At 70.4% G+C, this 56,970-nt stretch carries 47 protein-coding genes (1 of these 47 cut by a window edge); 30 read left to right on the forward strand and 17 right to left on the reverse strand.

From position 1 onward, the window contains the following. Positions 1 to 413: the 3' portion of a DUF3298 and DUF4163 domain-containing protein gene (locus tag RVX_RS04930; protein ID WP_116304971.1), read on the forward strand. It extends 373 nt beyond the left edge of the window; the window shows 413 of its 786 coding nt (coding positions 374–786); its start codon lies off the left edge, out of view; it ends in the stop codon at positions 411 to 413. Between the two features lie 198 nt (positions 414 to 611). Here RVX_RS04930 and RVX_RS04935 read toward each other — a convergent pair whose 3' ends face one another. Together RVX_RS04935 and RVX_RS04940 are read right to left on the reverse strand one after the other, a co-directional pair. Beyond that, positions 612 to 1,238 carry a hypothetical protein gene (locus RVX_RS04935; protein WP_116304972.1) on the reverse strand — a complete coding sequence of 209 codons (627 nt, stop codon included), beginning with the start codon at positions 1,236 to 1,238 and terminating at the stop codon, positions 612 to 614. Continuing rightward, positions 1,231 to 2,976, reverse strand: a complete 1,746-nt coding sequence (locus tag RVX_RS04940; RefSeq protein WP_116304973.1) for a hypothetical protein — start codon at positions 2,974 to 2,976, stop codon at positions 1,231 to 1,233. Before RVX_RS04940 ends, RVX_RS04935 begins: the two co-directional genes overlap by 8 nt. A 583-nt stretch (positions 2,977 to 3,559) precedes the next feature. Here RVX_RS04940 and RVX_RS04945 point away from each other — a divergent pair. From RVX_RS04945 to RVX_RS04980, 8 genes are all read left to right on the forward strand, one after another. After that, a complete protein-coding gene (locus RVX_RS04945) occupies positions 3,560 to 3,958 on the forward strand; it encodes a PA2779 family protein (RefSeq protein WP_172596523.1) in 399 nt (132 codons plus the stop codon). A gap of 143 nt (positions 3,959 to 4,101) precedes the next feature. After that, the gene (locus tag RVX_RS04950; protein WP_230404387.1) at positions 4,102 to 4,725 is read left to right on the forward strand and encodes a C39 family peptidase; all 624 of its coding nucleotides are present in this window, start codon (positions 4,102 to 4,104) and stop codon (positions 4,723 to 4,725) included. Between the two features lie 53 nt (positions 4,726 to 4,778). Further along, positions 4,779 to 5,348, forward strand: coding sequence for a tetratricopeptide repeat protein (locus tag RVX_RS04955; RefSeq protein ID WP_230404388.1), 570 nt, complete (start codon positions 4,779 to 4,781; stop codon positions 5,346 to 5,348). A 343-nt stretch (positions 5,349 to 5,691) separates the two neighbouring features. Continuing rightward, the gene (locus RVX_RS04960; protein ID WP_116304975.1) at positions 5,692 to 8,553 is read left to right on the forward strand and encodes a cache domain-containing protein; all 2,862 of its coding nucleotides are present in this window, start codon (positions 5,692 to 5,694) and stop codon (positions 8,551 to 8,553) included. A gap of 121 nt (positions 8,554 to 8,674) precedes the next feature. Beyond that, positions 8,675 to 9,670 (forward strand): substrate-binding periplasmic protein, encoded by a 996-nt coding sequence (locus RVX_RS04965; RefSeq protein WP_230404389.1) that lies wholly within the window; start codon positions 8,675 to 8,677, stop codon positions 9,668 to 9,670. Between the two features lie 488 nt (positions 9,671 to 10,158). After that, positions 10,159 to 11,454, forward strand: coding sequence for an HlyD family secretion protein (locus RVX_RS04970; RefSeq protein ID WP_116304977.1), 1,296 nt, complete (start codon positions 10,159 to 10,161; stop codon positions 11,452 to 11,454). Positions 11,455 to 11,472: 18 nt separating this feature from the next. Continuing rightward, a complete protein-coding gene (locus tag RVX_RS04975) occupies positions 11,473 to 13,032 on the forward strand; it encodes a DHA2 family efflux MFS transporter permease subunit (protein WP_116304978.1) in 1,560 nt (519 codons plus the stop codon). A gap of 105 nt (positions 13,033 to 13,137) precedes the next feature. After that, positions 13,138 to 14,124, forward strand: coding sequence for a ThiF family adenylyltransferase (locus tag RVX_RS04980; protein ID WP_116304979.1), 987 nt, complete (start codon positions 13,138 to 13,140; stop codon positions 14,122 to 14,124). Between the two features lie 96 nt (positions 14,125 to 14,220). On the opposite strand, the gene RVX_RS04985 is transcribed toward RVX_RS04980, so the two are convergent. The 5 genes from RVX_RS04985 to RVX_RS05005 form a co-directional block, all read right to left on the reverse strand. After that, positions 14,221 to 15,609 (reverse strand): glycosyltransferase family 4 protein, encoded by a 1,389-nt coding sequence (locus RVX_RS04985; protein WP_116304980.1) that lies wholly within the window; start codon positions 15,607 to 15,609, stop codon positions 14,221 to 14,223. Between the two features lie 211 nt (positions 15,610 to 15,820). Next, the gene (locus tag RVX_RS04990) at positions 15,821 to 16,996 is read right to left on the reverse strand and encodes a response regulator (protein ID WP_116304981.1); all 1,176 of its coding nucleotides are present in this window, start codon (positions 16,994 to 16,996) and stop codon (positions 15,821 to 15,823) included. A gap of 84 nt (positions 16,997 to 17,080) precedes the next feature. Beyond that, positions 17,081 to 21,679 (reverse strand): response regulator, encoded by a 4,599-nt coding sequence (locus RVX_RS04995; RefSeq protein WP_116304982.1) that lies wholly within the window; start codon positions 21,677 to 21,679, stop codon positions 17,081 to 17,083. Between the two features lie 323 nt (positions 21,680 to 22,002). Continuing rightward, positions 22,003 to 22,146 (reverse strand): hypothetical protein, encoded by a 144-nt coding sequence (locus tag RVX_RS05000; RefSeq protein WP_172596524.1) that lies wholly within the window; start codon positions 22,144 to 22,146, stop codon positions 22,003 to 22,005. 405 nt (positions 22,147 to 22,551) lie between these two features. After that, a complete protein-coding gene (locus RVX_RS05005; RefSeq protein WP_116304983.1) occupies positions 22,552 to 23,322 on the reverse strand; it encodes an XRE family transcriptional regulator in 771 nt (256 codons plus the stop codon). A gap of 299 nt (positions 23,323 to 23,621) precedes the next feature. Here RVX_RS05005 and RVX_RS05010 point away from each other — a divergent pair, with 299 nt between their 5' ends. From RVX_RS05010 to RVX_RS05020, 3 genes are all read left to right on the forward strand, one after another. Continuing rightward, a complete protein-coding gene (locus RVX_RS05010; protein ID WP_230404390.1) occupies positions 23,622 to 23,915 on the forward strand; it encodes a hypothetical protein in 294 nt (97 codons plus the stop codon). A gap of 602 nt (positions 23,916 to 24,517) precedes the next feature. Further along, positions 24,518 to 25,090: a hypothetical protein gene (locus RVX_RS05015; protein ID WP_420192429.1), complete on the forward strand. Its 573-nt coding sequence runs from the start codon at positions 24,518 to 24,520 to the stop codon at positions 25,088 to 25,090. 295 nt (positions 25,091 to 25,385) lie between these two features. Beyond that, positions 25,386 to 25,646 carry a hypothetical protein gene (locus RVX_RS05020; protein WP_230404391.1) on the forward strand — a complete coding sequence of 87 codons (261 nt, stop codon included), beginning with the start codon at positions 25,386 to 25,388 and terminating at the stop codon, positions 25,644 to 25,646. A 323-nt stretch (positions 25,647 to 25,969) separates the two neighbouring features. Here RVX_RS05020 and RVX_RS05025 read toward each other — a convergent pair whose 3' ends face one another. The 3 genes from RVX_RS05025 to RVX_RS05035 form a co-directional block, all read right to left on the reverse strand. After that, on the reverse strand, positions 25,970 to 27,016 hold the full coding sequence (locus RVX_RS05025; protein WP_116304986.1) for a hypothetical protein: 1,047 nt from the start codon (positions 27,014 to 27,016) through the stop codon (positions 25,970 to 25,972). Between the two features lie 516 nt (positions 27,017 to 27,532). Further along, a complete protein-coding gene (locus RVX_RS05030; RefSeq protein ID WP_420192416.1) occupies positions 27,533 to 30,055 on the reverse strand; it encodes an ATP-binding protein in 2,523 nt (840 codons plus the stop codon). Next, on the reverse strand, positions 30,052 to 32,490 hold the full coding sequence (locus tag RVX_RS05035) for an ATP-binding protein (protein WP_230404393.1): 2,439 nt from the start codon (positions 32,488 to 32,490) through the stop codon (positions 30,052 to 30,054). Before RVX_RS05035 ends, RVX_RS05030 begins: the two co-directional genes overlap by 4 nt. A gap of 804 nt (positions 32,491 to 33,294) precedes the next feature. On the opposite strand from RVX_RS05035, the gene RVX_RS05040 reads away from it, so the two are divergent. From RVX_RS05040 to RVX_RS05060, 5 genes are all read left to right on the forward strand, one after another. Continuing rightward, a complete protein-coding gene (locus RVX_RS05040; protein WP_230404395.1) occupies positions 33,295 to 33,903 on the forward strand; it encodes a hypothetical protein in 609 nt (202 codons plus the stop codon). A gap of 9 nt (positions 33,904 to 33,912) precedes the next feature. After that, positions 33,913 to 34,758, forward strand: coding sequence for a flagellar motor stator protein MotA (gene motA, locus RVX_RS05045; RefSeq protein ID WP_007523187.1), 846 nt, complete (start codon positions 33,913 to 33,915; stop codon positions 34,756 to 34,758). 67 nt (positions 34,759 to 34,825) lie between these two features. Beyond that, on the forward strand, positions 34,826 to 35,551 hold the full coding sequence (locus RVX_RS05050; protein WP_116304988.1) for an OmpA/MotB family protein: 726 nt from the start codon (positions 34,826 to 34,828) through the stop codon (positions 35,549 to 35,551). Positions 35,552 to 36,056: 505 nt separating this feature from the next. Then, positions 36,057 to 36,629 (forward strand): tetratricopeptide repeat protein, encoded by a 573-nt coding sequence (locus RVX_RS05055; RefSeq protein WP_230404396.1) that lies wholly within the window; start codon positions 36,057 to 36,059, stop codon positions 36,627 to 36,629. Positions 36,630 to 36,820: 191 nt separating this feature from the next. Then, on the forward strand, positions 36,821 to 37,252 hold the full coding sequence (locus tag RVX_RS05060; protein WP_147307508.1) for a hypothetical protein: 432 nt from the start codon (positions 36,821 to 36,823) through the stop codon (positions 37,250 to 37,252). A gap of 149 nt (positions 37,253 to 37,401) precedes the next feature. On the opposite strand, the gene RVX_RS05065 is transcribed toward RVX_RS05060, so the two are convergent. From RVX_RS05065 to RVX_RS05095, 7 genes are all read right to left on the reverse strand, one after another. Then, complete coding sequence (locus RVX_RS05065) at positions 37,402 to 37,605, reverse strand: hypothetical protein (RefSeq protein ID WP_116304991.1); 204 nt, start codon at positions 37,603 to 37,605, stop codon at positions 37,402 to 37,404. Between the two features lie 447 nt (positions 37,606 to 38,052). Next, on the reverse strand, positions 38,053 to 38,958 hold the full coding sequence (locus RVX_RS05070; RefSeq protein ID WP_116304992.1) for a terminase small subunit: 906 nt from the start codon (positions 38,956 to 38,958) through the stop codon (positions 38,053 to 38,055). Further along, positions 38,955 to 39,299 (reverse strand): hypothetical protein, encoded by a 345-nt coding sequence (locus tag RVX_RS05075; protein WP_230404398.1) that lies wholly within the window; start codon positions 39,297 to 39,299, stop codon positions 38,955 to 38,957. Before RVX_RS05075 ends, RVX_RS05070 begins: the two co-directional genes overlap by 4 nt. Then, a complete protein-coding gene (locus tag RVX_RS05080; RefSeq protein ID WP_116304993.1) occupies positions 39,296 to 39,832 on the reverse strand; it encodes a hypothetical protein in 537 nt (178 codons plus the stop codon). The genes RVX_RS05075 and RVX_RS05080 overlap by 4 nt, the downstream gene beginning before the upstream one ends. Before the next feature lie 310 nt (positions 39,833 to 40,142). Beyond that, positions 40,143 to 40,988: a hypothetical protein gene (locus RVX_RS05085; protein ID WP_230404399.1), complete on the reverse strand. Its 846-nt coding sequence runs from the start codon at positions 40,986 to 40,988 to the stop codon at positions 40,143 to 40,145. A 706-nt stretch (positions 40,989 to 41,694) separates the two neighbouring features. Next, positions 41,695 to 43,107, reverse strand: coding sequence for an alpha/beta hydrolase family protein (locus RVX_RS05090; protein ID WP_116304995.1), 1,413 nt, complete (start codon positions 43,105 to 43,107; stop codon positions 41,695 to 41,697). A gap of 130 nt (positions 43,108 to 43,237) precedes the next feature. Continuing rightward, entirely contained in the window at positions 43,238 to 44,266 is a 1,029-nt protein-coding gene (locus RVX_RS05095; protein ID WP_147307509.1) for a hypothetical protein, read from the reverse strand. Positions 44,267 to 44,823: 557 nt separating this feature from the next. Here RVX_RS05095 and RVX_RS05100 point away from each other — a divergent pair. The 13 genes from RVX_RS05100 to RVX_RS05160 all read left to right on the forward strand — a co-directional run bounded on the left by RVX_RS05100 (position 44,824) and on the right by RVX_RS05160 (position 56,805). After that, positions 44,824 to 45,054, forward strand: a complete 231-nt coding sequence (locus RVX_RS05100; RefSeq protein ID WP_116304997.1) for a hypothetical protein — start codon at positions 44,824 to 44,826, stop codon at positions 45,052 to 45,054. 10 nt (positions 45,055 to 45,064) lie between these two features. Next, positions 45,065 to 46,834 carry a portal protein gene (locus RVX_RS05105; protein ID WP_116304998.1) on the forward strand — a complete coding sequence of 590 codons (1,770 nt, stop codon included), beginning with the start codon at positions 45,065 to 45,067 and terminating at the stop codon, positions 46,832 to 46,834. Then, positions 46,831 to 47,325: a hypothetical protein gene (locus RVX_RS05110; protein ID WP_116304999.1), complete on the forward strand. Its 495-nt coding sequence runs from the start codon at positions 46,831 to 46,833 to the stop codon at positions 47,323 to 47,325. The genes RVX_RS05105 and RVX_RS05110 overlap by 4 nt, the downstream gene beginning before the upstream one ends. A 65-nt stretch (positions 47,326 to 47,390) precedes the next feature. Beyond that, positions 47,391 to 48,101, forward strand: coding sequence for a hypothetical protein (locus RVX_RS05115; RefSeq protein WP_116305000.1), 711 nt, complete (start codon positions 47,391 to 47,393; stop codon positions 48,099 to 48,101). A gap of 19 nt (positions 48,102 to 48,120) precedes the next feature. Further along, positions 48,121 to 49,035, forward strand: coding sequence for a major capsid protein (locus RVX_RS05120; RefSeq protein ID WP_116305001.1), 915 nt, complete (start codon positions 48,121 to 48,123; stop codon positions 49,033 to 49,035). A 76-nt stretch (positions 49,036 to 49,111) separates the two neighbouring features. Beyond that, positions 49,112 to 49,510 carry a hypothetical protein gene (locus RVX_RS05125; RefSeq protein WP_007523156.1) on the forward strand — a complete coding sequence of 133 codons (399 nt, stop codon included), beginning with the start codon at positions 49,112 to 49,114 and terminating at the stop codon, positions 49,508 to 49,510. 75 nt (positions 49,511 to 49,585) lie between these two features. Beyond that, the gene (locus RVX_RS05130; protein WP_116305002.1) at positions 49,586 to 50,251 is read left to right on the forward strand and encodes a hypothetical protein; all 666 of its coding nucleotides are present in this window, start codon (positions 49,586 to 49,588) and stop codon (positions 50,249 to 50,251) included. After that, positions 50,248 to 50,850, forward strand: coding sequence for a hypothetical protein (locus RVX_RS05135; RefSeq protein ID WP_230404400.1), 603 nt, complete (start codon positions 50,248 to 50,250; stop codon positions 50,848 to 50,850). The genes RVX_RS05130 and RVX_RS05135 overlap by 4 nt, the downstream gene beginning before the upstream one ends. A gap of 2 nt (positions 50,851 to 50,852) precedes the next feature. Beyond that, positions 50,853 to 52,931: a hypothetical protein gene (locus RVX_RS05140; protein ID WP_116305003.1), complete on the forward strand. Its 2,079-nt coding sequence runs from the start codon at positions 50,853 to 50,855 to the stop codon at positions 52,929 to 52,931. Continuing rightward, a complete protein-coding gene (locus RVX_RS05145; protein ID WP_420192417.1) occupies positions 52,928 to 53,611 on the forward strand; it encodes a hypothetical protein in 684 nt (227 codons plus the stop codon). The genes RVX_RS05140 and RVX_RS05145 overlap by 4 nt, the downstream gene beginning before the upstream one ends. A 19-nt stretch (positions 53,612 to 53,630) precedes the next feature. Continuing rightward, on the forward strand, positions 53,631 to 54,143 hold the full coding sequence (locus RVX_RS05150) for a virion core protein, T7 gp14 family (protein ID WP_116305005.1): 513 nt from the start codon (positions 53,631 to 53,633) through the stop codon (positions 54,141 to 54,143). A gap of 50 nt (positions 54,144 to 54,193) precedes the next feature. Beyond that, complete coding sequence (locus RVX_RS05155; RefSeq protein ID WP_116305006.1) at positions 54,194 to 56,530, forward strand: tail fiber protein; 2,337 nt, start codon at positions 54,194 to 54,196, stop codon at positions 56,528 to 56,530. Further along, positions 56,530 to 56,805, forward strand: coding sequence for a hypothetical protein (locus RVX_RS05160; protein WP_116305007.1), 276 nt, complete (start codon positions 56,530 to 56,532; stop codon positions 56,803 to 56,805). Before RVX_RS05155 ends, RVX_RS05160 begins: the two co-directional genes overlap by 1 nt. Positions 56,806 to 56,970 lie beyond the last annotated feature (165 nt).

Raw genomic sequence — 56,970 nt, forward strand, 5'->3', positions numbered from 1 at the left:
CCAAGGCGGACCGGGGGGCCACGGTCTCCTTCAGCATCTGGACCTACACCGGCGGGGCGCACGGCAACCTGGACATCATCACCCTGAGTTACGACATGGCCTCGGGCGCGCGCCTGTCGTTCGAGGACATCTTCGCCGATACCGAAGGCGCGCTGGCCCTGTTGTCCTCCCACTGTTACGAGGCGCTGGCCGAGACGCTGGGGCCCGACCGGGTGGAGGACATGCTGCGCGGCGGCACCAGCCCCGACGCGGACAACTACGCCAGCCTCGCGCTGACGCCGGAAGGCGTGCGGGTGTATTTTCCGCCGTATCAGGTGGCCCCATGGTCGTCCGGGCCGCAGCAGGTGGACGTGCCGCTGGCGGCACTGCTGGACGCCGGGCCGAGACTGGAGCTGTGGGGCGTTTCCCGCTAGGCGGGAAGAAGAAACACTGCCGAAGGGCCGGAACGCAGCGCGCGTTCCGGCCCTTTTCACGTGTGGCTCGCGTTGTGTTGGCCGGGAGAATTCCACGGTCGGGCGGGCAGGGGCAGGGTGGCCCGGAACCGGATGTGTCAGGGCCAGAGGTGTTCGGGCCGCCGGGCAGGTCAGTGGAGACCGGTGATGTCGGGCAGGTCAGTGGAGATCGGGGATGTCGGGCAGGTCGGGCAGGTCGGGCAGGTCGGGCCGGGTGCACAGGGTGAGCACCGCGTCGCAGACCCTGCGGCCCGCCGGGCGCGCCAACACCGCCCCGCCGGGGATCACCGCCGCGCGGCGAAAGCCCAGGCGCGCAACGAAATCCAGTGCATGGCGGTAAGGCGCGGGGGTAAGACCCACCAGGGTGTCCAGCAAGTAGGGGGGCAGGTGCCCGGATGCCGGGGCGGCAGGCGCGGTGAGCAGGAAGCGCACCACCATGCGGCCGATCTCTGCGGCGCGGGGCAGCCCGGCCCGCAGCACGCAAAAATGGATGCGCGCCGCGCGCCCGGTGAAGCCGTCCAGCCAGCACAGGGCCAGCGGCGTTTCCGCCGCCTGTACCAGGTAGCACCAGGCCCGTTGCGGGGCCAGCAGCCCGCGCAGGTCGGCGGCGCTCTGCACGCCGCCGTCGTGGAACACCACCGGGGCCAGCCCGTCATCGCACAGGGTGCTCCATACCCGGTCCAGTTCGGCGTCGGTCACCGCAGCCGGGTGGGACGGATGGCGCGAGCGCAGCACCAGCGGGGGCAGGGGCGGCGATGCCGGATACGGGAGGGCGGGGCTAGCCATACAGGGGGTACTCCATGTTTCCGGTGGCGCCGGTGGTGCCCGCGCCGTGGCGCGGGGCATCCGGTCCCGCCGGGTCCGGCCCGTCGTCCAGCGCCGGGAACTCCGCGCCAAGGTCCGGGTCCAGGATGCGGGCCAGACAGTCCAGCATGTCGTCATGCCGCGAAACGGGAAAGGCCAGATACTCCTCGTCCACGAACTCGCGGGCCAGGTCGCGTCGTTTGCCCTCGGCATCCATGAACGGCAGGTGATGGGGCAGCAGCATGCGGCCCTGCTCGAATTCCGGAACCAGCCTGCGGATGCGGTCCTTCTTGGGCATGGGGCCGCCCAGGGGGGTGATGTCGAAGCGGTAGTTGCGGCGTTCCTGCTCGGCGCGCACGTGTTCGATGTCCGCCTGCATGCCGTATTTTTCGTAGCCCGTGGCCAGCGGTCGCCAGGCCCGGTGCAGCCGGAACAGCGCGGCTGCCCGGCCGGTCAGGTTCAGGCGGTCGCGCACGCCGTCCAGCAGGTAGCGGTTGCCGTCCGGGGCCAGGGCCACCACCAGCATCACCGTGTAGTCGCTGGACTTCTTGCGTTCGCCCGCCGGGTCCACCAGCAGGTAGCGGTTGCAGTGCAGCCAGCGTTCGAGCGGGGATGCTGCGCGGGAGCCACCCCCGGCGATGGCCCCTGGCAGGCCTGATGTGCCAGACATGCCGGACATCCCAGGCAGACCGGGCGCGGAGAGCGCGTAGCGGCGCAGCCATTCGGCGCGGAAGCCTTGCGCCGTGTCGGCGGCGGGGTTCAGCAGCATCTGGCAGCCGAACACGTAAGGGCCCATCTGGCGGCGCTTTTCGGCCAGCGCCGCCGGGGAAAGCAGCACCGGGGTGCCCTCGGGCGCGCCGCCCCGCGTGGCGGGGTGGATGCGCGGCACGGCGGCCCCGCGCTCGATGATGACGCGCCAGGTGTCGTTGAAGTGGTAGCGCGTGCCGATGTAGCGGCGGCGGCCCGCGCCGCGCCCGGCGGAGGGCGCGCGGTCGGGTGTGTTGTCCCTGTTTCCGCCAGCCGCCGGGCCGTCGCTTTCGTCCGCCGGGCTCCCCTCCGCGCCGCTGGCTCCCAGGTTGAGCGAGAGCGCCCAGCATTCCGTGACCTTGGCGATCATTTCCGGGGTGGTCACCGATTCGCGGGTGACCACGTCGTCGTAGACCAGCAGGCGGAAGTGCTTGCCCGTGGGCTGGCCGTCCACCAGCCCCCACGCCTCGACGGTGGCCTCCTTGGGGTTGCCCCGGCGGCGCACCACGATGCCCTTGTCCAGCGACCAGACCGGGGCCTGCCGCCGGGGCGCGGCCCACAGCACATCGGGGTACAGGCGCTTGAGCAGGTCGTTGCGCTCGAACTCGTGCTTGATCTGGCCCAGGAAGTCCTTGGCCACCGGACGCGAGTGGGAAAAGATGCCCACGGTGATTTCCGGGTCGTTCAGGATGTCGCGCACGGTCTGGCCAAAGGTGATGATGGTGGATTTGTAGTGTTCGCGTGCCCACAGGTCGAGGTGGCCGTCGGGCGCGGCCTGCACCTCGCGGCAGCGCTCGAACAGCCAGTCGCGGTCCATGTCGGCGCGGCCCATGAGCCGGGTGAGCAGGTAGAACAGGTCGCGGCGGCCCAGTTCCGCCTGCACGGCGGCAAGGGCGTCCGGGCCGCGCCGGGCGGCGTCGGCCGCGAGGTCCGCGTACAGCGCGGCGGCTTCGCGCCGGGTGGTGGCCGTCATGGGGACTCCGGTGGTTGGAAGGTTGATCGCGGTGCGAAACGCGCGCCACCCTACACCGGGAATACGGGGGCGATGCGGCCGCACGGGGGGCGCGGCGGGGTGGCAGGGGCGTCCGAAGGGGGTGCGGGCGCGGCGTGCGTCACGCGGAACCGGGGAACGCAGGCATGGGAGGGGGGCGATGGGGGGGGGGCAGGGCGACAGGGGAACAGGGCGGCGCTTTCGCCATGCGCCCCCGTCCGGAGAGGGGGGCTGTGCGCGGCCGCACGCAGTGGGGCGGCCCGCGCGTGTCGCGTCAGAAGGGGCGCACGCGTTTTTTCAGGCTGCCCGCACAGGATCTTTCGGGCAGGCTGCCCGCGTCCAGCCTGCCCGCGCGTGCACTTTTCCATCCCCCACCAAGGGCCATGCCGCGCCGGAATCGGGTTTCGGTTGTCTTGTCGCAACCGCCATGTCTTGTAATCGCCATGCAAGTCTGCTAGGCAAGTCTAGAAAATTTCACGAGTGCCGTGCGCGCGCGGCGCACGCCGGGCCCGGCGCACAGCGTTCGCCGGGACGACGGCGACGACCCCCCAAGAAGGAGGAACACATGTACATGCTTCTGAACTGGCGCGCCCTGCGCCACATCGCCATGGTCATGGTGGCCGTCATGGGCCTGCTCAGCTTCGTGCCCCGTGTGGAGGCCGCCTTTGTTCCCAACGCGGGCATCGTGGCTGGCGAACAGCGCACCGGTGACCTGGGCACCGTGCAGAAGGCCCTGGAAAACAAGATGGTTTCCGAACGCCTGCAAGCCCTTGGCTACTCCTCGGCCGAAGTGGAACAGCGCCTGTCCATGCTGTCCGACGCCGAACTGCACGACCTGGCCAAGAAGATCGACAACCTGACCCACGGCGGCGACGGCTTCGGCTTCGTCATCGCCATCCTGGTGGTCATCCTGCTGGTGGTGCTGATCCTGCACTTCGCCGACCGCCGCGTGGTGGTCCAGTAACTTCCCGGCCATGCTTGCCCCTGCCGCGCCGGGCCGTGCCCTGTCCTGACTGGGCCGGTCCGGCGCGCGGGGGTGTCTTTTCCGCCATGCTCATGCCGCATCCGTCTTCGCGCCGGGCGGGCCGCACGGCCTCCCCGGTTCCCATGTCCCGCCCGCCCCGCCTGCCCCGCCTGCTCCATCCGGCCGGGCAGCCCGCCCTGCGGGGGCAGGCCCCGCGCGTGCTGCTTGCCCTGCTGTTCGCCGTGGCCCTGGCGGTCACGGGCTGCGTGCGCGGCCCCGGCACCCTCGCGCCGGACCCCACCCGTCCGGCAGCCGAACGCATCATCCCCGACGTGCCCTTCTTCGCGCAGGAACAGTACCAGTGCGGCCCCGCCTCGCTGGCCGGGGTGCTGCGCCACCTTGGGCTGGACGGTTCGCAGGCCACGCCCGAGGGCATCGCCGAAACCATTTTCCGCCCCGGCATGCACGGCACCCTTTCGCTGGACCTTGCCCTGTACCCGCGCACGCTGGGCCTTGCCAGCCGCTGGTACGACGGCTCGGTGGCCGACCTGATGGCCGCCGTGGATTCCGGCCAGCCGCGCATCGTCATGGTGGACCACGGCTACGGGCTGGTGAGCTCCTACCATTTCATGGTGGTGGTGGGCTACGCGCCCGACGCGGTCATCGTGAACTCCGACCGTACCCCCCTGCAACGGCTGCCGTGGGCGTCGTTTCTGCGCACGTGGGACCGTACCGACCGCTGGACGCTGGAGGTCCGGCGGCAGTGACGGGACCCCGCGCCAACGCCCGCCCTTTAGCCAGAACCGTCACGGGAGGCCCCATGCCGAACGCCATGCCGTCCGCTTCCGCCCCGATTTCCGTTCCCGTTTCTGCCCCGGCCGCTGCCCGCGTTTCGGCTTCGGCCCCTTCCCGCCTGGCGGCCTGTCGCCGTTCCGCGCGCATCGCGTGGAGCGGAGCGCTGCTGTGCCTGCTGCTGGCCGGGTGCGCCCTGCCGCGCATCGGCGTCTACGCGGACCCCTTGTCCGGCCAGGAACACCTGGACCTCGGCAAGGCCTACGAGGAAAAGGGCGAGCTGGACCTGGCCCGGCGCGAATACGCCGAGGCCGTGCGCGACGACGTACCCCAGGCGCATCTGTTCCTGGCCAACGTGCTGTTCCAGAAGGGTGAACTGGAAGAGGCCGAGCGCCACTACCGCAGCGCGGTGCGCCTGCTGCCCGAGGCGGAATCCGCCCCGGCGCGCAACAATCTGGCCTGGCTGCTGCTGACGCGCGGCGGGCAACTGGACGAGGCCGAGCGCCTGGCCGAAGAAGCCGTGCGCCTGGCCGACGACGCCCACCGCTCCAGCTACGAGGACACCTTGCGCCAGATCAGGGCCGCGCGGAACAAGTAGCGCGCGCGGCCCCCCCTACGGCCGCCCATTCGCCGTCGCGGGCGGCCGCGTTCGTCGACCATCCTTCGTTCGATCCATCCGGGTGACTCGCCGCCCTCGGCAGGAAACGACGAGTCGGGCGCGTGTTGGCGTGACGGATGCCCGCTGCCCGCCCCGCCTTTTCGTCGTTGTCCGCCTTCGGGCCGCGCCACCCTCCGGCCTCGCGGCGTCTCCGCCATCGTTTCGCCATCCCTCCGCCGTCTTCCACGCTTTCGGCCGATTTTTTCGCCAAGGCGTCGGGCCGGGCTTTTCCGCGTGCGTTTCATCTGGCAAGATGGCGACATCGGACACGCATGGAGGCCGCATGACGGGTTTCGGCATTCGGGGAAAGCTGCTCGCCAGCTACATGCTGGTGTTCCTCGTGCTGTTGCTGTGCGGCGGCGCGGGCGCGTACGTATACGCCCGCCGGGCCGTGGAGCAGGCCGTGGAAGAGCGCCTGCACGCCGCCACCCAGTCCATCCTCGGCACCGTGCGCGTGGGGGCCGACCTTGCCGTGCGCAACTATCTGCGCGCCGCGTCCGAAAAGGCCCGCGACGTGGTGGTGCTGGAGTACGAGCGGTACCGCTCCGGGGCCATCACCGAGGCGCAGGCCAAGGCCAACGCCGCCGCCATCCTGCTGCGCATGGGCATCGGCCGATCCGGCTACATCTACTGCCTTACCTCCAACGCCATCCTGGCCGTGCACCCCGTGGCCTCGCTGCTGGGACGCGATCTGTCCGAGTTCGCGTTCGTGCGGGACCAGTCGCGCCTGCGCGAAGGGTTCCTGCAGTATGAGTGGCGCAACCCCGGAGAAACCCACGCCCGTCCCAAGGCGCTGCACATGACCTGGTTCCAGCCGTGGGACTGGATCATCTCCGCCTCGGCCTACCGGGAGGAATTCCGCAACCTGCTCGATGTGGGCATGCTGCGCGAGGCCGTGCTTTCGCACAGGGTGGGCGAAACCGGCTATGCCTACATCATGACCGGCGGGGGCGAACTTCTGGTGCACCCGCTGATGGAGCCGGGCGACATCGCCGACTCGCGCGACGACACTGGCCGCCGGTTCATCCGCGAGATGCTGCAAAAGCGCTCCGGCCGCATCGTCTATTCGTGGCGCAACCCCGGCGAGGCGGGCTACCGCGAGAAGATCGTGGTCTACGCCTACCTCGCGGACTACGACTGGATCGTGGCTGCCTCGGGCTACACCGACGAGATCTACGCCCCCCTCGAACACATGCGCCGCCTGGCCGTGTTGTGGCTGCTGGCCGCCACGGGGGTGGTGGCGCTGGCCAGCCTGTACGCCAGCGCGGGCATCACCGGCCCCCTGCGGCGGCTGACCGAGCGGGTGCGGGCGGGTGCGGGCGGCGACCTTTCCGTGCGCGTGGTGCCGGAAACGCATGACGAAATCGGCGACCTGGCCAATTATTTCAACAGGCTGATGGGCAATCTGGAAGGGCACAGCCTGCGCATGGGCCAACTGGTGGAGGCGCGCACGGCGGAACTCACCCGCCTGAACGCCGACTACCTGAACGAGCTTGAGCGTCGCTCCGCCACGGAAGAAGAAGCCCGCAGCCGCCTGGCCTTCCTGCGCGCGTTGATGAACGCCATTCCCAGCCCCCTGTATTACCGCGATTTCACCGGCCGCTTCGTGGACTGCAACGACAGCTTCGCGCGGATGGTACTGGGCAGCGCGCGAGAAGACGTGCGCGGCCGCCCGCCGGGCGATTTTCCCGACGTGTACCCCCCCGACATGGCCGCCGCCGTGCTGCGCGACGACGACGAACTGCGCCAGCGGGGCGGCACGCGCTCCAGCGAGTTGCCCATCCGCTGCGCGGATGGCGTGGTCCGCTACTTTGGCGTGGTCAAAAGCGTGTTCGCTGGTGCGTTGGCGGGTGAGGGCGGCATCATCGGCGTGTTCATCGACCTTACGGCGCGTCGCCGCGCCGAGGAGGCTCGCCGCCTGCTGGAACAGGCCGTGGAAAATTCCGCCGGGGCCATGCTGATTCTGGATGGAGACGGTTCCATCCGCTACGCCAACCCGGCCTTCGCCGTCATTACCGGCTGGCCGCGCGCCGATGCCCTGGACCGCCGTCTGGCGGACCTGGGCGCGGCTGCCGGTGCGGGGAGCGGCGGCTACGGGGAGGGAGGTGCGGGGTTCGCCGCGTTGCTGTCGGCCCGGGAACGCGGCGAGGCCTGGAACGGCCGCGCCGTGCTGCGGCGGGGCGACGGCACGCCCTTCGACGCGGAATGCCGCCTTGCCCCCCTGCGCGACGGCGCGGGCGTGGTGGCCCACTTCGTGTGCACCATCGAGGACGTCAGCGAACGCCTGCTATTGCAGGCCCAACTGCTGCAGGCCCAGAAGCTGGAGTCCATCGGGCAGTTGGCCTCGGGCATCGCACACGAGATCAACACCCCCATCCAGTTCGTGGGCGACAATGCGCGTTTTCTGGACACGGCCGCCACGGCGCTGGACGCGGCCATCGCCGGGTATGACGCATTGTTGCGCCGGGCCGCGTCCGGCCCGGAATGCGCCGCAGGCGGGATACTGCTGGACGAGGCGGCCCGCCTGCGCGAGCAGCACGACGTGGATTTCGTGCTTGCCGAACTGCCCTCCGCCGTGCGCCAGGTGCAGGAGGGGGTGGAGCGCGTTTCCGGCATCGTGCGGGCCCTGCGCGAATTCTCGCATCCCGACGCCGGGGGCAAGACGCCGGTGGACATCAACGCCGGGCTGGCCAACACGGTTACGGTGTGCCGCAATGAATGGAAGTACGTGGCCGACGTGCGGATGGACCTTGCGCCCGACCTGCCCATGGTGCAGGGGCATGCGGGCGACCTGAACCAGGTGTTCATGAACCTGCTGGTCAACGCGGCCCACGCCGTGGGCGACAGGCTGCGCGACCAGGGCGCGGAGCCGGACGAGCGGGGCGTCATCACCGTTTCCAGCCGCATGGCGGACGGCGCGGTGGTGGTTGCCGTGCGCGACGACGGCACCGGCATCGCGCCCGACGTGCTGCCCCGCATCTTCGACCCCTTCTTCACCACCAAGGAGGTGGGGCGGGGCACGGGCCAGGGGCTGGCCATTGCCCGTGACCTGGTGGTGAACAAGCACGGGGGGCGCCTGGAGGTGGATAGCGAACCCGGCAGGGGCACGCTGTTCACCGTGCATCTGCCCGTGGAGGCCCCATGAAGGCGGCGGGACGGTCATGACCAGGCGCGGCGGCGCAGGGGGACGGCTCGACACAGTGGGGTGGGCAAGGGAGCAGGCCGTGCAGCGACACCGCAACCATGTTTTCCGGCCGGGTGGCGGCGTGGCGGCTCCCGTGCCGGCCCTGACCCTGACCCTCACGCTGGTCCTGACGCTGGCCGTCGCCTTGGCGTGGCCAACGGGGAGCGCGGCGCGGGCCATCGCCGCCCAGACGGCAAACGGGAAGACGGGCGTTGCCCGGGCCAATCCGGTCCAGCCCGCCGGGACCGGCCGGGTGGCCGCCACGGGCCTTACTTTTGTCACCCAGCAGTTTCCGCCGTTCAATTATCAGGAGCGCACGGGCGACGAGGAGCGCGTGGCCGGGCCTGTGGCCGAGATCATTACCCTGGCCTGCCAGCGCATGGGCGTGGGCTGCACCTTTCGGCTGCTGCCCTGGGCCCGCGCCCAGCAGGAGGTGCGCAGCGGCGCTGCCGATGGCATCTTCGTCGTCGGGCGGGTGCCGGAGCGCGAAGACTGGCTGCACTTCTGTCCTCCGTTGGTGCGGGGGGAGTACGGCTTTTTCGTGCGCATGGAAAATCCGTTGCACTACACCGCCCCCCGCGACGTGGCCGGTTACCGCGTGGGCGTCTACGGCCCCTCGCTGACGGCGGAGATCCTCAACCAGTTGGCCCGGCAGGCGCGCATGACGGTGGACGTGGCGGCGGAGAACGATGCCGGGTTCCTCAAGCTGGCGCAAGGCCGCATCGACGCCGTGTTTTCCAACAAGGACAACGGCCTCGCCACCATCGCGCTGTTGCGCATCGCCAACCTGCGCTATGCGGGCTGGCATAGTCGGGTGGACTACACCATCGCCTTTTCGCGCCACGCCGCGCCCGAGGTCGTGGCGGCCTTCGAGGCGGCGTTGCATGCACTGCACCGGGAGGGTGAACTGGAGCAGCGTTTGTCCCGGTACGGGCTGCATTCGGTGTTTCCGGGGCAGAAGGGCGGCGCGCCTGACACGCCGGGCGCTCCGGGTGCTCCGCGCGGGGAAACCCCGGCCATGCCCGCAGCGATGCTGGACGCGGCGCCGAACCTGGCGGCGTCCACGGGGCTCGACTGACCTTGGCGTGGCTCAGACTGCCGCGCCAGCGCCGGACAGGGACGGACAGCGCCGGACAGCGCCGGACAGGGACGGACAGGGACGGACAGGGGCGGAAAGCCGCCGTTTTCCTTTCCGCCCCTTTTGCCCCTTCTCTCTTTTCGTGATGACGCATCCCCCGTTCCGTTCCCGCCGTGCGCGGCGTTGCACGCCATGTGGCGGCGGCGTGCGCCGCCGCTCCGGCGAGTGCCCGCCGCCGGACCCGGCATTGCCCGGTTGCGCCCCCGGTACGGCATGCGCTATGCATTGCCGGTTCCCGAAAGCGGTAATTCCGACGCCCGGCATGCCCGGTCCGGTCCCGCCCCGGTTCGGAGCTGTTCCGCCCCGCGCTGGCACGGCGTGCCGTTCCGGTCTTCTGACCGGCGTCGGTCCGGTCCCGCGCCTTGGCGCGCGGCCGGTTTTCCCACACGCACACCACGCGACCGCGCGTGCCCACACGGCGATACGGCATGAACAGCAAAAAGCGCATCCTCGGCATCCTGCTCGGCGTCATGGTTCTGGCGGCGGGCGTCTGGTACTGGCACGGCCTCGGCAAGGTGGAAACCGACGACGCGCAGGTGGATGGCCGCATCTTCATGGTTTCGCCGCGCGTGGCGGGCTACGTGGTGGACGTGCCCGTGGAGGACAACCAGTTCGTCAAGGAAGGCGAGGTGCTGGCCCGGATGGACCCCACCGAGTACGAGGTGGCCGTGGCCGAGGCGCGCGCCCAGCTCGCCGCGCTGCAACGCGGCGTGCCGCTGGAGCTTTCCCAGACCGTGCACCGGGTGACCGGCGCGCAGGCCGTGGAAGAGGCCACCAAGCGCCGCGCCGCGCAGGCCCGCGATGAAGAGGACGTCGCCCGCTACGAGATGGAGCGCCTTTCCACCGAACAGGCCCAGGCCACCCTTGACCGGCGCAGGCTGGAGGCGCTGGTGGGGCAGGGGGCCGTCTCGCGCGAGGCCATGGACCGCGCCCGTTCCGCCGACGATGCCGCCAGGGCGCGGCTGGATGGTTCCCGCGCCAAGCTGGAGGCCGCCAGCAAGGCCCGCGCGGCGGCCGAGGCGGAAATGCGCCGCGTGCGCGCCGAGGTGGATCTGGCCGGTACCGGGCAGGTGGTGGCGGAAATCCGGGCCCGACAGGTGGAGGCCCAGCAGGCCAAGGTCCGCCAGGCGGAGCTGAATCTGGAATGGACCACCGTGCGCGCCCCCGTGGACGGCTACGTGACCAAGAAGAACGTGGAGCCCGGCCGCATGGTCACGCGCGGGCAGCCGATCATGGCCGTGGTGCCCATGTCGCCCGACCACCTGTGGGTGACCGCGAATTTCAAGGAAACCGAACTCACCGACGTGAAGCCCGGCCAGCCCTGCGAAATCCGCATCGACACCTACCCCAACCTGGTCCTGAAGGGCCAGGTGGAGTCGATCATGGCGGGCACGGGCGCGGCCTTTTCGCTGTTTCCGCCCCAGAACGCCTCGGGCAACTTCGTGAAGGTGGTGCAGCGCATTCCCGTGCGGCTGCGCCTGACCGACTACGACCCCGCCGCCATGCCGCCCCTGCGCGTGGGCATGAGCGCGGTGCCGGTGATCTTCACCAACCGGGGCGTTTCCGAGGTGCCGCAGCGCGCCGCCGGGCCGGACGGGGCCACCGTGCGCGACGCCGGGCAGGCGGGGAAGCCCGCCGTTAATGGGACAGCCCCGGCTGTCTCGGCCCCGGCCCCGGCGGCCACGCCGTCCCCCGCCCCGGCCGAACCGGCCCGCAAGCAGTAGCCGCAACGGCAGGGCCGCATGTCGCGCGAACCCGAATCGGTCAACCGCTGGCTCATCACTCTGGCGGTGATGGTGCCCACGCTCATCGAAATCCTGGACACCAGCGTGGCCAACGTGGCCCTGAAGCACATTCAGGGCAGCCTTGCCGCGGGCGAGGAAGAGGTGACCTGGGTGCTCACCTCGTACCTGGTGGCCAACGCCGTGGTCATTCCCATGAGCGGCTGGCTGGCGCGCCTTGTGGGTCGCAAGCGGTTCCTCATGCTGTCCATCGCCGTGTTCACGGCCAGTTCCCTGCTGTGCGGGGCGGCCACCAGCCTGGCGCAGATCATCCTGTTCCGCATTTTTCAGGGGCTTGGCGGCGGCGGGCTGCAACCCATGTCGCAGGCCATCCTGATGGAGACCTTTCCGCCCCACCAGCGCGGCATGGCCATGGGCATCTTCGGCGTGGGGGTGGTGCTGGGGCCCATTCTGGGGCCGCTGCTGGGCGGCTACCTGACGGACAACTTCACCTGGCGGTGGATTTTCTACATCAACCTGCCGGTGGGCCTGTTCGCGCTGTACCTGGCCGGGGCCTTCCTGTTCGACCCGCCGTACATGGAACGACGCCAGCGCGGCGAGGTGGTGGACTACCTGGGCCTGGCCCTGCTGACCACGGGCATCGGCGCGCTGCAGATCGTGCTGGACAAGGGCCAGCAGGACGACTGGTTCAGTTCGCCGTTCATCACCACGCTGGCCGTGGTTTCCGCCGTGTCACTTGTCGGGTTGGTATTCTGGGAACTGCGCCACCCAAGGCCGGTGCTGGACTTCCGCATTCTGAAAAACCGCAGCTTCGCCATCGGCAACGCGGTGATGTTCTTCGGCTTCTTCGCCTTTTTCGGGTCCATTGTGCTGCTGCCGCTGTTCCTGCAGGGGCTGATGGGCTACACGGCCTACCTGGCCGGGCTGGTGCTGGGGCCGGGCGGCATGCTGGCCCTGGTGTTCATGCCCGTGGCAGGCAAGCTCACCGAGCGCATCGACGCCCGCTGGCTGCTGGCCTTCGGCATGCTGATCTGCGCGTATTCGCTGCACGTCATGGCCGGGTTCAACCTGTACATCGACTTTGGCACGGCGGCCTTCGCCCGGGTGCTGCAGGGCATCGCCATGCCGTTCTTCTTCGTGTCGCTGTCGGTGGTCACCTTCGCCTACGTTCCGCGCGAGGCCATGAACACGGCCTCGCCGCTGTACAACCTGTTGCGCAACCTCGGCGGTTCGTTCGGGGTGGCCTTCGTCACCACGCTGCTGGCCCGGCGCACCCAGTACCACCACAGCATTCTGGCCGAGGACATGACCCCCCTGTCGCCCGCCTACCAGCTGGGTTTCGAGCAGATCCGCATGGCTCTGGCCGCACGGCTTGGAGATCTGACCGACCTTGCGGAACGCGCCGAGACGCTGATCTACCAGATGTTGCAGCGCGAGGCCTCGGCTCTGGCCTTCAACGACGCCTTCTTCTCGCAGGGGGCCATATTCCTGGTGCTGTTCTTCTGCATCTGGTTCATGCGCAGGCCCCCGCGCGGCAAGCATGAGGGGTTCGTGGAATAGCGCGGCAAAGCCCGCGTGGCCTCCTGCTTGCCGCCCCTTTACAGGTCCGTCGCCCATGTTCGATAGTGCGCCATGCCCCGCCAGCACGCGGGCATGGAGGATTGCATGACCCCACCCGGCGACCCCGCTTCGCCCGGCAGCCCCGACCGTTGCCCTTCCGCTTTTTCCGACGACGTGTCCGACGTGCAGGCCGCCGTGCTGCGCGCCAGCGTGGACGCCCCCCTGCCCGACGGCGCACCCTGCCGCCGCCTGCCCCATGACGCCACGCCCCGCATCGCCCGCGCCACCGGCGCGCCCCCCCGCGACGTGGAGGTCACTGCCTGCGACGCGGGCATCCTGCCTGAACGCTACATTCGCAACCACGCCTTCTTCTCCCCGTCCGAGCAGGCCCGCCTGCTGCGGGCGACGGTGCTGCTGGTGGGGCTGGGGGGCCTTGGCGGCCACGTGCTGGACCTGCTGGCGCGGGCCGGGGTGGGGCGCATCGTGGGGGTGGACGGCGACGTCTTCGAGGCCAGCAACCTGAACCGGCAACTGCTGTCGGCGGAGGCCCGGCTGGGCATGCCCAAGGCCGAGGCCGCCGCGCTGCACGTGGCGGCGGTGAACGGCGCGGTGGAGTTCGCGGGGGTGGCGTCTTTCGTCGATGCGGCGGGCTTGGACGGGCTGTGCGCGGGCCACATGCCCGCCGGAGCGGGCGGCGCAGCGGTTGCGGCCGATGGCGGCCGGGCGGATGACGCCGCCGCATGCCGCACGTTGCCGGTGCCGGATCTGGTGGTGGACGCGCTGGGGGGGCTTGCGTCGCGCATGGCCCTGCACGGGGCCGCCGGTCAGGCCGGGCTGCCGCTGGTGACGGCGGCGGTGGCCGGACTCACCGGCCTTGTGGCCACGGTGCAACCCGGCTCCATGAGCCCCTACGAACTGCTGGGCGCGGGCGGAGCGGCGGAGGACGGGCTGGGCACGCCAGCGCCCGCCGTGGCCTGCGCGGCCTCCATGCAGGCTTCGGAGGCGTTGCGCCTGCTGGCCGGAAGGCCTCCGCTGGACGGGGTGCTGCTGTTCGATCTTTCCGACGGGACGTTTCAGCGGGTGCGGCTGTAGGGCGCGGACCGAAAGCGCGGCTTCTGGCCGCGCGCGGGGATACGGCCCTGGAGTGGGTGTAGACTGCCCGGTCAGGCCGTTGCCTTCCCGGCGAACTCAGCTCTTTCCGGCGGCGGCCAGTTCGGCGCGCACCGCCTCGATCACTTCCAGATAGCGGGCGAAGACCTGCGCGTCGTCCTCCACGCAGCCGAAGTCCGCGCCCGCCGCGATGTCGCGCAGGTCGAACACGGCGTTGGCCAGCGCCCACGGTTCCGGATCGTCCAGCACGCGGCCGGTGCGGCCGTCGTCGATGAGGTCGCACGCGCCGGTGGCGCGGGTTGTCACCGTGGGCACTCCCATGGCCTGGGCCTCGGCCACCACGTTGCCGAAGGTGTCGTAGAACGAGGGGTGGCAGAACACGTCGAGCCCCGCGTAGAAGCGCGGCATGTCGGCGGCCCCCACCTTGCCGAGGAACACCACCCGCTTCTCCACCCCCAGCGATTGCGCGTAGTCGGCATACTTGCGGCTGCGCCGTCCGCCCGCCACCACCAGCACGTATTCCTCGGGCAGGTGGGCCAGCGCGGCGATGAGCCGGTCCAGCCCCTTCAACTCGAAATTGCTGGAGCAGAACCCGAGGGCCCGGTGGCGTTCCAGCAGCCCCACGACCCGGCGGGCCTCGCCGCGCAGGTCGGCGAAGCGCTGCGGGTTGAAGCGGCGCTTGTCCACCCCGTTGGGAATCACCACCACCGTGGCCGGGGAATGCGGAAACTGGCGCGCCACGGCGGTCCGCACGTTCTGCGAGATGGCGATGATGCGCCGGGTGGCCGGGTGGGTGTAGATGCCCTTGTCCAGCACGGTCATGAGCAGGTTGTTGGGGTTCAGCAGGCGCGACAGCGCCTTGGTGAACCGCCGCAGGGGCGAGCGCTGCGCCGCCAGGCTCCGGCGCATGAAATCGCGGTGCGGCCCGCCGGAGCGGTGGATGTGGCAGCCCGCCATGTTGCCGAAGCTGACGGTGACGGTGGTGGGGGGCAACTCGCGAAGGGCGCGGGCGGCGGCGAAGTGCAGGCCCAGATTCTTCATGAACCGGCCCGGCCGCCACAGCCCCAGCACCCGGATGTCCACGGCCAGCGGCGCGGCGTCGGGGTCGGCAAGCCGGATGGCGTCATCCGGCCAGGGGGTGTTGCCCTGCCTGTCCGCCACTGCCTGCCCGTCCGCATCATGTTGTCGATCGTCGCCGTCCTGCGGCGTGGCGGGCCGCACCTGCGTGTCTGGCGTGTCTGGCCTGTTCGGGCTGACCGCCTTGTCCGCCTTGTCCGCCATGTCGGGCATGTCGGGCATGCTGGGCATGCCGGGGGCCACTTCGCCGCACAGCACGCGTACGGGCACGCCTCTGGCGCGCAGGTATTCGTGAAAGCGATGGCAGAAAAGCTCTACGCCGCCGTAGCGCGAGTAGGTGCGGATGAACAGCGCGACCTCTGGCCGGCGGGTGGTGGGGGTGTCTGGCATGGCGAGGGGTGGGGGTGTGCGCGGGCGCGGGAAAGGGTCGGAACGCCCGTCCGGTCTAGCAAAGCCCACCGGCGGGCGCAAGGCCGCCGCACTGCCCATGGGCCGAGGCACGCCATGGGGCGGCGGCGCAGGGAAAGGGCGCGCGAACAGGAAGGACGCGCCCGCGCACAACCCGCCGCATCCGGCATCGCCGCTGCGGGAGCGGAGGGTATCAGCCTTGCGACACCGTGAGCGGGTAGTCCTTTTCGGTGCGGGCGCGCGTTTCGGCCAGGGTTTCCTCCGAATCGGCGTAGCGGTCGGCGATGTCCCGGAAGGACGGCAGGTTGGCCAGAAAGGCGTCCACCACGTCGGGGTCGAAGTGGGTGCCGCGTCCCTCGCGAATGATGCCCACGGATTTCTCCATGTCGAACGGCGGTTTGTACACCCGGCGGCTGATCAGCGCGTCGAAAACGTCGGCCAGGGCCATGAGCCGCGCCGAGACGGGTATGGCGTCGCCGGAAAGCCCCTGCGGGTAGCCGGTGCCGTCCCATTTCTCATGGTGGCAGTAAGCGATTTCGCGGGCGTGGCGCAGGAACGAGACCGGGGTGTCGAGCTGCCGTTCCGCCGCCATGATGGCGTCGCGCCCCAGCGCCGGGTGGCGCTTCATGTCTTCGAATTCCTCCGGGGTGAGCTTGCCGGGCTTCAGCAGGATGCGGTCGGCGATGCCCACCTTGCCGATGTCGTGCAGCGGGGCCGACTTGAACAGCAGGGGAATTTCGTCGGGTGCGAGCGCGGTGGCGAAGCGGGGGTGCGGGGAGAGGTGCTGCGCCAGCACCCGCACGTAGTGCTGGGTGCGCCGGATGTGGTTGCCGGTTTCGTTGTCGCGCGTTTCGGCCAGCGAGGCCATGCACATGATGGTCACGTCCTGCACGGCGGCCAGTTCGCGCATGCGGCGGGCCACCTCGTCCTCCAGAAATTCGTTCTTGTCCTTCAGAAAGTCGCGCGCGGCCTTCATTTGCAAATGGGTGCGCACCCGGGCCAGCATGATCGGCGCGCTGACGGGCTTGGTGATGTAGTCCACCGCCCCCAGTTCCAGCCCGATGCGCTCGTCGTCTTCTTCCGACAGGGCGGTAAGGAAGATGACGGGCACGTCCGCCGTGCCGGGCAGGGTCTTGAGCCTGCGCAGCACCTCGTAGCCGTCCATGCCGGGCATCATGATGTCCAGCAGCACGATGTCCGGCGGACTGCCGGAGGCGATGATGCGCAGGGCCTTTTCGCCGCTGTTGGCCACCTTGACCCGGTAGGCGTCTTTCAGCAGGTCGCTGAGCAGGGTCAGGTTGTCTGCGGTGTCGTCCACCACGAGCACGGTGCGGCGGGTGTCATCGGGATGCAGGTGCGTGTCGGTCATGGCGGCCTCGTGGTGGATGGGGTGACGGCGCGCGCCAGTAGGCGCGCGGTTGTCGGGGCGGTCCGGGCATGCCGGAACGGTGGGTCAGTCCCGCCCGGTGGGGCGGGCCGAGCGCAGCATCTCCAGTGCGGTCTCGAATTCGAAGGCGCGCAGCGCCTCGCCCATGGCGGACACGATGTCCCGTCCCAGGGCGGCGCGCAGGGCGTCGGCGTGGGCGTTGAAAAGGTCCACGGCTTCGCTGTCGTCTTCCTCCATGAGCGTCTCCAGCCGGTCCAGCAGTTCGCCGTCGGCCGCCTGGGCCGGGCTCTGGGCGGAAGGCGCGCCGGGTGCGTTGGCGTCGTCGTCTTTCGGGGCGCTGGCCGCGCCATCGGGTAGGTCGGCCCCCGCGCCTTCAAGCAGGGCATGCATGGCCCGCACGGCCTCTTCCAGCGCGGCGGAGAGAACCTTCACCCCCTCGCTGGCGCGTTCGGGCGACGCCCCGTGGCGCAGGGCCGATTCCAGGTTCGCGGCGTGGCCCTGCACCACGCGCGCCCCAAGGGTGCCCGCCACGCCCTTCAGGGTATGCGCCTCGCGCGTGGCGGATGGGCCGTCGCCTGCCGCGATGAGCCTGGCGATGCGCGCGGCGGCGTCGGCATGCTCGGTGACGAAGCGGCGCAGCAGGGCATGGTAGGTGGTCTGCTTGCCCAGCATCCGGCGCAGCCCGGCCTCGGGATCGAGGACACGCGGTGCACCGTCCTTGTCCAATGCAGCACCGTGCGGATGGCCAGCCAGGGGGGCAACCAAGGGCGCGGACGCCGGGCTGGCGAGCGCGGGCGTGTCGGGTTGGAAGTCCGGGGGGGCGGCTGGCGACGTGGCTGGCGATGAGTCTGGTCCGCCGTCTGGCGCGGCGTCCGGCCCGGCGGCCGGGGCATGCTCTTTTGCCGCAGCGGCGTCCCCACGCCGGGGCAGCCAGCGGATCAGCGCGGCGAACAGTTCGTCCGGGTCGATGGGCTTGGCCACATGGTCGTTCATGCCCGTGGCCAGGCACGCCTCGCGGTCGCCCTGCATGGCGTTGGCGGTCATGGCCACGATGGGCAGCCGGTCCGGACCCAGGGTGCGGCGGATGGCCCGCGTGGCCTCGTATCCGTCCATGACGGGCATCTGCACGTCCATCAGCACGAGGTCGTAGTCGCCCTCCATGACCATGCGCACCGCCTGTGCTCCGTCTTCTGCCGCGTCAGGGGCAAGCCCCGCCTCGCCCAGCAGGCCCAGCGCCACCTCGCGGTTCAGTTGGTTGTCCTCCACCAGCAGCACGCGCGCGCCACGCAGCCCTTGCCGCAGGGCGGGGGGCTCGCCGGGCTGCGCGCCGGGGGAACGTGCCCACGGCGACTCGGATTCGCCGCCCGAACGCGACGCAGGGTGCGCGGCGCCCAGAAGGCGCATGGCCGTGTCGAACAGCAGGGACGGCTGCACCGGCTTCACCAGTACGGCGTCCACCCCCACGCCCTCGGACGCGGCGAATATTTCCTCCCGCCCGTAAGCGGTGACAATGGCCACGGGCAGTTCGGGGGCCAGCTCCCGGATGCGGCGCGCCGTTTCCAGCCCGTCCATGCCGGGCATCTGCCAATCCAGAAATACCATGCCGAAGGGTGCGCCCGCCGTGCGCGCCTCGTCCATGACGCGCAGGGCAGATTCCCCGCCGTCGGCCTCCACGGGACGGAAGGTCATGCCTTCCAACATGTGGGCAAGCACGGTGCGGGCCTGGGGGTTGTCGTCCACCACCAGCACCCGCAGGCCGCGCAGGTCGATGCGCGGCACCAGGGTCCGCCGTCCGGAGCCCAGGCCCAGCCGGGCCGTGAACCAGAAGGTGCTGCCCCCGCCGGGGGTGCTCTCCACGCCCACGTCGCCGCCCATCAGGTCGGCCAGCTTCTTGGCGATGGCAAGGCCAAGGCCGGTGCCGCCGTACTTGCGGGTGGTGGAAGTGTCGGCCTGCTGGAACGAAACGAACAGCCGGGCCTTCTGCTCCGGGGTGAGGCCAATGCCAGTGTCACGCACGGCAAGGCGCAGCAGCACATCCTGCCCGGTTGTTTCCACTGCTTCGACGTGGATCACGATTTCGCCGCGCTCGGTGAACTTCACGGCGTTGTTGGCGTAGTTGATGAGGATCTGCCCCAGTCGCAGCGGGTCGCCGCGCAGCACGGGGGGTACGTCGGCGGCCACGTCGAGCACGAATTCCAGCCCCTTGGCCGCCGCCTTTTCGGAAACCAGGTTGGCCACGGTGTCGAGCACGGTTTCCAGTTCGAACTCGGTGTTCTCCACCGTCAACTTGCCTGCCTCGATCTTGGAAAAGTCGAGGATATCGTTGAGGATGCCCAGCAGATGCTGGCCCGAGGCGCGTATCTTGCGCACGTAGTCGGCCTGGCGCGGGTCCAGGTTGGTTTTCAGGGCCAGGTGGGCCAAGCCGATGATGGCGTTCATGGGGGTGCGGATTTCGTGGCTCATGTTGGCCAGGAAATCGCTTTTGAGCCGGGTGGCCTCTTCGGCCATGTCCTTGGCCCGCAGCAGTTCGGACTCGGCGCGCTTGCGCAGGGAAATGTCGCGCATGGCCCCGCAGGCGCTCATGGGGTGCCGCTCGGACGGGGGCAGCTTGCTGAGGCTGATTTCCAGCGGCAGGCGCGTGCCGTCCTTGCGCACGCCCTCCACTTCCCGCTCGTGGCCGATGACCCGCAGCGGCGAGGCAAGGAAGTCGCTGCACAGCTTCTCGTGGCGGTCGTGCAGTTCTGGCGGCAGAAGATCCTCGATGGGGCGCCCGGCAAGCTCGCCTTCGTCGTAGCCCAGCAGACGCTCGAACTGCGGGTTGCACAGCACGATGTGCCCCTCGCCGTCCACGACCACCATGGCGTCCGGGGCGGAGTGCACGATGCCCCGGTACCAGGCCTCGGTTTCCTTCAGTTCCGCCTGCCGTTCCTTGAGTTCCGTGATGTCGTCGATGAGCGTGAGGCGGCGGGGGGTGATGTCTTCGTCGGTGATCAGGGCGCAGCGCACGTCGGCCCAGCGCGTCTCGCCGTCGGGGCGCTGGTAGCGCAACTCGGCGCGCAGGGTGCCGCCCCCGCCGCGCCGTTCGGTCCGATCGGGCGTGAGCCGCCCCATCAGTTCGCCCATGGCCTCGCGGTCGTCGGGGTGGATGAAATCCGCAAGGTCGCGCCCGCGCAGTTCCTCCTCGCCAACGCCGATGAAGGCGCAGAAGGCGGGGTTGGCGCGGTCGATGCCGAGCCCGTGGCGCTCGCTGACAATGCCCACACCGGCCGTTTCGAACACGGCGCGGAAGAACGTTTCGCTGCGCCGCAGAAGCTCGCGGCTTTCCTCCAGTTCATCGGCCTGGATGCGGGTCTGTTCCAGCAGGCTGCGGGTGTGCAGGTTGCGCTCCAGCACTTCCTGCGACAGGGCGGCCATGGGCAGCAGGTCCTCGAACAGGGTGGCGGCCCTGGGGGACAGCGGTCCCAGGGTGGCCAGTTCAAGCACGCCAAGCAGCCTGTCGCCCAGCAGCAGCGGCCAGGCGTGCAGCGCGGCGGGGAGCACGTCGCCGAACCCCGTGGCGAAGCGCAGCGTTTCGCCGGGCGGAGGGGCCAGTTCCACCGGGGCGTGCGTGGCGGCGCAGCGCCCCGCCAGGGTTTCGCCCTTGGGGACCAGGGGCGGAGGGCCGCCCAAGGTGCCGCCCCGCGAGGCCGCCAACTCCAGGTGCACTCCGTCGTCGCAGGGCACGTACAGGGCCACGTGGGGCGCGCCGGTCACGTTGGCGACCTGACCGGCAAGGCGTTCGCCAAAGGCGTGCAGGTCGCCCGCCTGCTGCAGCGCGGTGGCCGCTTCCGACATTTGCGCCTTGATCCAGCGTTGCTGCTCCATCTGACGGGAAACGCCCCGCAAGACCTCCAGTGAACGGGCCATGGCCCCCATTTCGTTGCGTTCTTCGCCGTAGGGCACCCCCACGTCCAGGTCACCGTCGGCCAAGGCCTGCACGCAGTCGGTCAGGGCCAGCAGCCGTCGCCGGATGGCCCAGCTGACCAGGTAGGTGATGACGATGACCATGGCGCAGAACAGCGCGTAGGCGGCCATGGCCTTGTGCAGCATGGTGCGGTGTTCGGTCACCGAGGTCTGGAAGTACAGTTCGGCCTTGGCGCGCGCGGCGGCCATCAGTTCGTCGATGGTGTGCAGCAGCTTGTCGGCCGGGTTTTCGGGCGAGGATTCGGTGATGCGCCACGCCTCTTGTATCTCGCGGTTTTCGGCCAGGGTCATGGCCCTGTCGCGCATGGACAGGAAATCGTTGTAGTGATCTTCTGCGGTTCCGATCTGTGACGGGTCGCCCCGGAAGTTGGCACGCACGGCGTCCATGCATTCTCGATACAGGCGTTCCTCGCGCCGCAGCAAGACCACCTGGTCGGCCTTGATGCCTTCGTCCACCTCGATGATCTGCTCGCGCATGACGGCGCGCATGCGCTGCACGCCTTCCTTGGCCCGCTGCAGGTTGCTGGTGGCGATGAAGGTGTGCCGGTAGACGGTGCTGGCGTCTTCGGCCATGTCGCGCATCAGGGTCAGGGTGCTGTAGCCAAGGACGATGCTGAAGGCCACGATGAGCAGCGTGCCGAGCAACAGCCGCTGGAAGACGGAAAGATGGCGGAACAGCAGGGGGCCCGAGGTGATGGGCATGGCGGGGCTCCTTCCGGCCAGGGGATGACCGGCATGGGCCGGACGGATGACGATGATGATTCAAAAGGCACTATAGGCGGGTGCGGGGATTATTGTCCAGTAATCGTGCATGTCTTGTGCCGTCGCCAGGCGATGGCGCACGGCGCGGCGTTGAGAAAGGGAAAACCACGGGGAGTGGCGGGCGTGCGGAATGAAGGGCCGATGGCGGCCGGGAGCAGCGGGGATGTGGCGGGGATGTGAGGGTTGCCGGTTCCGGGGAGTGGGGGAAGGATAACGCCCAGACCGGGCAGCACCGCAGGGGGCGGGGCGTGGTCGGCGTATCGTCAATCGGGAAGGATGCTCCACAGGCGGTACACTGCGGCTTCAGTCTGTGCCGCGTCGCGCGCGTCGCGTGCGAAGGCAAGGGCCTCGGCGTCGGAGGCGGCGGGTTCATGGCAGGGGGTGCCGTCGGACAGGTGCCAGCGCACCAGAAATCGGGGCGCGGGATCGGAGCCGCGACCTTCTGACCAGGCAGGCCAGGCCGACCAAGCGGAGCGGGCGGAGCGGGCGGGGTCCGGTGCGCCGGGGTGGGAACGGGTCCGAGGCGCGCGGTGGTACGGCCGTTTCCCGACATTGGACGCGGGGGGAAGGGGAGCCAGGGAATCGTCGCGGATATGGGGCGCGCGCGGAGGGGCGGGAGGCAGCGGCGCGGCGGGCGAACCGGGGAGCGTGGCGGATGCGGGACTGGCGGGCGAAGCGTGCATGGGGCCTCCGTGTTCCAATGTGCGGAACAGTTTTGCACAAAAAGTGCGAATCGGTCCGCCAGGCAGCGCCGCGCCGGACGGCTGCGGCAAGCCGCGAGAAAAGGCGGACGCCGAAGCCGTCGTCGCGGTCTACAGTTCCTTGCCCGCCCAGATCACCCGGCCGATGACTTCCCAGGCCAGGGATTCGTCGCGCGGGTCGATTTCGATGTCCTGATAGGCGAATTCCGGGTTGTCGCCCCGGAAGTGGTAGCGGCCCGGGGTGCGGGAGAACCGCTTGATGTAGATTTCGTCCTGCACGCGCAGCAAGTAGACGCGGTCTTCCGCCAGGGCGCGGTCGTGCTGGTTCACCAGCACCAGGTCCCCGTCGTGCAGGGTGCGTTCCATGGAGCGGCCCATGACCTCCATGAGGCGCAGGCCCGTGGTGGAGCGTGCCCGCCCCAGCAGCCAGTCCAGCCGGAAGGCGTGCCGTTCTTCGGGGCGGTCGCCGGTTTGCAGTGAGCCGCCGCCAGCGCTGGGCCGGGCCTCGGCCTTGTCCACCAGCACGAACTCCTCGGCCAGTCGCCGGGCTTCTTCCCGTGCCTCGCCGCTTGCGTTTCCGGCGGGCTCGAGCCCGCGCGGGGCCGTGCCGTAGGGGCGCTGCATCCGTTCATGCAGCCCCCGCCAGTGCGGTTGCGGGGCGCTGGGCGCGCCAACGCTGGCGATGTGCTCCAGGTGCTCGGTAAGCCGGGCGAGGTTGGCGCGGCTGGGAAAACGCTCGCCGTTCTTCCAGGCGTACACGGTGCGCTCGCTGACCCCGGCGATTTCCGCAAGGCGCTTCACGCCGCCTACGCTGCGCAACGCATCGACGACGAACTCCCGGAGTTCATCCCAGTCGGTGCCCGTGGAATCGTATTCATTCATATATGAGATGTTAGCACATTCTGTGCGAATGTCCACAAAAATCTGCCATCGGCGCGCCGATACTCTTGACGTTTGTGTGCGAAGTATGAAATATCTGTGCGGAAGAAGCGCGGTCCTTGATGCGCTTGTGCGGCGCGGGTCGAGGCTCGGCCGCCGGGAAGGGGGGCGCGGCCTGCCCAGGGCCGGGCGAAACGGCGAGACACGGTTTTCATAGAATAACAGATAGACGGGCCGCGCACTGGCCGGACACACCCCAGGGGGGCGCTGTCCGGTTTCGCGGCAACGAGAGGGAAGGGAACATGCACGCGATGTCACGCGGCGCGCGTTGCGCCGTATGCGGAAGCGGCCTTGGCGCGGAGGGTGCGGTGGTCGCCGGGGTGGCATTGTGCCCGGCCTGCGCCGAAGGCTGCGCCCTGCGCGATCGGCGGCTGCCCATGATGTTCATTGAGGTGGACGAGCACCGGCGGCTGCTTGGCCTGTACCATGCGAGCCACGATGAGGCCCGACACCCAACGCCCGACATGGCGCGCGCCCGGTTGCGCGCGCTGGAGGCGTGCAACCGTTTCTATGAAGGAGGCGCGCCATGCCTGTAGTGACCTGCCTGCATTGCGGTTCCCCGTTTTCGGTCAATCCCGCCCGGTTGCAGCATGGCCGGGGGCGGTATTGCTCACGCGCGTGCCATGCCGCCGCGCGCACGCTGGAAAGGCCCGAGCGGTGCCAGTTGTGCGGCGGCCCCATGCCCCCTGGGCGCGCTCACCGGCGATACTGCTCGCGCGAATGCGTGGCGCTTGCCGCCGCCGGGCAGTCTCGACTGCAGCCGCGCACCTGCATCGTGTGCGGGCGCGGGTTTGTACCGGCCTCCCTGCGCGACAGGTTTTGCGGCCCCGGTTGCGAGGCTGCGGCGCATGGCGTGGAGCATGGACTGTTCGAGGACCCTTGGGCTTCGGGGGACATTCCGCCGGACTGCTACGGACGCGACTTGTTCCGCATGCCCGACATGGTGCTTGGTTTCTGAATCTCGCCGCAGGGCGAACGGCCGTGCCGGCGAGGGGCTGGTGCCGGACGGTCGCCACTCGGCGAGGATGCCGCCCGGCGCGCCCGCGTCGTGCGGGATATGCCGGACCCGCGCGACGGGGACCGGCGCGACATGATGCGTCGCAGAGGAGGATGCCGCATGGCGGCTGTGAACAGAGTGATGTTGCTCGGGCGCGTGGTGACCGGCCCACGCCCCGGTGCGGGGACGGCCGGAACCTGCGTGCTGTTTTGCGTCAGCACCGACGGGGCGGGCCAGGACGACGCGGGCCAGCGGCACCGGGTGCGCGTTGCCGGTGACCAGGCCGCGTGGTGCCTTGCGCGGTTGCGGCGGGGCATGCTGGTGCATGTGGAGGGCGAACTGGTGGCCTGCGCACTTGGCGGTGAAGCCTGCGTCGTTGTGGCTGCGTGGCTGGTCCAGGCCGTGGATACGGGCCACTGTTCCGGAACCCCCGCGTCTGCACGGGCAGACGCGGCTGTGCACCGAGCCGTGTGGAACCAGGTGGAAACCGCAGAAAAGCGCGACGCCCCCGCCGCAAGGAAACCGGCGGCAACGCCGGATGCGCCGGGAATGACCGTGATGCCGGACCGGCCCGCCATGGCGGCATGGCCGTGCGGCCCGGAGCGCGGCGGAATCGACGGCGGCGAGGCGACCGCATGGCCGATGGTTCCGTGGTGCGGCACATCCGGCGTGGATGGGCCACCGCCGGGCCGCACGCCACGGCGCATGCACTGAAGCGGGCCAGTTGCCGCGTACCCAGGAGGCCCGCACGCGTCCCGTGGCTTCGCAAGATGGAGAATTGGCCAGGGTGGAGGCTCGACAACCGCGACGCATGCGTCGCGAGGCAAGGAGGATGCTATTCATGCATGCCGCGCAGCAACCGCAGCGACAGGCTTCTCGTGTTCCCACGCCGGGGGCCGTCTGGCCGTCCCGCTGCACCGGTCCGTTCGAGGATGGACGCCCCGCCGGATATCCGCCCGGCGGCTGCCTGCCCGAGCGGCATGGACCGGGATGCGCCCGGCCCGAGGGAATGCCGGACCCTGCGCGAAGCCTGGCGCAAGGGCTGGTTTGCCCCCAGCCGTTCGTGCTGGTGGGGCTGGACGCCATCGGCCGCGCCGTGGGGGCGGGGCAGGGGGCCGTGAAGCGCTGGATTCGCGAGGACGGCTTTCCCGCGCGCAGGTGCTCGGACGGTACCTACCGTGCCGACCCCGAGGCCGTGCGACGGTGGTTCTGGCATGGTCACGGGGCTGGTACGGAGAGCGGGGGAAAGGGGGCGAAGCGCAGCCATTGACCGGTGGCGGCATCGGCAAGGCGGCGCAAGGGAAGTGGATGGCGGGGTGATTCACGGGATGCTCGGGGCCGGGCGGCGAGGGCCGCTCGGCCCTTTCTGCGTGTCCCGCCTCCGGCGCGACGGTGGGTTTGCCGTCGGCACGTGCCCTGCGTATGCGAACGGCCGCTTTCCGAGAAGGTTTGGACTCTTCGGATGAGACCCTGCGCAGTCATGCTCGACCGGATGCCGCCCGCAGCTGCCCCTGCGGCCATACGAGCCAGCTGCGGGCCGGGCGCCGGGTGTTGATGGACGTCACCCGGCGTCGTCGGGTTCACCTCTCCGGGCTACTGCCCCTGGATGGTCACGTTGAGTTCGTCGTCCACGGTCACCTTGATGTTGGCCGTGACGCCTATCCAGCGCGATGCCGCCACGGTGAGCGCGGGCAGGGCGTTCTGGATGTCGCGCGAACTGCCCGTGCTGGAAACCACCACCTTCCAGACCACCGGCCCGGTGAGCTCGGCGGGGGAAGGCAGGCCCTCCGCCGCGCCGATGGGCGTGCCGTACGGGGGCTTGGCGTAGTCGGGCACCTCGCCGGACGGCGGCGAGGCCGGTTGCCGGGGTGCGCCGGGGCTGCTGCCGCCCGTTGGCTGCCCGGTCGACGTCTGGCCCGTCAACGCCTGCCCAGCGGGAGGAGCGGGGGGCGGCGTGTCCTTCCGGGGTGTTCCCGGGGGGGCAGGCGGAGCGGGCCGCGCGTCGGGAACGGCGGGGGGTATCGCCTTCACCATGTCTTGCGGCTTCGGCTCCGCCGCGCCAGCGGCGGTCCGGCCGGGACGCAGGTCGCGCGCCTCAATGGACAGGGTGCGCGTATGCACCACCGTCATGGGCGGCGGATAGCCGTACCCATATCCGTAGCCGCCGCCTATCCCCCGGTATCCTCCGTATCCCCAACGCCCGTATCGGTCGCCGTAGCCGCCACCGTACCATGGGCTGGAGCCGTACCCGATGCCGATGCCTATGGACGGGCGCGAGTATCCGTAGGAGGACGTGTCCGGCACCTCGTGCGGGCCGTCCACCTTCCATTCCACCACCACGGCCAGATCGGCTTCCTGCGCGCTGGCGGCCTCGCGGTAGCCGTGCCCGGTAAGCACGGCGCGCAGCCGCTGGGTGGACTGCCGGAACATGTCGGCGTTGATGGTTGTGAACGTGGTCAGCGCCGGGCCGGGGGCCAGCACGTAGCTTTGCCCGGCCTTGCGGAAGCCGGGGGCCGAGACGGCCTGCACGTCGGCCTTCATGCGCGGGGCGCAGCCCGTGACCAGCAGCACGAGCAGCGCGAGCAGGCAGGCGAGCAGGCGTAGGGCGGATGAAGCGCATGTGACGCGTGGGGCGTTCATGGGGCGTCCTTTCCGTGAAGAGTCTTGTGCGTATGCGCCCAGGTGGTCCGCCGGTTGACGGTCGGCCGGTCGGCGCGGTGATTCAGGGGCGAGCCGATTGTGCCACGGCCGCGCCGTCGGTCAAGTGGGCGTCGGCCATGGGGCGTCGGCCATGGGGCGTCGGCATGCCCAAATGGGTTTTCCTGGGCTTGGACCTGGGGGCCTTGACATACTATGCGCACGCTGGGTGGCGGTGTCCATGTGGCAGCAGGCTGCCAGCCGGGCGAAACCGGTCGGCTGCCGACCGGGGCGGGGCGTCCGCCCCACCGTCCCTTCTGCCCGCTTGGTCCGCCTGGCCGTTTGCCCCGTCCGCGCGCTGTCGCCCCGGCGCATGCACGTTGCGCGCGTGCCGCGCCCACGGAATGCCGCCAGACGGTGCCGTGCCGTGGGGTCCGGCCAGGAAGGACGGCGGGTGATGGGGATGGGGGAATGGGGCGGCGGGCGCGTCGGGTTTGCGCATGCCCGGCCGGGCCGCTGCTAGCGTTGGCGCAGGGGCAGGGTGAAGGTGAAGTGCGCGCCTTTGCCCGGTTCCGTATGCAGGGCGAAGCTGCCGCCGTGATTGTGGGTTATCAGGAAGTACGACACCGACAACCCGAGCCCTGTGCCTTCGCCGGGGGGCTTGGTGGTGTAGAACGGATCGAAGGCGCGGGTGCGCACCTCGGGCGGCATGCCAGGGCCATTGTCGCTTACGGTCACCGCCACCAGGTTATGATGGCGTTCGGTGCGGATGGTCAGGGTGGGCGGCGCGCCGTCGGCCGGGGGATGGGCGGCCAGGGCCTGGGCGGCGTTCTTGAACAGGTTCAGCAGCACCTGCTCCACCTCGGTGGGCAGGCAGGGCACTGGCGGCAGACCGGGGGCGTAGTGGCGCACGATGCGCAGCATCCTGAAGTCGTACAGTTTTTTCAAATCGTAATCATTGGCGGCCAGTTCCAGCGTGTTCTCGATGAGCCGGTGCAGGTCCTGCGCCACGAAAGAGCCGTCCGCCTTGCGGCTGAAGTCGAGCATGTTGGCCACGATGTGCGCTGCCCGCGCCCCGGAGGCCGCTATGTCGTCGAGCATGCGCAGTATCTCGCGTCGCTTGAGGTAGCCCCGCACCTGTTCGAGGGAAAGCCCCGCCTCGCGGGCGGCGGTTTCGTTGTCTGGCCTCCCCGGCTCCACCCGGCGGCGCATGTTCTGCACCGCCTGCAGGATGCCGCCGAGCGGGTTGTTGATCTCGTGGGCCATGCCCGCCGCAAGGCCGCCCACGGTGAGCATCTTTTCCGTCTGGACCATCATCTCGCGGATGCGTTCGCGTTCGGTCACGTCATCCACGCGGATGACGGCCCCGTGCGCGCCGTTGGCCACCAGCGGAAAGACCGTCACCTCCTCGCAACGCATCGTGTCGCCCTCGGGATGCAACTGGCGCTGCCCCCCCTTGGGCTGGCCGTCCTCCAGCGCCTCGATCACCAGCGGCTTCAGCCGTTCCAGCCGGGGAAACACCTCGCCCAGGGGACGGCCCGTGGCCTCGGTCGCCTCCAGCCCGGTGGCGCTGGCCGCGTGGTGGTTCCAGTGGGTTACCAAGCCGTCTGGCGACACGCCGACGATGATCGAGGGCATGGAGTCGAGCGTGTTGGCCAGCAGGTTGCGCAGCCGCCGCAACTGTCGTTCAGAGGCAGCCCTGCGGCGCATCATGTACGCCAGCACGGCAATGGTGGAGGCCAGCGATGCCACCAGCAGGGCCAGCACGTTGAGCTGGATGCGATAGGCCCGGTAGAGCGAGAAGGGCCGGTCGACCACCGTGCTTTCCGGGGGCAGCAGGCGTTCGGAAATGGCCCACCGCTCCAGCGAGGGGGCGCGGTACAGGAAACGGTTCACCCCTTCGGTCTGTACGGGGATGTCCGCCGCGCGGGTGCCGGAAAGCACCCGCAGGGCCATGCGGCCCAGCGCCTCGGCCTGCATGGACGCACCGGACAGCTTGCCCCCCACCACCGCGCCGCGCAGGTTGAAATCCACCTGGCAGTGCACGGGAACCCGCGTGGCCTCGGCGATGCGCTCGCCCATGTCCTCGAAGGTGGTGGCGTAGCCCGTTGGGTCGGAAAAATACACGCCCAGCAGCACGGCCGCGCCCTGCGGCAGCGTGGCCAGGCGGGAGAGCAGATCGTCGAAGGGCAGCGGCGGAAACTCGTGCACCTGCACGCCGTCGGGCAGCCCGACCAATTGCTTCCGCATGCTCTCGGCCACGGCCCTGCCGGTTTCGGTGTGGTCGTTGACGAGATGGATGTGGCGCGTGCCGGGGTGCATCGCCAGCATCGCCTCTGCCGTCTCGCGGGCGGAGAAGGTGCTGAGTACGCCGGAAAGCTGCGGAATGGCCGTGGTCAGGCTGTCATGGTAATGGTTCACCCCGCAGAAAAGCACGGGCACGCCTGGGAACAGCGCGGCATGCCACTTCTCCAGAAAGTCGAGGGCGTCGTCGTCGCTGGTCAGGATGAGGGCGGGCGTGCGCCCCGCGTATTTCAGGGCCAGCAGGGCCGCGAAGGCGTTCAGGTATTCCGGCGTGGACACGCGTTTGGAATCCAGGTTTTCCACGCGCAGGGCGATGTTGTTGTCTGCGGGGGCCAGTATGCGCTCGATGGTGTCGGTGATTTCCCGCACCCGGCCCATGCCTTGTTCGTAAGAGTTCAGCAGCAGCACCAGTTTCCTGCTGTCCTGCGGCTGGACGCCCCGCGCGGCGATGGCGTCGGCCAGGGTCTTGACCACGGAATCTGCCACCGAGCGCGCCACGGCCTCTGACGTGGCGTTGGCCGCCGGGCGTTCCGGCCCCGCCCCGCTCGACATGTCCGCCATGTTCGCCCTGTCCGTAATGTCGGGCGGGGCGTTTCCGGTGGCCAGGGCGGCGGGCGTCCACACCATCACGGCCATCACGGCCAGCGCGATGAACAGCCCGGCCAGCGCCAGCCGCGAAAGGCCCTTTGCGGCTCCTCGCCGCCCAAGACCGTGCATTGCGCGTTGCAGGGCTGTCATGACGCTGGCCCCAGCGGCAGGGTGAAGGTGAAGGTTGTTCCCTGGCCGGGTTCCGACGCCACGGTGAAGGTGCCCTTGTGGTTCTGGGTGATGATGAAGAACGCCACGGACAGCCCGAGGCCGGTGCCATCGCCCGGCGGGCGGGTGGTGTAGAAGGGGTCGAACACGCGGGCGCGCACCTCTGGCGGCATGCCGGGGCCGTTGTCGGTCACGGTCACGGCCACGCCATCCGGGATGCATTCGGCACGCACGGTGATGGTGGGCGGCGCGCCCCCGGCCGGGGTGAACCCCGCGAGAGCCTGCGCGGCGTTGCGCAGCAGGTTCAGCAGCACCTGTTCCACCTCGGTGGGCAGGCAGGCGGGCTTGGGCAGGTCCGGCGGCACCAGCAGTTCCACGCGCAGTTTGCGGAAGTCGTGGTTTTCGCGAAAGCTGTAGTCGCTGGCGGCAAGTTCCACGGCGTTGGCCACCAGCGCGCCGATGTCGCATTCCACGTGCGAAGACGTGCTGCGGCGGCTGAAGTTGAGCATGTTGGAGACGATGCGCGCCGCGCGCAACCCGGCCTCGCGCACCCCGGCGGCCATGCGCAGCACGCCGCGCCGCTCCAGGTAGTCACGCACCTGCTCCACGGTGCAGCCCATGGCCTGGGCGGCCTCTTCGTTGGCGGTACGCCCCGGCTCGATGCGGCGCAGCACGTTCTGCACGGCCTGCAGGATGCCGCCCAGGGGGTTGTTGATCTCGTGGGCCATGCCCGCCGCAAGCCCGCCCACCGACAGCATGCGTTCGGTCTGGATCATCATTTCCCGCACCCGCTCGCGCTCGGTCACGTCGTCCAGCCGGATGACCGCGCCTTCCATGCCGTTGGCGGCCAGGGGAAACACGGTGACGTCCTCGTACCGGGGGACGCCGTTATCGGTGCGCACCAGCCGTTCGCCGCGCACGGGCAATTGGCTGTCCAGCGCCTCGCGCACGCGCGGCAGTTGCGGCGCAAGGCGCGGAAACACCTCGTCCAGCGCCCGGCCCATGGCCGCGTCAGGCTCCACGCCAGACATGCGCACCGCCTGGCGGTTCCACTGGATGATGCGCCCTTCGGGCGAGACGCCCACCACCACGGAGGGCATGGAATCGAGGATGTTGGCCAGCAGGTTGCGCAGCTTGCGCAGTTCGGCCTCGGTCCGCGCCTTGTGGCGCATGACGATGATCAGGGCCACGACGGTGGCGAGCATGGCCGCCACGAAGCCCGCGATGACGAGGATTTCCCTGGTGTAGGCGCGATAGAGGGAGAAGGGCCGCTCCACCACCTCGCTGTCCGGGGGCAGCGAGGCCTCGTCGATGCGCCATCTGTGCAACTGTGTGTAGTCGAAAAGAAACTCGCCAGGTCCGCGCCGTACGGGCAGGGCGGCCGGATCTTCACCCGCAAGGATGCGCCGCCCGAGGTCTGCCATGATGCGCCCCTGCGTCTGGCTGTTGACCAGTTTGCCGCCCACCATGTTGCCGCTCAGGTTGAAGCCCATGATGCAGTAGACGGGCACCCGCGCCGCCGAGGTGATGCGCAGCCCGGCTTCCTCGTAGGTGGCCGTGCGGGCCGTGGCGTCGGAGTGGTACACGCCCAGCAGCACCGCGGTTTCCGGTCCCAGCGCTGCCACCTGGCGCAACAGGTCGGACAGGGGGATGTCGGCGTTCCAGCGCAGCCGCACGCGGCCCTCCAGGGGGCGCAGCGCCTCGGCCAGCTCCGCCGCCGTGGAGCGGCCGCTTTCGGTGTAGTCGTTGATGATGAACAGTTCCTCGACGCCGGGGTGTGCGCGCAACAGGAATTGCGCGGTTTCGTACGGGTAGTGTTCTTCCGTGACGCCGGTGACGCCGGGCATGCCCTCGACGCGGGCGGGCGAGAAATTGTTGACGCCGCCGAACACCACCGGCACGCCGGGAAAGAGCGCATCGCGGTAGCGGCGCAGGAAGTTCAGGGCGTGGTCGTCGGAGCACAGCAGCAGCGCGGGGCGCGTGGTGGCGTACTTGGCGCGCAACATGGCGGCGAAGGCGGCGAAGTAGGCGTCGCCGTGCACCGCCTTGGTGTCCATGTTCTCCACGCGCAGCAGCACGTTGCCGCCGGGCGGGGCAAGGTCCGCCTCCACCGCGTCGGTAAGGTCGCGCACCCAGTGCATTCTCTGGTCGTAGGAATTGATCAGCAGGGCCTGCACCGGCGGGGTGGCGGGCAGCGCGTAAGGATCGGCGAAGGTGATGGCGCAGAGCAGGGCGCCAGCGGAAAGCAGCAGGGACGGCAGCAGCCAGCGCAGGCGCCGGGGGCTTCGCCTTGGGGAGCGGCCCGGCCTGGAGGGCTGCCGATCGTGGTCGCCCCCGCGTCCCTGGGGCGGGTCGGTGTCGGCGGCGGGGTCCGGGGGCTCTGAACGCCCGGCCTGAATGACATGCGAAACGGGCATGCGGCGCACTCGTGCTGCAGGAGGTGAGCGTGGGACTTCCTCCAGTATTGGCAGAACGCGCGGGCGAACGCAACGGGTATCGCCGCCGGAGAACTGTCGGCGGGCTGTCGGCAAGGGGGCCATGCCTCGCGCAGGCGGGGACGGAGAAGGGGGCAGTGCGCCGCAAGGCCCGACGGCACGCGCGGCGGACGCTGCCTGACGCAGCAATTGGGTCAGGATGAGGGCGGGCAGGCGCACGTGGTGCCAGTCGATGGTCGTGGAGCCAGCGGCGGATGGGGCGGGAGCCGAGCCGTCCCTGGCTACGTTGGCTGAAGCGTCCAGTCAGGACGTGAGGGGCACTGGGCGGGAACAGGTCGGACGAAGGAATGGGTGGCCGACGTGCCAGCGAAAACATATATAGCTTTTTATGTAGCGAGGCGGGCGCAATATGCGTTTTCGCCGCGCGGTGACGCAAGGCCAGTCGGGGGAACCGGCATATGCGCCGGGCAGGTCCGGCCGCCACGCCGTGCTGCATGAGGATGCGTCACGTTGCCGCGCCTCGGCCTGGTGTATGGTGTGATTGGGGCATCCCCTACTTTCCTTGCGGTGCGTTCTCGGCTACAATTGCGGGAGAACGAGAGGCAGGGAGTGCGCCGGGTCGCATCGCCGTGGCGGTGGGGCCATGCGGGCGCCGGGCCTGAACCGGTTCGCGAGCGACGCCGCGCGGCCCCATGCACATGTCGTGAACGCTTCGGTCCTTCACTCTCGTGGACCCCGCGTGATGCCCGCACCCTGCACCCCGAACGCCGTCGGAATGCAACAGAGATGGACGAGACCGAGCGCAGGAACAATTACAGGGTGGACGCTCCGACGGGCTTTTTGCGCGAAGTCGCCGTGTGGCGCGACCGCGCCGTGGCCGGGAACCGTCTGTCGCTGGAAGAACTGGGCGCGCCCGACGCGGTGGGCATGGCGGGCGGGGGCGGCATCGCCGTGACGGACGTGAGCACGCGGGGCCTGCGTCTGCGCCTTTGGGCGGACGTTGCGCGGCGTTTGCGTTTTGAGTCCGGTGGCGCGCTTCCTTCCGGGGAGATGCATGTCTACCTCAAGCTGCTGTCCCCCGCGCCCTGCGCGGAGACGCGCTACTGCACGCTTTTCCTGGGCGCCCGCGTGACCCATGTGGAACATGCGGACGGCGGCGTGCTGCTGGGGCTGCACATTACGTCACGCGGCGTGCCGGAAAAGGCCGATAAGGCCTTCCGCATGTTCGACGCGGGGCGCTACGGCGTAAAGGAACTGACCCGCTGGTGCGACGAGGTGGCCCGCATGGGCCGGGGCATCCTGCCCGCACCGTCGCCCGGCCTTGACCTTGAGCATCTGCTTGCGGAAATCGACGCCGTGCATGCGTGCGGCGACGTGCAGGCCAACAGGAACTGACGATACGCCATGTTCGCCATACTCGGTCTTGTTGTCGTTTTCGGCTCGATCATCGGCGGCTACCTGATGTCGCACGGCGTGATGCACGTGCTGTGGCAGCCCGCCGAACTGATCATCATCCTCGGGGCGGCCATCGGCGCGTTCATCGTCTCCAGCACCAAGTATTCGCTCGGGCTGGTGATGAAGAACCTGAAGATGGTCATGGGCGATCCGGGCATGAGCAAGGCCAAGTATCTCGAGATACTCGGGCTGCTCAACTCGCTGTTCGTCAAGATGCACCGCGAAGGGGTGATCAGCATCGAACAGGACATCGAAAAGCCGGAAGGCAGCTCCATCTTCAACAAGTACCCCGCCATCGCCAAGGACAAGCACACCGTGCATTTCATCGGCGATACGCTGCGGGTGTACCTGACCACCGGCGACCCCAACGAGATCGACAGCCTGATGGAAGTGGACATGAAGTCCATGCACGAGGAAGAGTCCATCGCCCCGCATTCCATCGGGCGCATGGCCGAATCGCTGCCCGGCATGGGTATCGTGGCGGCGGTGCTTGGCGTCGTGCTGACCATGGGCAAGATCAGCGAACCGCCCGAGGTGCTGGGCCACCACATCGGGGCGGCGCTCATCGGCACCTTCATCGGTATCCTGTTCTGTTATGGCGTGTTCGGCCCCATGGGCGCCAAGATCGAGCAGTGCAACCATGAGCACCACATGTATTTCGCGGTGATCAAGGAGGCGGTGGCCGCCGCCATCCGCGGATCGACGCCGATCATCGCGGTGGAGTACGGCCGCCGGGCCATTCCGCATACCTTCCGGCCCACGTTCGCCGAGATGGAAGAAAAGCTGAAGAGCTGACGCGCCGGGCCAACGGCGGCGGGCCGCAACCGGCCCGTGCCGCGCCGCGCGCACAGGGAGGAACGCCATGGCTGGCGGTGGATCATGGAAAGTTGCCTACGCCGACTTCGTGACGGCGATGATGGCCTTTTTCCTGCTGATGTGGATTCTGAACATGACCCCGCCGGAGACCAAGCAGGCCCTGGCCGGGTACTTCTCCACCGAGCGGTCCCTGTTTGATTCGAGCAACGTGTCGCCCGTGGCCAACAACCCCTTCGTGCAGGGGGTGGACAAGCTGGATACGCGCGACTTCAAGGTGTCGGAAACCGAAAAGTCGCATTACGCCATCGCCCAGAAGCTGAAGCAGATGCTGATGGCCGACGCCATTCCGCAGAACGCCAGCGGCATAAGCGCCGACGACGTGGGCGTGCTGCTGCGGGTGAACAGCGACGTGATGTTCAAGGCAGGTTCGGCGGAACTGGTGCCGGAAGGCTCCAAGGTGCTGGACGAGGTGATCAAGATACTGCGCGAATATAACCTGTACCTGATGGTGCGCGGCCACAGCGACAGCGGCGAGGTGGCCGCGGGCAGCCCCTATCCTTCCAACTGGGAACTTTCCGGCGCGCGCGCGGCGGCCGCCGTGCGCTACATCATCGAACGCGGCGGCATCAAGCCCACCCGGCTGCGCGGCATAGCCTACGCGGACACGCGGCCGCTGGAACCCAACACCACCCCCGAAGGGCGCGGCAAGAACCGGCGCGTGGAGTTTCATTTCCACAGGCCGGAAGTCATGTCGTACAACGTGGTCTACTGACGCGCCCCCCTGGCGCGGGCATTGCTTTTTCGCGCGGGGCGGGCCGGTGGCTCGCCCCGCTTGCTCTTTGGGGGATGGGCGCGTATTTGCGGCGTTGACGCCCGGCAAGGCCGAAAAGGTCTCTGGGGGGCCTGGCCAGGCCCGTCAGGCCAGCTTGACCAGCCTGGCCAGCCAGGTCTGGGGCGTCCGGCCGCGCAAGGAGTGATCGTCCCCACTTGGCGACGAGTGTCTCCGAGCTGGGCGAACAGGGCGAACAGGGCGAACAGGGTGAACAGGGGCAACCGCGTGCGACGCGGGCGCGCTATGGGCGCGACGGCTTCCGGCGTCCTCCTTTCAGCCCACCTCCATTCTCCCATCATCTCATCAACATGGGGCCGCACGGCCCGCACCCATACAGGAGACGGACATGCCGTTCATGTTGTCCCGCACCACAGCCACCGCAAAACGTTCCCGGCTTCGCGCATCCGGCCCGGTCATGGCACGGGCGCTTCCGGCGCGTTTGCAGTTGACCGTCGTCGTGGCCTTTGTGCTGGCCCTTTCGCTGGCCCTGGCGGGCTGCGCCTCGCAGGAGCCGTTGAAGGCATACAACCCCATGGGGGTTTCCGGAAAGGTCAACCCCGAGGCCGAGAAGTATTTCGCCATGGCCCATGTGCTGTGGAAGGGCGGCGAAACCTGCACCGAGCCGGAAAAGGCCGTGGCCTACCTGAACAAGGCCATCGCCCTGCAGCCAGACTACTGGCAGGCCCATGCCCGGCGGGGGCTGGCCTATAGCGACATGGGGCTGTGGGACGAGGCCTTCGACGACCTGACGTACGCGGTGCGGCAGCACCCCTCGGCCGAGAATTACGCTTACCGGGGCCTGGTGGCCTTTCGCATGGGCAACCGGCTGGGCGCGCGCAGGGACCTGACGCGATCTCTCGAACTTGACGCGGCGCAGCACCGGGCGTGGAACTACCGGGGGGCGGTGAACCTGGCCGACGACGAAATCGCCGCCGCCTGCGCCGACTTTGGCAAGGGCTGCTCCAACGGCGATTGCACCGGGATGGAATCTGCCCGGCGCGAGGGGCTCTGCAAGTAGCGGGGCGCGCGCCGCGTTCGCGCATGGCGGGGGGTTGACCAGCCCCCCTGGCCGCACCATGATATGGCATGGAGCCTGGACCGGCGGCGTCCATGCCTGCGCGGGCCTGCGCGGGCCAGCGCGGGCGGACGGGGGCCCGGCCGGAAGCGCCAGCCGCGAACACCGACCATCTCCCCGACGCGAGCCCAGCCATGCGAGACACCACATCGAAACCATTGGCCATGCCCGTGGCCGAATTGACGGGCGAACTGCCGGGCGTGCTTCCGCGCGCGGCGCGGCGCGTGATATTGGCGGTGGCGCTTGCCGTGGCGCTGTGGGCAGCGTCGTCCGCAACCTTGGCGCTGGCCGAGGTGTCTGACCAGGATCTGGAGGTCTGCATGGCCTACGCCCAGATCGAGCTGGCCACCCAGTACGGCTCACCGTCCAGCCTGGTCTTCATCAACGACGGGCGGGCCACCATGGAGCGGTACGACGGCATGGTGGACGGGCATTATGTGTCCACCATCCTGCGGCTGGACGGCGTGTTGACGCCCCCCGACGGGGTGCCCCGTCCGGTGCGCGTGACCTGTCTGTTGGCCAGCGTGGGAGAACCCGTGGGCTTGCGCCTGGAACCCCGGCGCTGACGCCGCGCCGGAGGGGCGTGCGCCCGGCACGGCAGGGGATGCGCGCCGCCGCGCTGCGGACGCACCGCCAGACCCCGCACCCGGCGCGCGCGGCTTGACGGTGTCGTCCGACAGGCGGGCGACACGCGGGCGGCAGGCGGGCGGGCCCGCTATCCGTACCAGTTTTCGATGATGTCCAGCAGGCGGTCTTCGCCGACCGCTGCCAGAATGGCGGGGTCGGCGTGGCAGGCGCAGTCGAGGCAGAAGTGGTCGTCGCAGAGGGTACGCAGTTCTCGTTCCTGTTGCTCGGGGGACGCGTCGAAACTGCGTCCGCAGAAGGTACAGGTCACCGGGTCGGGCATGGGTCCTTTCATGGATTGCTCCTTGCGGTTGCGCCCGGCATTCACCCATCGGAACGCCGGTGACGCATGACCGACTATACCTTTGGTACGGCTGCCGCCGACAACCCTCCATTATTTTTCCGGGACCGGGACCGCGCGCGGATGGGGCGCGGGAAAAGGTGTTCGTGCTCACGCCGGGTTGGCGCATGCGGAAAAATTTCGTCAGGCCACGGGCGAGGGTGGGGTAAGGACGGAGAAGGGCTTTCGGTGCGTGCCGACGTGACGGGCCGCCCCTTGCAAGGGCGGCCCGGCGTGTTTCGAGAGGGGGCCTGGCGTCAGGAGGGCTCCCCAGTGGGGCCGATGGGGCCGATGGAGCCCGATGGCCTTGGCGAGCCTGGCAAGCGAGTCCGATGAGACCCCGCGCATCCCGCACCTCCTGCACATCTGGGCAGGCGCGGCCGCGTGCGGCGGGTGGCCGGGCTACGGACAGCGGAAGTCGTCCGGATCGAAGTCGCCCCTGTCGCCCCTGTCGTCGCGGTCCCCGCTGTCCCTGATGTCGGGGTCGGCCTCGTCGTGGTCATCGTCTTCCGTGCAGTCTTCGCAGCAGTCCGTGCCGTCGTCATCCCCGTCGGCACCCAGGCGGCCGTTCCAGTCGTCGCACCCAAGGGCGGAGCGGCTGCGTGCGCGGGCGGGGTACAGTTCCTCGATGCGGGCGCGCAGTTCCGGCGGCAACTGGGGCGGAGCGTCGGCGTCGGGCAGGGCGTCACCGCCCGGACTGCGCCCGGTTCTGGATGTCCCGATGGCCCCGGCTGCCACCCCGAACATGCCGAGGTGCCGGGCCAGCATCTCCAGGGCCTTGAGCTTGGAGTGCAGCTTCACCTGCACGCCGCCGCGCACGGGGCCATCGGGCTGCTCGCCGCGCGCCGGTCGTCCCCCCCTTGCCGTTGACGACTCGCGCACCTCGGCCACCGCGGCGGCCTGAACCCGCGTCAGATCCGTCGAATCGCGCAGCCGCACGCCTTCGTCGGACCAGTGGCACAGGTCGGTCATCACCGAAAAGCCCACGGCGGCCAGTTCGCGCACCACGAGATCCTGGGTGACCTCGATGCGTGCGGCGCGGCGGCGCATGGCCTGCTCCACCGCCTCCAGCACGGCCGGGCTGCGCAGCAGGCGGGAGGCGGTGCGGGCTGCCCGGTCCGGCGCGTAGCCCGCCCGCTCGGCCGCCCGCACGGGCGACATGTCCACCAGGTATTCCTCGACGAAGCGGCGCTGGCGCACTCCCAAACGGGGGACCGCCGTTTTCCGCCCCGGTGGGGCGGCGGCGGGCCCTTTGGCGTGCCCGATGGGCGCGGGGTGGTCCGGCGTCCGCGTGTCCTCTCCGGTCATCGGGCCTCCTTCGCCGTGGCGGTGGCGCGCGCGTCGTCGCGCAGGCGGCGCAGATCGGCGCGCATGTCCTCCAGCGCGCGCTGCACGGCTGCCAGCCGTTCGTCCATGCGGGCCACGCACACGGCGGTCTCGCGCGCGGCGCGCACGTCGCCGTCCAGCGAGGCGGCGCGCGCCTCCATGGCATCCAGCCGGGCCTGCACGGTGGCGGCCAACATCACCGCACCGGCAAAGGCCGTGGCCGCCGCTGCCAGCGCCTGCACCCCCACCCGGCGGTCCAGCCGCCACCCCTCGCCGCCGGTTGCGGCGTCGTCCTGACCTCTTGGGCCGTTGGGGCCGTTCATCGCCCGCCGCCCCCTTCGGCGCGCGAGCGCAGCTCGTCCTTGCGGAACGAACCCAGCGACGACCCGAGGTAATAGTTGACCACCGCGCCGAAGGCCGTGCCCAGCGAGCCAAGCAGCAGCAGGGCCGGTTCGCTGACCGAGGGCTGTTCCAGCACCACGCGCAGCATGCCGAAGAACCCCGCCACCACCACCAGCGCCACCAGCCCGGTCACCCAGGCTCCGCCGTGCCCGGCGCGGGCCAGGGCCACCTCTCTCGCGCGGGCGTTGCGGGTGTTGTCCAGTTCGGCCCGCAATTGCTCGGCCTGCCAGTCGAGCAGGCGTTGCCGTTCACGCACTTCCAGTTCGCGCAGGGCGGTCAGGGTTTGCGGGTCGCCCAGGGCCGCCGCCACCGCTTTCGGCTCGGGCGCGACGCCCAGGGCGGACCCCAAGAGCGCCCCGGCCGCACCGGCCACCGCGCCCACGGGGCCGCCCAGCGCCGCGCCCAGCAAGGGGGCCACGCGGGCCACCGTGACGCCGATGCCTTTCCAGTCCATGCCGTGCTCCTTCCGCGCCGGTTGCCGCCGGGCGGCATGCCCGGCGTGCGTGGTGCGAGAGGACGTGCATACACCGGCCTCGCGCCCCTGGATGCGCCGCCGTGGGGTGGAGGAGGGGGAGCGCGGCCGTCCGAAGGGGGCGCGGCCATGCTCCCGGAGCCGCGAGGATGAATGGGGGCGCGTGTCGCGTAAACAAAGACGCCCCCGCTGGGCGGGGGCGTCGGAGGTTCGGGGGAGAACTGGGCGGAACCGGGCGGAACCGGACGGAACAGGGCGGAAACGGACGGAACAGGGCGGAACCGGGTTGGAATCAGGCGGCCAGCATGCCGCCCGAGGCGTCCTGAATGCTCACGGGGCCCTTTTCATTGCGGGGCAGGCGCGGGGCCTTGTCGGCCTTGCCCGTTTCGGTCCGGGGCTTGCCGTTGCGGGCGGCCTTTGCCGCCTTGTCCGCCGGGTCGGCCTGGCCGGGCTTGGTGGACCGGGCCACCTGCTTGGCCTTCTTGGCGTTTTTCTTGTTCGCCACGATCTTGCCCTTGCCGTCGGTGACCACGTGGTCTTCGGTGAGCCCGAAGGGGGTCCAGTCCGCCAGGGCGATGTCCAGCGACTCGAAAGAGCGGCCGGATGTGTAGATGACCGGCACGCTGCCTTCAGGGGTGGAGGCGAACAGCACGGTGCCGTTGGCCCCGGCTTCCGGCATGGCGGCTGTGGCCGCGCCGGGAGCCTGCGGCTGGCGCGTGGCGGCCAGGGCTTCGGTGGTCGCGGTGCGGCCGCTTTCGGAGATTCTCGCCGCAGCCAGCAGTTCCGAGGCGGCCTCGGCCTGGTCGCTGCCGTTGGCGGCGGACGGGGTACGTCCACCGCGCAGCAGGTACAGGAAGTCGCTGCCGGTTTCACCCACCATGGCCACCATGGTGTTGCCGCCGCGCGTGGCCAGCAGGCTGACCGGCACGGTGCCGCCGTGGATGCCGATGTAGGTCGGGCGCGAGCCGCCGGGCATGTCTATCCAGCCGTCGTCGCTGGCCTGGGCCTGCGGGCCGGAGCCGTGCAGGGCCACGCGGCGTGCGTCGCCAGCGCCGTCAACGGCCGCCCGGCCATGGCCGGACAGCGTGTCGGGCAGTTCGCCGCGCTCCGCCTCGGTGACGGTGGGAACGGCAAGCAAAGCCAGCGCCAGCAGCGAAGCCAGCAGCCGGAATGTGGTTACAGTGCGGAAAGATATGGAGAGGCAGGGTACACGCCGAACGTTGTCGCCGCGCATGGTGGTGTTTACCGTGAATCCTTCGGATGGTGTTGCATGGCGTATCGCCACGTGTGCAGGCTTTATTGATTCCAAAGGCCCCTGTCAAGGGCGCGGAATGGCAGACATAAATATTTTTTTAAGCGTGACATTTCAATGTGTTGCAAAGTGTGCCAAGGGGGCGTTTGCCGTGGGACGGAATCCCCCGCCACGCCATGGCGCGACGGCTTGCGCGATTTGCATAAAAAATTAGTAGTTTTAGGTGGTTAATTGTGTGTCGAAACTCTAGAGAAACGGTGCCCAAAAAGCGCCGGGCGGGCGCTTTTTGGCGATGACGCAGGAAATTTCACGATGTGGGCAGGCGGGCGGGGGAGGAAGGACGCACGCACGGGGCGGTGCGGGCAAACAGGCGCAGCAGGCGGCAGGCATGGCGGCTTGCGGGGACAAACGAGACTGGCGTGGCCGAAGCCCCCGGCCACTGGTCAGCCGGTGTTGCCCGCCGACGTCCCCATGCGCCCGGTGCGCGGCCAGATGCGGCCGGATGAGGGCTGTCGCGCCCCGGTGCGGTCGGTCGCGGCCTGATGCGGACATGCGGTGGCGCGGACGGAAACGCCGAGGCAGCCCCCCCTGCCTACTGCGTTCCGCCGCGCGCGGGGGGAGCATCCGGCTTGCGAGGCTTGGCGTCCTTTTTCCGTTTGTCGTCCTTCTTGGCCTTGGGCGCGGTGGCGTTGGCGTTGGCGGCGGGCACGTCCGGGGGCGGGGCCTGCTGCACCACGGACTCGGGCACGGGTGCAGGGGCGGGCAGGGGCGGACCGGCCTCGCCCAGGGTGGACAGGAAAAAGCGCACCAGCCGGGTGTTCAGGGCCTGGTGGATGGTCTGCCGGGCGTCGTCGTCCACGCCGCCGCACAGTTCGGGCAGGTCGCGCCGCAGCCCCGGCGGGCAGGACGCCATGAGCGCGTAGTGGTCGGCCCCGGCCAGCACGGCGAATTCCGGCGGGCGGGGCAGGGCGGCGCGCAGGGCGTCGGCGTGCAGCGGGGCGCGGTTCACCTCGTCGTCGTCGGCCTTCACGATGGCCACGGGAATGGTCACCCGGCTCAGGGCCGCGCGGGGAAAGAGCATGCCGTAGCCCGGGGCCACCAGCGCCACGGCGCGCACGCGGCTGTCCTCCGTGCCGGTGGGGGGTGGGGAGGCGTTGGCGGCATCCGCCGTGGCGGCGGCCCCGGCGGTTCCCGGCGCGCCCGCAGGGGGCTTCGGCGGGCGCAGGGCTTCCGGCAGCCGGGCCAGCCGTTCGGCCGCCCACTTGGTGCAGTATGGGTCGCCGGGGGTGGTGCGTTCGCAGTAGCCCGCGTAGCGGCTGCCGTCGGGGCGCGCCCCCGCCAGCATGAGGGCGGTGGCCCCGCCGGTGCCGAACCCGATGACCCCGATGCGGGCAGGGTCGATCATGGGCGCGGTTTCCGGGGTGCGCAGCAGCTTGCTGATGGTGGTGCTGATGTGCCGAGGCCTGGCCGTGATCTGCTCGGGCAGGAACAGCAGAGAGGTGTCGTTGCCGTTGTCGCCGGGGTGGGTGGGCGCGGCTACCACGAAGCCCGCGCGGGCCAGGGCCTCTGCCGTGTCGTGGTGGGCCAGGCGCGAACCGGCCGTGCAGTGCGAGATGAGCACCAGCGGGAAGCGGCCGGGCACTTCCTTGCCGCCGCGCGCCACGTCCAGCGTCCAGTCTCCGAGGTGGATTTCGGAGGGCGCCCGCGACGAGGGGTACCACACGGCCACGTCCAGCCGTTCGCCGGTTTCGGGAATCCAGATGCCCATGGTGCGGAAGCCGGCGTTGTAGGCGGCCGGTTCTTCGGCGTGGGCCTCGCGCGGCAGGGACGGGAAAAGGGCAGCGACCACGGGCGTCGGGGCGTGAGCCGGGCCGGGGGCCGGGGCGGAGGGCACGCCCACGGGCAGCAGCAGGGCAGCGGCCAGCACGGCGGCCAGCAGGGGGCGCGGCATGCGCCTGGCGGGCCGGGCGTGGGGATGGGTACGGGGCGCGTGGCCGCGCGGCATGGGAGACCTCCGGTATGTCCACGTGCCAGATACAGCATGCGCACCCACCCCGCAAGGCCCGTGGCGCGGGCGCCCACGGCGGCCGGGGTTATCAGGCGGGGAGATCGGGCGGGGCGGGGCTCGCGCCGCGTCAGCGGCTTCTGCCCCAGTAGGAAAGGTGCGGCGCGCAGCGCAGCAGCGGTTCGATGGGCACTTCCGTTGGAAGGGGCGCATCCGCCTCGGCACGGCGCTCATTGGCCGGGAAGCTGCCCGGCACGCTGGACGCGCCGCCCGTGGCGGCGTTTTGCCAGCAGCAGACGCCAGGCAGCAGCATGAGTCCCCGTGGAGTGAGCCAGAAGGTGACCGGCGTTTTCTGGCCGCCGGGCCGCGCGGACGGGGGAAACGCCGGGGTCTGCGCGCCCTGACCGCCCTGCGTGGCCGCGCGCGCCACGCCACCGGCCCTGGCCGGGGAGGCGTTCCGCGCGGGGTCGCCGTCCTGTCCGTTCAGTTGGCGCAGGTGGGCGGCCAGCACGGCACCGGCGCAGTCGTCGTCGCCGAACAGGTCGTCGAGTTCGATGCGTCGGCCCGCCGCGAGATCGTAGCTTACGGCCAGCAGTTCGCGCCCCACCACGGGGCCGTCCGCCGACCATGGCGACCATGGCGACCATGGAGACCACAGGCCGGTCTGCACCTCGAAGACCACGGACAGGGCGGTGTCGGACGGCCGCGTGACGGCGTGGGTCACGGTCATCCAGTCGCGTCGGGCCGGGGCGTAGATGTCGCCCCCCAAGGGGCCGGGCGTCTGGCGGGCGCTGCTTCGCGCCCCTTTCGCCTGTACGGGCGGGGGTGCGCCGGGGTGTGCGCCTGGGGATGGAGTTGGGGGCGCATCCTGGATCGCACTAGGGATATCATTCGGGGGCACGCCGGGGGGGCCTGCGGTGGGCTGCGGCGGCAGGCCGCGACCAGCCACGCGGCGGAAGGCGTCGGTCAGCTTCCAGACCACGCGCCCGATGTCCGCGTCGACGGCCGCGTGGCGCAGCACCGGGTAACTGATGGAAACGTCGTAGCGTTCTCCCGCCTGTTCGTACCGGGTCTCTCCGACGCCAGCGGCGCGCGCGGGAGGCGGAAACAGCGCGGAAACGACGAAAAGCGCGGCCAGGGCCACATGGCGGATGGGCATTCCAGCCTCGAAAGTTACGCGGATGTGTAGCAACGCCTGTTCTGCTAACCGGACTCGCGGGGTGCGGCCAAGGCAGGAAAGCTCCTGCTCGGGCGGGTCGGCAGGGGAATGCGCCGCGCCCGGCCCGTTTCGTGCGCGCCGCACCATGCCGGGCCATGCCGACCATGTCGGCCATTTTGGCCATGTCGGCCATGTCGGCCATGCCGGCCATGCCGGGTGGACGCCGCCAACGGCGGGAACCGCTCCGGCATGACCCTGTATCGGTTCCCTTGCGGTTCTTCTTAACCCGCTGGAAGCATTCTCCGCCCATTGCCCCTTCCCCTCGCCCGTCCCGCCAGCTTTCCGTCCACGTCCCCTTTCCGTCCAGAGCGGGCGGCGTGGGTTTTCCGCACCATGCCCGCGCATGGCCCGTACATCCTTCCGCCCCCCATGCAACCCCCTTGCGGCCGCATCCGCCCGAAAACCGGAGTGTACCACCTGCTCACGCGGCGCGGCCGTGGCGGCCGGATGGTCCGGCCCCGCGCAACGCCCGCGCACCCCAGCAAGGAGGCATTCCCATGGGTGGCGGAGGCGGCAAATCGTACAAGGCTCCCGATCCCCCGGCCCCGTCGGCCCCCCCGGCCGCCGACGAGGTGGCCGAGGAAGAGGCCAAGGCCATCGAGGATGCGCGCGATGACGCCCGCCGCGCCGCGCTGCGCGCGCGGGGCAGGCAAGGAACCATCCTGACCGGGGCGCTGGGCGTGCCCGGCGCGCCCGAGACCCAGCGCAAGACGCTGCTGGGACTGTGAGGAGAAAGGCATGACCAGCCAACGACTGCGCGACGCCCGCGAGGCGGTGGACTTTCTGGAGCGGCAGCGCTCCCCGTGGGACGAGGCGTGGCGCGACATCGCCGCCTACGTCCTGCCCCGGCGCGGGCGCATGCACGGGCGCGACCCGCTGCGCGCCCCGGCCTCTGACCCGCAGGACGCGCGCGGCGGCCGCGTCATCGACGCCACGGCCACCCGCGCGGTGCGCATCCTGGCGGCGGGCATGCAGGGGGGGCTTACCTCGCCCGCGCGCCCGTGGTTCCGCCTGCGCCTGGCCGATGGGGCCGACGCGGAATCCGGCCCGGCGCGCCGCTGGCTGGATGCCGTGGAACAGCGCCTGTACTGGGCGCTGGCCCGCAGCAACTTCTACCAGGCCAGCCACGCGCTCTATACGGAACTGGCCGCCTTCGGGTCCGCCGACCTCTACCAGGAGGTGGACCCGGAGCGGCTCACCCGGTTCGCCGCGCTGACCTGCGGCGAATTCTCGTGGGCCTGCGACGCGGCGGGCCGCGTGGACACCGTGGTCCGCCGCCTGCTGATGACCGCCCGCCAACTGGCGGAACGCTATGGAGAGGCGCGCCTTTCCACGGGCACCAGGCGCATGCTGCGCAAGGAGCCCAACCGCCACGTGGAGGTGGTGCATCTTGTGCGGCCCCGCGCCGTGCGCAGCCCCGGTCGCGACGGCAACCAGCACATGCCTTTCGAGTCGCTGGTGTTCGAGGCCGACGGCGCGGCCGGGGATCTGCTGCACGAAGGGGGCTTCGAGGAGTTCCCGCACCTTACCGCGCGTTGGGACGTCACCGGCGGCGACGTGTACGGCCGCTCGCCTGGCATGGACGTGCTGCCCGACGTGAAGATGCTGCAAGAGATGGCCCGCAGCCAGCTGCTGGCCATCCACAAGGTGGTCAACCCGCCCATGCGCGTGCCAACCGGGTTCAAGCAGCGGCTCAACCTCATCCCCGGCGCGCAGAACTACGTGGCGCCGGGCCAGCCGGAGGCGGTGGCCCCGCTTTACCAGATCACCCCGGACATCGCGGCGGTGACGCGCAAGATCGAGGACGTGCGAAAGGCCGTGCGGGAAGGGTTCTTCAACGATCTCTTCCTGATGTTCGCGGGCGACGACCGTTCCAACGTCACGGCGGCGGAGGTGGCCGAACGCGGGCAGGAAAAGCTGCTCATGCTCGGCCCGGTCATCGAGCGGCACCAGACGGAACTGCTCGATCCGCTGCTGACGCGCACCTACGGCATCCTGCGCCGGGCCGGGGCGCTGCCCCCCAACCCGCCGGAACTGGAAGGGCTGGAGATGCGGGTGGAATACGTCTCGGCCCTGGCCCAGGCCCAGCGGATGGGGGCGGCGCAGTCCATCCGCCAGTTCGCGGCCGAGGTCACGGCCCTGTCGGCCACCGCGCCCGGCGTGCTGGACAAGATCGACTTCGAGCAGGCCGTGGACGAACTGGCCTCCATTGGCGGGGTGCCCGCCAAGGTGGTGCGTTCCGATGCCGAGGTGGCCCGGCTGCGGGCCGCGCGCGAGGCGGATCAGGCGGCGGGCATGGCCCGCAGCGCCGCCGGGGCCGTGCAGGCGCTGGCGAAGACCCTTGGCGCGGGAAGCGCTGGTGGCGGGGGCGGTGAGGTCGGCGGGGGCGGCGCAAGCGAAACCTTGGCGGCGTCCTCGTCGTCCGGGCCGTCTGACGCTTCGGCCACCTCCGCGATCGCAAGGCCTTCGACGGCCGGTGGCGGCCAGGCCACGGAGGCGCGCGCATGAGCCATCACGACACCTCCGTTCCTTCCCATGCGGCTGACCGGGCGCGGCAGCCCGGAACCTTGCCGCACCCGGACGCGGTGCTGGCCGACCTGCTGGCCCGCAGCGACGTGGCGGATGCCGAAGGCCCCGGCGGGCCGCTCTCCGATCTGCTGACGGACCTGCTCGGCCCCGAGGTGGAACAGGCCCGCCGGGCCCGGCGCGAGGAGCGCACCCGCCTTGCCGCCTACCTTGATGACCTCGCGGCGGTGCTGCGCGCCGGGGGCGGGGCCGGGGTGCGCGTGCTGCGCCACTGGCTTGACGCCGCCTGCGCCAACGACCGCCTGTCCCGGCCCGAGCCCGCCATCCATGGGGCCGCGGCCCTCTACGACTACGCCCGCGACCGCACGGCGGAAATCGCCATGGCCGACCCGGCCAGCCTTTTGCGCATCCAGTTGGAGGGCGCGCGGCGCTGGGCCGGGGAACAGTTGACCCCCGACGGTCGGGGGGACTGAACCGCGCCGCGCCGGATGAACACGCTTTCAACAGACAGGACTTCAACCCTGCAACGGAGGACATCATGGAACAGGCACAGGCTCTGGCGGCATCCCTGCCCACCGCGCCTGCCACGCCGGTAGCGATTGGCGCGACTGGCGTGGCTGGCGCAAGCGGCGCGGCCGCCACGGGAAGGGCCGTGTTTTTCGCCCCGACGGGCGGGCCGGGCGCGGCCGATTCAGGCACGCCCGCCACTTCCGGCGACTCCGCAGCCACCACCGCACCGGGCGCACCGGGCGCACCGGGTGCGCCCGGTGCGCCGGACAGCCCGTCCGCCCGCACCGTCGCCGACTACGTCTTCGACCTGCCGTCCCACCTCACCGTGGATACGGCGGCGGCGGACCGCTTCCGCACGCTGTGCGCCGCCCAGGGGCTGACCCCGGAACAGGCCCGCGCGGCCGTGGACTTCTACGTGGCCGAGCACGAGGCGGCGGGCGGCCTTGCCGCCGACGGCTGCGAGGCGGGGCTGCGCACCCTGTGGAAGGGCCGCTACGACGAGCGCATCGATGCGGCCCGCCGCGCCGTGCGTACCCTGGACGGCCGCATGGAGGGGCGTCTGGCCCCCCTGGTCCGCGCCGGGCTCGGCAACCACCCCGCCTTCGCCGAGGTGATGGCCCTCGTGGGCGAGCGCATGGGCGAGGACTCCCTGGGCGCGGGGTCCGGCCCGGCTGGCGCGCGCGGCGAGGCCATGAGCACCGAGGAATTCCTGCGGACCGTCGTGTTCGCCAAACGCTAACCGCCAGGAGGCATCCGGCATGGGCAAGACGCTGAAGGACCTGACCAACGAACAGGCGGCCACGCAGCCGCAGCAGGTGGACGGGCTGACCGAAGAGGCCCCCATCCTGGGCATCATCCCCTTCGAAGAGGCCAGCCACGGCCTGTGGAACATGTACGAGGACGTGGAAGAGGTGCAGGGCGCGGGTTGGGTGGACATGAACGCACCGTTGCCCTCGGTGGAGGTGACCAGCAACCTGCGCAAGGTGGACCTGTCCATCCTGGGCGGCGAGATCGAGGTGCCGGAAGACACCGCCCGCATGTTCGGCGGCAAGGAGAAGTACTTCACCAAGAAGATGCCCAAGGTGCTGCGCCGCTCGGGCATGTCGGCGGAACAGCGCATCATCTACGACAACTTCCGCGCCTACGCCCTGGACCACGGCCAGGTCACCGATGCCGGGGCCGCCGCGGGCGGCTGCTATTCCATGATCGCCGTGCGCTTCGTGGAGGGCGAGACCTGTGGCCTGTACAGCCCGGAATGCTTCAAGCAGGGCACCGTGCTGGACGTGCAGCCCATCAACGGCGGCGACCTCTACAAGGCCACCAGCGGCCAGTACCAGGGCGTGCTGGTCTTCGGCCTGCGGCTGAAGTCGTACCTGGGCATCCAGATCGCCAACCCCCACAGCGTGGCGGCCATCGTCAACGTGAGCCGCGACCACGTGCCCACCGAGGCCATGATCGACGACATGCTGGCCCAGGTGCGCGCCACCTCCGGCTCCACCTACCTGTTCATGCACGAGCGGGCGCGCAACCTGCTGTACCGCTACAAGGCTGGCGCGCTGCAGATCGTGCCCGGCGGCAAGGACATGGATCGCCAGATCACCCACTGGAACGGCATCGAGATCGTCACTTCCTACAACTTCAAGGACGGCACCGAACAGGCGCTGACCCTGTAGCGGCGCTTCGGCGCGCATTGCCCCACAACACCATGACGGACACCGCCCGGCGGTGCCGATGAACAAGGAGAGACGCATGTACGGACACATGCTGCGCGTGCACGGCGAACACCTGGCCAAAGGGCAGGCCCTGCCCAAGAACACCCAGGCCGTGGGCAACGGCGGCCCGCAGCGCGCGGGCGCGCTGATGGGCGCGGCCGAGGTGGCGGCCGTGGCCGCCACGCCGGTCACCCTGGGTGACGGCAAGAGTCTTACCCTGATGCTGGAGGACAGCGACGACGGCGTGGCCTTCGCCGCGCTGCCGGTGTCGTTCCGGCGCAGCGCCCCCGGCGGGCGCACCTGGGCCGGGGGCGAGGTGCTGGGCCGCCTGCCCCTACCCTCCGACTGCCGCCGCCACGTGCGCGTGGTGATCGGCACCGATGACGCCGGGGCCTCCGGTACCGTGGACGTCGTCTTCGACTACCTGCCGCGCTAGCGCGGCAGCGCACAGCAACCCCCCGCCCGTCCTCCGCTGTGGGGACGGGCGGGGGCCACGGCACGGAGGTGCCCTATGAATGAAGACATTCGTGATGGCCATGGAGCGGCCCCTGGTTCAGCCCCAGACGCGGCCCCAGACGCGGCCATCGGCGTTGCGACCGAAGCGCCTGCCGACACGCCCCCCGAGGCGTTCACCGTGGCTGGCGGCGTGGCCCTGGCCGTGAACGAGGACCCCATGCTGGGAAGCACCAGGGGGACGGCCGCCACCGTTCTTCCCGCTCCGGCGGAACCGTGCGCCCCTCCCACGGCGGACGACGTGCGCCGTTTCCGCCGGGCGGCCCTGCGCGCCCGGCTGGCCCTGCTGGGGGTGGCCTTCGACCCGGCCACCGACGATGCCACCCTGCGCCGCATGCTGCGCGCCGCCGAAGGGCAGGGCAGCGGGGCGGAAGCTGTCCCCGCTTCCCCTGTTTCCCCTGTGTCCCCTGTTCCCACTGACCTCGCCGATGCCGCCGGTTCCGGCTGTACGGTTGCCGGAAACGGGCAGGGCGGGCAGGTGGAACCGGCGGAACCGGCGAAACTGGCGAAACTGGCGAAACCGGCAGAACGGGCCGCACCCGCCGCGCCGCCCAGCGCGGAGATGCGCCGGGCCACGGCCCGCCACCTGCGTGAACGGCAGCGGGCGGCGGCGGAGGATGCGGAATCCAACGCGGGCCGCCCGCGAGGCAAGGGGCGGTCATGAGCGCCCTCGCCAGTTCCGCCCCCGGCGCGGCCACAAGTTCCGTCATGACCAGCGAGGTCTCCGTCTGCAACAAGGCCCTGCGCTACCTGGGCGCGCCCGAAATCGTGGCCCTGGACCAGCCCTCGCGCGAAGCGGACCTGTGCGCCCGCTACTACGCCGAGGCGCGCGACGAACTGCTGGAATGCCACCACTGGAACTTCGCCACCCGCTACACCTCGCTGGCTCCGCTGGCGGCGGTGCCGCCCTTCGGCTTCGCCTGGGCCTACCGCCTGCCGGGCGACTGCCTGCGGGTGCGCCGCCTGCGCGATTCCCAACCCTTCGAGGTGGTGGAGGCGCGCACCCTGTACACCGACGCGACCCCGGCAGAGGTGGTGCTGACCGTGCGTGTCACCGACCCGGCCCGCTTTCCCGCATTGTTCGTCGAGGCGCTGGCTCGCCGCCTGGCCGCCGCGCTGGCCGTGCCGCTCATGAACAGCACGCGGCTGGAGCAGTCCATGCTCCAGCGCTTCGGGGATGCCCTGGACGCCGCCCGCGTGGCCGACGCCGCCGAAGGCGCGTCCGACCCCGTGGAATTGAACCCCTGGCTGACGGCGAGGTAGCCATGGCCCGCACCACCCTGATCCAGAACAGCTTCAACGCGGGCGAACTGTCGCCCCTCATGGCCGCGCGGGGCGACCAGGCCCGCTATGCCAGCGGCTGCCGCGTGCTGCGCAACATGCTGCTGCATCCGCACGGCCCGGCCTTCCGGCGTCCGGGGCTGCGCTTCATGGGGCCGTGCGCCGACGAAAGCGCGTCGCCCCGGCTCGTCCCCTTCGTGTTCAACGAGGAACAGGCCTACGTGCTGGAATTCGCGCCGGAGCGCATGCGGGTGTGGTGGTGCGGCGGGCTGGTGCTGGCCGAGGGGGGCGCGCCCGTGCAGGTGCAGACCCCCTATGCGGCGGAGCACCTGCCCACGCTGCGCTGGTGCCAGTCGGCCGACGTGCTCTACCTGGTCACGCCGCACGCCGCCCCGCGCAAGCTGGAACGCCACGGCCACGCCGACTGGCGGCTGGTGACGGTGGACTTCGGCCCGCGCGTGGGCACGCCCATGGGGCTGCGCGCCACCGGCGCGCCGTCCGGGTCGCGCCAGCACCGCTACGTGGTCACCGCCGTGTCCGTGGACACGGGCGAGGAAGGTCTGCCCACGGCGGAACTGGTCGTGACGGCGGGCACCCCGGCGGAAGGCTCCGCCGTGAACCTGGCCTGGAACGCGGTGGACGGGGCCAGCGAATACCGCGTCTACAAGGCCGGGGGCGGGGCGTCGGTGTATGGCCTGCTGGGCACCGCCGCCACGGGCGAGACCTATGCCGACACCGGGCGCGCGCCCGATTTCGCCGAAGGCCCGCCCGAACACCGCAACCCCTTCGAGGGCGAGGACGACCATCCCTCGTCGGTGCAGTTCTGGCAGCAGCGACTGTGCTTCGCCGGGTCGCGCGGGCATCCGCAGACCATCTGGGCCAGCCGCACCGGTTGTTACGAGAACATGGACGTCTCGCGCCCGCTCCAGACCGACGACGCCGTCACCGTCACCATCGCCTCGGAAACGGTCAGCGCCGTGCGCTGGATGATGCCCGCCCGCAAGCTGCTGGTGGGCACCGGCGGCGGCGAATGGACCCTGTCCGGGCAGGGCAGCGAGCCGTTCTCGCCCCTGTCGTGCCTGCTGGAATTCCAGTCGGCGCGCGGGTCGGCCGAGCTGCCGCCCCTGGCCGTGGGCGACGGGGTGCTGGCCGTGCAGCGCGGGGGGCGCGCGGTGCGCGACTTTCGCTACAGCCTGGACGTGGACGGCTATTCCGGCGCGGACCAGACCATCCTGGCCGAGCACATGCTGCGCGGCCGCAACATCGTGGACTGGGCCTACCAGCAGTCGCCCCATTCGGTGGTGTGGTGCGCCATGGACGACGGCGCCATGGCCGGGCTCACCCTCATCGCCGAGCATCAGGTGGCGGGCTGGCATCGCCACGAGACCGGCGGCGCGGTGGAGGCGCTGTGCGTGGTGCCCGGCGCGCCGTCCGGCCCGGCCAGCGGCGACGAGCTGTGGCTGGTGGTGCGCCGCGAGGTGGACGGCGCGCAGCGGCGGTACATCGAACGTCTGGACCCGGCCTTCGAGGCGGACACCCCGGCGCGGGCGTTCTTCGTGGATTCCGGCCTGTCGCATGACGGGCCGCCCGTGGCCGCGCTGGGCGGGCTGGAACATCTGGAAGGGCGCGAGGTGTCCATCCTGGCCGACGGCTGGGTGCACCCTCCGCGCACCGTCAGCGGCGGGCGCATCGAACTGGATCGCCCGGCCTCGGTCATCCACGCCGGGCTCGGCTATGCCAGCGACCTTGCACCGGTGACGCAGGAATTCGTGGCGGGCGACGGCCCCAGCCAGGGCCGGGTGCGCCGGGTGGGCAGGGCGCGGGTGCGGCTGTACCGCTCGTCCGGGTTCAAGGCCGGGCCGGACGCGGATCACCTGCGCGAGGTGCTGTTTCGCACCGCGCAGGATCCGCCGGGCCAGGCGCTGCCGCTTTTCGACGGCGACCGCGAGGTGACCCTGGACGCGCGCCTGGGCAGTCAGGGCGGGCTGCACATCCGTCAGGACGACCCGTTGCCGCTGACGGTGCTGGCGGTGATCAGCGAAGTGGAGGTGGGCGAGGCATGAGCGCGCATCCCTCTCCGATGGTCACGGCCCCCGCAGGGGCGCGGAAAACGGCCCCGGCGCGGCCAGCCGCATCCCCTTGCGATGGCCCTGTGCATGCCCAGCGCGCGTCTGTCCGCACCGGCTTCGCCCGTACCGGCGGCGACGGGCGGCGCACCCGGCTCACCGTGGTTCCGGCGCGGCGCGTGCATCTGCGCGAGGTGCTGGCCGCCCTGCGACCGCGTGACCGGGCGGAACTGGAGGCCCTTGGCCCGCGCGGGGCCACGACCGAGGCGGCGCGGGCCTTCGCCCTGTCGCCCATGCGCTGGGCGGTGCTGCGCGGGGGGCGGTGCGTGGCCTTGTTCGGCGCGCGGCCGTATCCCGGCCTGTCTTGGGTGTCAGGCCCGTCGGGCCCGTCGGGCGTGGCCGCGCCGTGGCTGTTCGGCACCCCGGAACTGGACGCGGAGGGCAGGGCGCTGGCCCGGCTGGGGCCGTTGTTCGCGGCGCGCATGCGCGCCGCCTGGCCGTGCCTGGTGAACATGATCCACGCCCCGGCGCTGGCGGAACGGCCCGCCACGGCCCGCTGGCTGGCGCGGTGCGGCTTTGCCGTGGCGGCTCGCCCCGCGCCGCTGGGGCGGGACGGCGCGCCGTTCCATCCCTTTATCAACCATCCTCTGACCCGTGCCATTCCGGAAACACCGTAACCACCACAGGAGGAGCACCATGTGCGGCGTGACCGAAGCGCTCGTCGCTTCCGCAATCATCCAGGGCGGCTACTCGCTGCTGGAGGGGGAGCACAGCGCGCGGACGAGCAAGGCCCAGAAGGAATACCAGGCGGCCACCCAGCGCAATGCGGCGGCGCAGGCCCGCTACCAGGCCGAGGAAACGAAGCTGGATGCCGAACGGACGGAGCGGGCCCTGAAGCGCCAGTCGCGCGCGCAGCAGGCGGGCGTGCGTTCGCTGCTGGCGGCATCGGGCATGGACGCGGGCTCGGGCAGCGCCCTCGATGTCCTGCAGGACCAGTCCACGGCGGCCGAGTCCGACGTGCTGGACGTGCGCAGGCAATCTGAGCGGCGGCAGCGCGCCCTGGAATACCAGGCCGCCGGGGCGGACAGCAGCGCATCGCTGTTGCAGGCCATGGCCGACGACCCGTGGGCGCGCACGCGGCAGGGCTGGCGCACCGGCATGATCATCGGCAACGCGGGGCGGGGCACGCGCGGCCTGCTGGACACCTAGAACGCGCGTCCGCCCCGGCACGGGGCGTCATCGACACGCAAGGAGACCAAATGACCATCGTATCGACCACTACCGTCGAGCAGTACGCCGGGGACGGCGTGCAGACGGAATGGCCCGTGACCTTCCCGTTCCACCGGCCCGAGGACGTGCGGGCCGTGGTGACCGGCATCGGCGGCGACAGGGTGCTGACCTACGGCACGGACTACGCCGTCGCCGCTCTGCCCGGCGGCGGGGGCCGCATGACTGCCATGCCCGGCATGGTGGGCGCGGGGGAACGGCTTACCCTGTGGCTGGACCAGCCCTTCACGCAGGAGATGGACCTGCGCAACACCGGCGTGCTGGACGCGGAAATGCTGGAACGCAGCTTTGATCGGCTGACGCTGATGGCCCAGCAGTTGCGTGAAGAGGTGGGCCGCTGCGTCAAGGTGCCGTTGACCGACCAGGCCACGCGCTCCGACGAACTGCTGGCGGGCATAGCCGCCAACGTGGGCCGTGCCGAGATGGCGGCATTGAATGCCGAGGCCCGGGCCACGGACGCCGGGACCGAGGCCGACCGGGCCGGTGCGGCGCGGGCGGATGTGCTGGAAGCGCGTGATATCGTGGACCAGGTCGTGGCGGATGCGCGGAACGAGGTGTTGGCGTCCGCCGCGTTCGTGCCTATCGGGGCCATCCTGGACTTTCCGGTGCACACCGTGCCGATGGGCTTTCTGCTGTGCGCCGGGCAGGAGGTGACGAAGGAAGCGTATCCCGAACTGGTGGCCTACCTGAACGGCGATGCGCTGGCCCTTTCCGCCACCTTGCCCGACCTGCGCGGCGAGTTCCGACGCGGCGCGGACCTTGGGCGCGGGGTGGACGCCGGGCGCGCGGCGGGCAGCGCACAGGGCGACGCCATTCGGAACATCACCGGCAGTTGCGGCACCATACGCCTTGCTTCCGCCGGGTCTGCGCCTTCCGGCGCGTTCACGGGGGCGGCCACCGGAGTGGCCATTTCCGGAATCGCAAGCGGCACGGCAGGCGGGGTTGGCGGCTTTGACGCCTCCGCCGTGGTGCCCACCGCCAGCGAAAATCGCCCCCGCAACATCGCGGTGGTGTCGTGCATCAAGGCGTACCATGCGCCCATGAGCGCAGCGCCCGTGGACCTGACGGGCGTGCTGGCCGCGCTGAACGCCATCCGGCTGTCCGGGGCCGAGGCCAAGCAGCCCCAGACCATCCTGCGCTGCCGCATGAAGTCTCCCATGGCCGCGCCCTTTCACGAACTGGCGTTGCCGGACTTCCTGTCCTTCTCCGGGCTGGTGGTGACCCTGCTGGCCGACCCGGCCGCGCCGTTCGCCGCGTGTTTCGGCAACGGCGGCGTCAGCGTGGCGTCGGAAATCACCGGCAACCTCTCCGTCGCCCTGCCGGGCGCGGCGGCCACCCATTGGCTGTATGTGGAGCGCAACCCCGACACGGGTGCGCTGGCGCTGGGCGCCACGGAGACGCCGCCCGAATATGGCTCGGCCCGGCGCGGCGTGGCCGAATCCGGCAATTACGCAGGTTATGAGGGCAAGTGGGGCACGGTTTTGGCCAGCAGCGAATACGCTGGGGGCGGCTCCCCGGCGTGGAAGGCGCTGGACGGGAACGCCACCAACCAGGCGTGGTACACGGCCAGCGGGGTCACCAGCGGGTGGTGGCGACTGACCATGAACCGCAAGCGCCGTCTGCGTGGCTACGAGATGGTGTGCGAGAACGATGCGCTGGCCATTCCCCGCGCCTGGAACATCAAGGTTACGCACAACGGCGTCCAGACCACGGTGGACAGCGTGACCGGGGCCACGTGGTCCGCCAACGAGCGCAAGCGCCACCTCTTCGCCGCCACGGTGGATTGCGACGTGCTGGAGGTGGAGTGCCTGAACAGCGGCCGTGAGTACACCGGCATGACCGAGTTCGCGCCCATCTTCGACGAGGACTGGTACAGCCCGCCGGAAAACATCATGCGCCGGGCCGACGGCGCGCGGGTGCAGCGGGTGTACGTGGGCAAGGCCGTTGTCAGCGGTGGGGCGGTGGCGGCGGTCACGCCCTTCGCGCCGGGGGTGGAGGCCGTGGTGCCGCTGAACGGCGGCAACGCGCTGGCCGCCAGCACCACCTATGTCATGGACAACCCGCTGGGCGCGCCCGTGTTCGGGGAGTTCGTGGTGGAAGGGTACGACACGACCTCCAGCCCGAACTACTGGGTGCCCTGCGGGCTGTGCTGGACCGGATCACAGTACATGGGCGTGATGACCAAGACCGCGAACCAGTCGCTCATCCGGTTGCGCACCAACACCGGGCACTTCTGGTGGGGAGGCGACCTTTCTTTCATGACCTACGCGGCCACCAGGGCGCGCGTGAAAGTGCGGAGGGCCTTCTGATGCAGACCTACGGAAGAGTCGGAACGCCGGACCTGTACGCCGTGGCGGCCGGGCTGGAGCATACCCTGCCCCTCGGCGCGGCGCCCGTGGCGGAGCAGCGCCCCGCGCCGGGCGCGTTGTTGCAGCCGGACGGCTCGTGGCTGACGGCGTCCGTACCGCCGCAGCCGGAACCGCTGGACCTGAACACCATCACCTACGACCAGGCAGACGCCATAATTCGGGCCGAAAGCGTGCAGGATTTGCGGTTGGCCGTGCTGGACGCGCTGGGGTTGTAAGGGAGGGGCCGAGTTCCATCGAAGTTGGGGACACGCCGGGCACAAACCGGGCACGGACAGGATGTCAGTGAAGGATGTGGCGGAGGACTGCGGCACGGTGGAAAATGGCATGGCGGCGGCGTGCCGCCATGCCGCCGCAACGGAAAGGCCCCGGCGCGTGCCGGG

This window comes from Nitratidesulfovibrio sp. HK-II (assembly GCF_003402415.2).
Classification (GTDB): domain Bacteria; phylum Desulfobacterota; class Desulfovibrionia; order Desulfovibrionales; family Desulfovibrionaceae; genus Cupidesulfovibrio.

Excerpts from the sequence above, each read along its gene's own strand:
- RVX_RS04935 (WP_116304972.1), bottom strand. The coding sequence starts at position 1,238 with ATGGCTAGCCCCGCCCTCCCGTATCCGGCATCGCCGCCCCTGCCCCCG.
- RVX_RS04940 (WP_116304973.1), bottom strand. The coding sequence starts at position 2,976 with ATGACGGCCACCACCCGGCGCGAAGCCGCCGCGCTGTACGCGGACCTC.
- RVX_RS04945 (WP_172596523.1), top strand. The coding sequence starts at position 3,560 with ATGTACATGCTTCTGAACTGGCGCGCCCTGCGCCACATCGCCATGGTC.
- RVX_RS04950 (WP_230404387.1), top strand. The coding sequence starts at position 4,102 with ATGTCCCGCCCGCCCCGCCTGCCCCGCCTGCTCCATCCGGCCGGGCAG.
- RVX_RS04955 (WP_230404388.1), top strand. The coding sequence starts at position 4,779 with ATGCCGAACGCCATGCCGTCCGCTTCCGCCCCGATTTCCGTTCCCGTT.
- RVX_RS04960 (WP_116304975.1), top strand. The coding sequence starts at position 5,692 with ATGACGGGTTTCGGCATTCGGGGAAAGCTGCTCGCCAGCTACATGCTG.
- RVX_RS04970 (WP_116304977.1), top strand. The coding sequence starts at position 10,159 with ATGAACAGCAAAAAGCGCATCCTCGGCATCCTGCTCGGCGTCATGGTT.
- RVX_RS04975 (WP_116304978.1), top strand. The coding sequence starts at position 11,473 with ATGTCGCGCGAACCCGAATCGGTCAACCGCTGGCTCATCACTCTGGCG.
- RVX_RS04980 (WP_116304979.1), top strand. The coding sequence starts at position 13,138 with ATGACCCCACCCGGCGACCCCGCTTCGCCCGGCAGCCCCGACCGTTGC.
- RVX_RS04985 (WP_116304980.1), bottom strand. The coding sequence starts at position 15,609 with ATGCCAGACACCCCCACCACCCGCCGGCCAGAGGTCGCGCTGTTCATC.
- RVX_RS04990 (WP_116304981.1), bottom strand. The coding sequence starts at position 16,996 with ATGACCGACACGCACCTGCATCCCGATGACACCCGCCGCACCGTGCTC.
- RVX_RS04995 (WP_116304982.1), bottom strand. The coding sequence starts at position 21,679 with ATGCCCATCACCTCGGGCCCCCTGCTGTTCCGCCATCTTTCCGTCTTC.
- RVX_RS05005 (WP_116304983.1), bottom strand. The coding sequence starts at position 23,322 with ATGAATGAATACGATTCCACGGGCACCGACTGGGATGAACTCCGGGAG.
- RVX_RS05010 (WP_230404390.1), top strand. The coding sequence starts at position 23,622 with ATGCACGCGATGTCACGCGGCGCGCGTTGCGCCGTATGCGGAAGCGGC.
- RVX_RS05015 (WP_420192429.1), top strand. The coding sequence starts at position 24,518 with ATGTTGCTCGGGCGCGTGGTGACCGGCCCACGCCCCGGTGCGGGGACG.
- RVX_RS05020 (WP_230404391.1), top strand. The coding sequence starts at position 25,386 with ATGCCGGACCCTGCGCGAAGCCTGGCGCAAGGGCTGGTTTGCCCCCAG.
- RVX_RS05025 (WP_116304986.1), bottom strand. The coding sequence starts at position 27,016 with ATGAACGCCCCACGCGTCACATGCGCTTCATCCGCCCTACGCCTGCTC.
- RVX_RS05030 (WP_420192416.1), bottom strand. The coding sequence starts at position 30,055 with ATGACAGCCCTGCAACGCGCAATGCACGGTCTTGGGCGGCGAGGAGCC.
- RVX_RS05035 (WP_230404393.1), bottom strand. The coding sequence starts at position 32,490 with ATGCCCGTTTCGCATGTCATTCAGGCCGGGCGTTCAGAGCCCCCGGAC.
- RVX_RS05040 (WP_230404395.1), top strand. The coding sequence starts at position 33,295 with ATGGACGAGACCGAGCGCAGGAACAATTACAGGGTGGACGCTCCGACG.
- motA (WP_007523187.1), top strand. The coding sequence starts at position 33,913 with ATGTTCGCCATACTCGGTCTTGTTGTCGTTTTCGGCTCGATCATCGGC.
- RVX_RS05050 (WP_116304988.1), top strand. The coding sequence starts at position 34,826 with ATGGCTGGCGGTGGATCATGGAAAGTTGCCTACGCCGACTTCGTGACG.
- RVX_RS05060 (WP_147307508.1), top strand. The coding sequence starts at position 36,821 with ATGCGAGACACCACATCGAAACCATTGGCCATGCCCGTGGCCGAATTG.
- RVX_RS05065 (WP_116304991.1), bottom strand. The coding sequence starts at position 37,605 with ATGAAAGGACCCATGCCCGACCCGGTGACCTGTACCTTCTGCGGACGC.
- RVX_RS05070 (WP_116304992.1), bottom strand. The coding sequence starts at position 38,958 with ATGACCGGAGAGGACACGCGGACGCCGGACCACCCCGCGCCCATCGGG.
- RVX_RS05075 (WP_230404398.1), bottom strand. The coding sequence starts at position 39,299 with ATGAACGGCCCCAACGGCCCAAGAGGTCAGGACGACGCCGCAACCGGC.
- RVX_RS05080 (WP_116304993.1), bottom strand. The coding sequence starts at position 39,832 with ATGGACTGGAAAGGCATCGGCGTCACGGTGGCCCGCGTGGCCCCCTTG.
- RVX_RS05090 (WP_116304995.1), bottom strand. The coding sequence starts at position 43,107 with ATGCCGCGCGGCCACGCGCCCCGTACCCATCCCCACGCCCGGCCCGCC.
- RVX_RS05095 (WP_147307509.1), bottom strand. The coding sequence starts at position 44,266 with ATGCCCATCCGCCATGTGGCCCTGGCCGCGCTTTTCGTCGTTTCCGCG.
- RVX_RS05100 (WP_116304997.1), top strand. The coding sequence starts at position 44,824 with ATGGGTGGCGGAGGCGGCAAATCGTACAAGGCTCCCGATCCCCCGGCC.
- RVX_RS05105 (WP_116304998.1), top strand. The coding sequence starts at position 45,065 with ATGACCAGCCAACGACTGCGCGACGCCCGCGAGGCGGTGGACTTTCTG.
- RVX_RS05110 (WP_116304999.1), top strand. The coding sequence starts at position 46,831 with ATGAGCCATCACGACACCTCCGTTCCTTCCCATGCGGCTGACCGGGCG.
- RVX_RS05115 (WP_116305000.1), top strand. The coding sequence starts at position 47,391 with ATGGAACAGGCACAGGCTCTGGCGGCATCCCTGCCCACCGCGCCTGCC.
- RVX_RS05120 (WP_116305001.1), top strand. The coding sequence starts at position 48,121 with ATGGGCAAGACGCTGAAGGACCTGACCAACGAACAGGCGGCCACGCAG.
- RVX_RS05125 (WP_007523156.1), top strand. The coding sequence starts at position 49,112 with ATGTACGGACACATGCTGCGCGTGCACGGCGAACACCTGGCCAAAGGG.
- RVX_RS05130 (WP_116305002.1), top strand. The coding sequence starts at position 49,586 with ATGAATGAAGACATTCGTGATGGCCATGGAGCGGCCCCTGGTTCAGCC.
- RVX_RS05135 (WP_230404400.1), top strand. The coding sequence starts at position 50,248 with ATGAGCGCCCTCGCCAGTTCCGCCCCCGGCGCGGCCACAAGTTCCGTC.
- RVX_RS05140 (WP_116305003.1), top strand. The coding sequence starts at position 50,853 with ATGGCCCGCACCACCCTGATCCAGAACAGCTTCAACGCGGGCGAACTG.
- RVX_RS05145 (WP_420192417.1), top strand. The coding sequence starts at position 52,928 with ATGAGCGCGCATCCCTCTCCGATGGTCACGGCCCCCGCAGGGGCGCGG.
- RVX_RS05150 (WP_116305005.1), top strand. The coding sequence starts at position 53,631 with ATGTGCGGCGTGACCGAAGCGCTCGTCGCTTCCGCAATCATCCAGGGC.
- RVX_RS05155 (WP_116305006.1), top strand. The coding sequence starts at position 54,194 with ATGACCATCGTATCGACCACTACCGTCGAGCAGTACGCCGGGGACGGC.
- RVX_RS05160 (WP_116305007.1), top strand. The coding sequence starts at position 56,530 with ATGCAGACCTACGGAAGAGTCGGAACGCCGGACCTGTACGCCGTGGCG.